Annotated in this window: 62 protein-coding genes, 1 pseudogene and 3 riboswitches (2 of these 66 cut by a window edge); of the genes and pseudogenes, 16 read left to right on the forward strand and 47 right to left on the reverse strand. The window is 42.0% G+C overall.

Annotation, left to right across the window (positions count from 1 at the left end; translation table 11 throughout):
• On the forward strand, positions 1–39 hold the final stretch of the coding sequence (locus J7J00_RS13165) for a cobalamin-binding protein (RefSeq protein ID WP_214791203.1). The gene continues 750 nt to the left of window position 1, outside the view; 39 of the gene's 789 nt are visible here — the last part of the coding sequence; its start codon lies off the left edge, out of view; its stop codon occupies positions 37–39.
• A gap of 89 nt (positions 40–128) precedes the next feature.
• On the opposite strand, the gene J7J00_RS13170 is transcribed toward J7J00_RS13165, so the two are convergent.
• From J7J00_RS13170 to J7J00_RS13185, 4 genes are all read right to left on the reverse strand, one after another.
• Positions 129–821, reverse strand: coding sequence for a 3D domain-containing protein (locus tag J7J00_RS13170; protein WP_214791205.1), 693 nt, complete (start codon positions 819–821; stop codon positions 129–131).
• Positions 822–950: 129 nt separating this feature from the next.
• Complete coding sequence (locus tag J7J00_RS13175; protein ID WP_098371461.1) at positions 951–1,268, reverse strand: YuiB family protein; 318 nt, start codon at positions 1,266–1,268, stop codon at positions 951–953.
• A 107-nt stretch (positions 1,269–1,375) separates the two neighbouring features.
• Positions 1,376–1,858: an NUDIX domain-containing protein gene (locus J7J00_RS13180; RefSeq protein WP_286201326.1), complete on the reverse strand. Its 483-nt coding sequence runs from the start codon at positions 1,856–1,858 to the stop codon at positions 1,376–1,378.
• Between the two features lie 190 nt (positions 1,859–2,048).
• Entirely contained in the window at positions 2,049–3,263 is a 1,215-nt protein-coding gene (locus J7J00_RS13185; protein ID WP_214791209.1) for an NAD(P)/FAD-dependent oxidoreductase, read from the reverse strand.
• A gap of 476 nt (positions 3,264–3,739) precedes the next feature.
• Here J7J00_RS13185 and J7J00_RS13190 point away from each other — a divergent pair, with 476 nt between their 5' ends.
• Positions 3,740–4,732, forward strand: a complete 993-nt coding sequence (locus tag J7J00_RS13190) for an NAD(P)/FAD-dependent oxidoreductase (protein WP_214791211.1) — start codon at positions 3,740–3,742, stop codon at positions 4,730–4,732.
• 154 nt (positions 4,733–4,886) lie between these two features.
• The gene (locus J7J00_RS13195) at positions 4,887–5,528 is read left to right on the forward strand and encodes an SDR family oxidoreductase (RefSeq protein WP_214791213.1); all 642 of its coding nucleotides are present in this window, start codon (positions 4,887–4,889) and stop codon (positions 5,526–5,528) included.
• Positions 5,529–5,900: 372 nt separating this feature from the next.
• Here J7J00_RS13195 and J7J00_RS13200 read toward each other — a convergent pair whose 3' ends face one another.
• A complete protein-coding gene (locus J7J00_RS13200) occupies positions 5,901–6,263 on the reverse strand; it encodes a HesB/IscA family protein (RefSeq protein WP_214791215.1) in 363 nt (120 codons plus the stop codon).
• A gap of 210 nt (positions 6,264–6,473) precedes the next feature.
• A complete protein-coding gene (locus J7J00_RS13205; RefSeq protein WP_214791218.1) occupies positions 6,474–6,710 on the reverse strand; it encodes a YuzB family protein in 237 nt (78 codons plus the stop codon).
• A 286-nt stretch (positions 6,711–6,996) separates the two neighbouring features.
• Here J7J00_RS13205 and J7J00_RS13210 point away from each other — a divergent pair, with 286 nt between their 5' ends.
• A complete protein-coding gene (locus J7J00_RS13210; RefSeq protein WP_214791220.1) occupies positions 6,997–8,064 on the forward strand; it encodes an NAD(P)/FAD-dependent oxidoreductase in 1,068 nt (355 codons plus the stop codon).
• An 82-nt stretch (positions 8,065–8,146) separates the two neighbouring features.
• Here the strand turns inward: J7J00_RS13210 and J7J00_RS13215 are convergent, their stop codons facing one another.
• On the reverse strand, positions 8,147–8,476 hold the full coding sequence (locus J7J00_RS13215; RefSeq protein WP_214791222.1) for a YuzD family protein: 330 nt from the start codon (positions 8,474–8,476) through the stop codon (positions 8,147–8,149).
• Positions 8,477–8,657: 181 nt separating this feature from the next.
• On the opposite strand from J7J00_RS13215, the pseudogene J7J00_RS13220 reads away from it, so the two are divergent.
• A pseudogene (locus J7J00_RS13220) lies at positions 8,658–8,879 on the forward strand (NifU family protein); the annotation flags it as partial.
• 196 nt (positions 8,880–9,075) lie between these two features.
• Here the strand turns inward: J7J00_RS13220 and thrB are convergent.
• The 5 genes from thrB to yutH all read right to left on the reverse strand — a co-directional run bounded on the left by thrB (position 9,076) and on the right by yutH (position 14,585).
• Positions 9,076–10,020, reverse strand: a complete 945-nt coding sequence (thrB, locus tag J7J00_RS13225; RefSeq protein WP_214791225.1) for a homoserine kinase — start codon at positions 10,018–10,020, stop codon at positions 9,076–9,078.
• Positions 10,017–11,078 carry a threonine synthase gene (gene thrC, locus J7J00_RS13230; RefSeq protein WP_063234042.1) on the reverse strand — a complete coding sequence of 354 codons (1,062 nt, stop codon included), beginning with the start codon at positions 11,076–11,078 and terminating at the stop codon, positions 10,017–10,019. The genes thrB and thrC overlap by 4 nt, the downstream gene beginning before the upstream one ends.
• Positions 11,075–12,373 (reverse strand): homoserine dehydrogenase, encoded by a 1,299-nt coding sequence (locus J7J00_RS13235; RefSeq protein ID WP_214791227.1) that lies wholly within the window; start codon positions 12,371–12,373, stop codon positions 11,075–11,077. Before J7J00_RS13235 ends, thrC begins: the two co-directional genes overlap by 4 nt.
• 190 nt (positions 12,374–12,563) lie before the next feature.
• Positions 12,564–13,478 (reverse strand): L,D-transpeptidase family protein, encoded by a 915-nt coding sequence (locus J7J00_RS28025; protein ID WP_286201327.1) that lies wholly within the window; start codon positions 13,476–13,478, stop codon positions 12,564–12,566.
• A gap of 105 nt (positions 13,479–13,583) precedes the next feature.
• Complete coding sequence (gene yutH / locus J7J00_RS13245) at positions 13,584–14,585, reverse strand: spore coat putative kinase YutH (protein ID WP_098371472.1); 1,002 nt, start codon at positions 14,583–14,585, stop codon at positions 13,584–13,586.
• A gap of 179 nt (positions 14,586–14,764) precedes the next feature.
• On the opposite strand from yutH, the gene J7J00_RS13250 reads away from it, so the two are divergent.
• A complete protein-coding gene (locus tag J7J00_RS13250) occupies positions 14,765–15,262 on the forward strand; it encodes a phosphatidylglycerophosphatase A family protein (RefSeq protein WP_286201328.1) in 498 nt (165 codons plus the stop codon).
• Between the two features lie 60 nt (positions 15,263–15,322).
• Here J7J00_RS13250 and J7J00_RS13255 read toward each other — a convergent pair whose 3' ends face one another.
• Entirely contained in the window at positions 15,323–16,090 is a 768-nt protein-coding gene (locus J7J00_RS13255; protein WP_214791231.1) for a TIGR01457 family HAD-type hydrolase, read from the reverse strand.
• Positions 16,091–16,113: 23 nt separating this feature from the next.
• On the reverse strand, positions 16,114–16,710 hold the full coding sequence (locus J7J00_RS13260; protein WP_309487165.1) for a DUF86 domain-containing protein: 597 nt from the start codon (positions 16,708–16,710) through the stop codon (positions 16,114–16,116).
• Positions 16,711–16,968: 258 nt separating this feature from the next.
• Between J7J00_RS13260 and J7J00_RS13265 the strand changes: the two genes are divergently transcribed.
• Positions 16,969–17,235: a DUF3055 domain-containing protein gene (locus J7J00_RS13265; protein WP_098371475.1), complete on the forward strand. Its 267-nt coding sequence runs from the start codon at positions 16,969–16,971 to the stop codon at positions 17,233–17,235.
• Between the two features lie 70 nt (positions 17,236–17,305).
• A complete protein-coding gene (locus J7J00_RS13270; RefSeq protein ID WP_286201329.1) occupies positions 17,306–17,593 on the forward strand; it encodes a cytosolic protein in 288 nt (95 codons plus the stop codon).
• A 30-nt stretch (positions 17,594–17,623) separates the two neighbouring features.
• Here the strand turns inward: J7J00_RS13270 and J7J00_RS13275 are convergent, their stop codons facing one another.
• Positions 17,624–17,899 (reverse strand): YutD family protein, encoded by a 276-nt coding sequence (locus tag J7J00_RS13275; RefSeq protein WP_076368161.1) that lies wholly within the window; start codon positions 17,897–17,899, stop codon positions 17,624–17,626.
• A 113-nt stretch (positions 17,900–18,012) separates the two neighbouring features.
• Between J7J00_RS13275 and J7J00_RS13280 the strand changes: the two genes are divergently transcribed.
• Complete coding sequence (locus tag J7J00_RS13280) at positions 18,013–18,675, forward strand: YhcN/YlaJ family sporulation lipoprotein (protein ID WP_214791233.1); 663 nt, start codon at positions 18,013–18,015, stop codon at positions 18,673–18,675.
• A gap of 37 nt (positions 18,676–18,712) precedes the next feature.
• Here J7J00_RS13280 and lipA read toward each other — a convergent pair whose 3' ends face one another.
• Positions 18,713–19,627 (reverse strand): lipoyl synthase, encoded by a 915-nt coding sequence (gene lipA / locus J7J00_RS13285; RefSeq protein WP_214791235.1) that lies wholly within the window; start codon positions 19,625–19,627, stop codon positions 18,713–18,715.
• Between the two features lie 187 nt (positions 19,628–19,814).
• Here lipA and J7J00_RS13290 point away from each other — a divergent pair, with 187 nt between their 5' ends.
• Together J7J00_RS13290 and yunB are read left to right on the forward strand one after the other, a co-directional pair.
• On the forward strand, positions 19,815–20,804 hold the full coding sequence (locus J7J00_RS13290; RefSeq protein WP_396020541.1) for a M23 family metallopeptidase: 990 nt from the start codon (positions 19,815–19,817) through the stop codon (positions 20,802–20,804).
• Between the two features lie 86 nt (positions 20,805–20,890).
• A complete protein-coding gene (gene yunB / locus J7J00_RS13295; protein ID WP_214791237.1) occupies positions 20,891–21,640 on the forward strand; it encodes a sporulation protein YunB in 750 nt (249 codons plus the stop codon).
• A 22-nt stretch (positions 21,641–21,662) separates the two neighbouring features.
• Here yunB and J7J00_RS28030 read toward each other — a convergent pair whose 3' ends face one another.
• From J7J00_RS28030 to J7J00_RS13400, 23 genes are all read right to left on the reverse strand, one after another.
• The gene (locus J7J00_RS28030; protein ID WP_286201330.1) at positions 21,663–22,166 is read right to left on the reverse strand and encodes an HD-GYP domain-containing protein; all 504 of its coding nucleotides are present in this window, start codon (positions 22,164–22,166) and stop codon (positions 21,663–21,665) included.
• Positions 22,084–22,428: an HD-GYP domain-containing protein gene (locus J7J00_RS28035; RefSeq protein WP_286201331.1), complete on the reverse strand. Its 345-nt coding sequence runs from the start codon at positions 22,426–22,428 to the stop codon at positions 22,084–22,086. The genes J7J00_RS28030 and J7J00_RS28035 overlap by 83 nt, the downstream gene beginning before the upstream one ends.
• Positions 22,429–22,922: 494 nt before the next feature.
• Positions 22,923–23,225, reverse strand: coding sequence for a YunC family protein (locus J7J00_RS13305; RefSeq protein ID WP_034310161.1), 303 nt, complete (start codon positions 23,223–23,225; stop codon positions 22,923–22,925).
• A 55-nt stretch (positions 23,226–23,280) separates the two neighbouring features.
• A complete protein-coding gene (locus tag J7J00_RS13310; RefSeq protein ID WP_214791239.1) occupies positions 23,281–24,672 on the reverse strand; it encodes a bifunctional metallophosphatase/5'-nucleotidase in 1,392 nt (463 codons plus the stop codon).
• Between the two features lie 16 nt (positions 24,673–24,688).
• On the reverse strand, positions 24,689–25,516 hold the full coding sequence (locus J7J00_RS13315; RefSeq protein ID WP_214791241.1) for a sulfite exporter TauE/SafE family protein: 828 nt from the start codon (positions 25,514–25,516) through the stop codon (positions 24,689–24,691).
• A gap of 83 nt (positions 25,517–25,599) precedes the next feature.
• Positions 25,600–26,448 carry a DUF72 domain-containing protein gene (locus J7J00_RS13320; RefSeq protein WP_214791464.1) on the reverse strand — a complete coding sequence of 283 codons (849 nt, stop codon included), beginning with the start codon at positions 26,446–26,448 and terminating at the stop codon, positions 25,600–25,602.
• Between the two features lie 193 nt (positions 26,449–26,641).
• Positions 26,642–28,039, reverse strand: a complete 1,398-nt coding sequence (gene sufB / locus J7J00_RS13325; protein ID WP_214791243.1) for a Fe-S cluster assembly protein SufB — start codon at positions 28,037–28,039, stop codon at positions 26,642–26,644.
• Between the two features lie 55 nt (positions 28,040–28,094).
• Positions 28,095–28,523, reverse strand: a complete 429-nt coding sequence (gene sufU, locus J7J00_RS13330; protein ID WP_098371485.1) for a Fe-S cluster assembly sulfur transfer protein SufU — start codon at positions 28,521–28,523, stop codon at positions 28,095–28,097.
• Positions 28,513–29,742, reverse strand: a complete 1,230-nt coding sequence (locus J7J00_RS13335) for a cysteine desulfurase (protein WP_214791245.1) — start codon at positions 29,740–29,742, stop codon at positions 28,513–28,515. Before J7J00_RS13335 ends, sufU begins: the two co-directional genes overlap by 11 nt.
• A complete protein-coding gene (sufD, locus tag J7J00_RS13340; RefSeq protein WP_214791248.1) occupies positions 29,742–31,043 on the reverse strand; it encodes a Fe-S cluster assembly protein SufD in 1,302 nt (433 codons plus the stop codon). The genes J7J00_RS13335 and sufD overlap by 1 nt, the downstream gene beginning before the upstream one ends.
• Positions 31,044–31,058: 15 nt before the next feature.
• On the reverse strand, positions 31,059–31,844 hold the full coding sequence (gene sufC, locus J7J00_RS13345; RefSeq protein ID WP_214791250.1) for a Fe-S cluster assembly ATPase SufC: 786 nt from the start codon (positions 31,842–31,844) through the stop codon (positions 31,059–31,061).
• A 454-nt stretch (positions 31,845–32,298) separates the two neighbouring features.
• The gene (locus J7J00_RS29040; RefSeq protein ID WP_471802854.1) at positions 32,299–32,451 is read right to left on the reverse strand and encodes a YuzK family famiily protein; all 153 of its coding nucleotides are present in this window, start codon (positions 32,449–32,451) and stop codon (positions 32,299–32,301) included.
• Positions 32,452–33,077: 626 nt separating this feature from the next.
• Positions 33,078–33,914 carry a MetQ/NlpA family ABC transporter substrate-binding protein gene (locus tag J7J00_RS13350; RefSeq protein ID WP_214791252.1) on the reverse strand — a complete coding sequence of 279 codons (837 nt, stop codon included), beginning with the start codon at positions 33,912–33,914 and terminating at the stop codon, positions 33,078–33,080.
• A 15-nt stretch (positions 33,915–33,929) separates the two neighbouring features.
• Positions 33,930–34,598 carry a methionine ABC transporter permease gene (locus tag J7J00_RS13355; protein ID WP_214791254.1) on the reverse strand — a complete coding sequence of 223 codons (669 nt, stop codon included), beginning with the start codon at positions 34,596–34,598 and terminating at the stop codon, positions 33,930–33,932.
• Positions 34,591–35,625: a methionine ABC transporter ATP-binding protein gene (locus tag J7J00_RS13360; protein ID WP_214791256.1), complete on the reverse strand. Its 1,035-nt coding sequence runs from the start codon at positions 35,623–35,625 to the stop codon at positions 34,591–34,593. Before J7J00_RS13360 ends, J7J00_RS13355 begins: the two co-directional genes overlap by 8 nt.
• 153 nt (positions 35,626–35,778) lie before the next feature.
• Positions 35,779–35,891: riboswitch (SAM riboswitch) on the reverse strand.
• A gap of 117 nt (positions 35,892–36,008) precedes the next feature.
• The gene (locus J7J00_RS13365; protein ID WP_214791258.1) at positions 36,009–37,319 is read right to left on the reverse strand and encodes an O-acetylhomoserine aminocarboxypropyltransferase/cysteine synthase family protein; all 1,311 of its coding nucleotides are present in this window, start codon (positions 37,317–37,319) and stop codon (positions 36,009–36,011) included.
• Positions 37,320–37,418: 99 nt separating this feature from the next.
• Positions 37,419–37,525, reverse strand: a riboswitch (SAM riboswitch).
• 145 nt (positions 37,526–37,670) lie between these two features.
• Positions 37,671–37,979: a thioredoxin family protein gene (locus J7J00_RS13370; RefSeq protein WP_214791466.1), complete on the reverse strand. Its 309-nt coding sequence runs from the start codon at positions 37,977–37,979 to the stop codon at positions 37,671–37,673.
• Positions 37,980–37,982: 3 nt separating this feature from the next.
• Positions 37,983–38,348: a toprim domain-containing protein gene (locus tag J7J00_RS13375; protein WP_048688210.1), complete on the reverse strand. Its 366-nt coding sequence runs from the start codon at positions 38,346–38,348 to the stop codon at positions 37,983–37,985.
• Between the two features lie 92 nt (positions 38,349–38,440).
• Entirely contained in the window at positions 38,441–38,824 is a 384-nt protein-coding gene (gene gcvH, locus J7J00_RS13380; protein WP_034310122.1) for a glycine cleavage system protein GcvH, read from the reverse strand.
• A 95-nt stretch (positions 38,825–38,919) separates the two neighbouring features.
• Positions 38,920–39,276, reverse strand: a complete 357-nt coding sequence (locus J7J00_RS13385; protein WP_063234020.1) for an arsenate reductase family protein — start codon at positions 39,274–39,276, stop codon at positions 38,920–38,922.
• 141 nt (positions 39,277–39,417) lie between these two features.
• Positions 39,418–41,205, reverse strand: a complete 1,788-nt coding sequence (locus J7J00_RS13390; RefSeq protein WP_214791261.1) for an acyl-CoA dehydrogenase family protein — start codon at positions 41,203–41,205, stop codon at positions 39,418–39,420.
• Between the two features lie 69 nt (positions 41,206–41,274).
• Positions 41,275–42,453 (reverse strand): acetyl-CoA C-acetyltransferase, encoded by a 1,179-nt coding sequence (locus J7J00_RS13395; protein ID WP_214791263.1) that lies wholly within the window; start codon positions 42,451–42,453, stop codon positions 41,275–41,277.
• Positions 42,454–42,526: 73 nt separating this feature from the next.
• Positions 42,527–44,911 carry a 3-hydroxyacyl-CoA dehydrogenase/enoyl-CoA hydratase family protein gene (locus tag J7J00_RS13400; RefSeq protein ID WP_214791266.1) on the reverse strand — a complete coding sequence of 795 codons (2,385 nt, stop codon included), beginning with the start codon at positions 44,909–44,911 and terminating at the stop codon, positions 42,527–42,529.
• Positions 44,912–45,119: 208 nt separating this feature from the next.
• Between J7J00_RS13400 and J7J00_RS13405 the strand changes: the two genes are divergently transcribed.
• The gene (locus J7J00_RS13405; RefSeq protein WP_072273724.1) at positions 45,120–45,254 is read left to right on the forward strand and encodes a YuzL family protein; all 135 of its coding nucleotides are present in this window, start codon (positions 45,120–45,122) and stop codon (positions 45,252–45,254) included.
• Positions 45,255–45,303: 49 nt separating this feature from the next.
• Here J7J00_RS13405 and J7J00_RS13410 read toward each other — a convergent pair whose 3' ends face one another.
• Entirely contained in the window at positions 45,304–46,221 is a 918-nt protein-coding gene (locus J7J00_RS13410) for a proline dehydrogenase family protein (RefSeq protein ID WP_214791268.1), read from the reverse strand.
• A 149-nt stretch (positions 46,222–46,370) separates the two neighbouring features.
• On the opposite strand from J7J00_RS13410, the gene J7J00_RS13415 reads away from it, so the two are divergent.
• Positions 46,371–46,649 (forward strand): hypothetical protein, encoded by a 279-nt coding sequence (locus J7J00_RS13415; RefSeq protein WP_214791269.1) that lies wholly within the window; start codon positions 46,371–46,373, stop codon positions 46,647–46,649.
• Between the two features lie 13 nt (positions 46,650–46,662).
• Positions 46,663–46,998, forward strand: a complete 336-nt coding sequence (locus J7J00_RS13420) for a spore coat protein (RefSeq protein ID WP_214791272.1) — start codon at positions 46,663–46,665, stop codon at positions 46,996–46,998.
• Positions 46,999–47,079: 81 nt separating this feature from the next.
• Here J7J00_RS13420 and J7J00_RS13425 read toward each other — a convergent pair whose 3' ends face one another.
• The 5 genes from J7J00_RS13425 to J7J00_RS13445 form a co-directional block, all read right to left on the reverse strand.
• On the reverse strand, positions 47,080–48,252 hold the full coding sequence (locus J7J00_RS13425) for an FtsW/RodA/SpoVE family cell cycle protein (protein WP_214791274.1): 1,173 nt from the start codon (positions 48,250–48,252) through the stop codon (positions 47,080–47,082).
• Positions 48,253–48,399: 147 nt separating this feature from the next.
• Positions 48,400–49,281, reverse strand: coding sequence for a metal ABC transporter permease (locus tag J7J00_RS13430; protein ID WP_286201332.1), 882 nt, complete (start codon positions 49,279–49,281; stop codon positions 48,400–48,402).
• Positions 49,278–50,204 (reverse strand): metal ABC transporter permease, encoded by a 927-nt coding sequence (locus J7J00_RS13435; protein WP_214791276.1) that lies wholly within the window; start codon positions 50,202–50,204, stop codon positions 49,278–49,280. The genes J7J00_RS13430 and J7J00_RS13435 overlap by 4 nt, the downstream gene beginning before the upstream one ends.
• Positions 50,205–50,211: 7 nt before the next feature.
• Positions 50,212–50,967: a metal ABC transporter ATP-binding protein gene (locus tag J7J00_RS13440; RefSeq protein ID WP_076368189.1), complete on the reverse strand. Its 756-nt coding sequence runs from the start codon at positions 50,965–50,967 to the stop codon at positions 50,212–50,214.
• 11 nt (positions 50,968–50,978) lie between these two features.
• Entirely contained in the window at positions 50,979–51,902 is a 924-nt protein-coding gene (locus tag J7J00_RS13445; protein WP_214791278.1) for a metal ABC transporter solute-binding protein, Zn/Mn family, read from the reverse strand.
• A gap of 686 nt (positions 51,903–52,588) precedes the next feature.
• Here J7J00_RS13445 and J7J00_RS13450 point away from each other — a divergent pair.
• The gene (locus tag J7J00_RS13450; protein ID WP_214791280.1) at positions 52,589–53,551 is read left to right on the forward strand and encodes a LacI family DNA-binding transcriptional regulator; all 963 of its coding nucleotides are present in this window, start codon (positions 52,589–52,591) and stop codon (positions 53,549–53,551) included.
• 251 nt (positions 53,552–53,802) lie between these two features.
• A riboswitch (Lysine riboswitch) is annotated at positions 53,803–53,988 on the forward strand.
• A gap of 96 nt (positions 53,989–54,084) precedes the next feature.
• The gene (locus J7J00_RS13455; protein WP_286201333.1) at positions 54,085–55,536 is read left to right on the forward strand and encodes an amino acid permease; all 1,452 of its coding nucleotides are present in this window, start codon (positions 54,085–54,087) and stop codon (positions 55,534–55,536) included.
• Between the two features lie 39 nt (positions 55,537–55,575).
• Here J7J00_RS13455 and J7J00_RS13460 read toward each other — a convergent pair whose 3' ends face one another.
• Positions 55,576–57,255 carry a glycoside hydrolase family 13 protein gene (locus J7J00_RS13460; RefSeq protein WP_214791282.1) on the reverse strand — a complete coding sequence of 560 codons (1,680 nt, stop codon included), beginning with the start codon at positions 57,253–57,255 and terminating at the stop codon, positions 55,576–55,578.
• An 85-nt stretch (positions 57,256–57,340) separates the two neighbouring features.
• A protein-coding gene (locus tag J7J00_RS13465; protein ID WP_214791285.1) for a Ger(x)C family spore germination protein crosses the window boundary here: on the reverse strand, positions 57,341–57,671 show its 3' portion. It continues 749 nt past the right edge of the window; only the last 331 of its 1,080 coding nucleotides appear in the window; its start codon lies off the right edge, out of view — the gene reads right to left on this strand; it ends in the stop codon at positions 57,341–57,343.

The raw sequence follows: 57,671 nt of genomic DNA on the forward strand, positions 1-57,671 counted from the left end.
AAGACCCTGCATCCTGAAGCCTACAAAAGCATGGCCTAAGGGCGTCCCAACTGAAACAGACAATCAAAAAGGCTGCCTCAATCGAGGCAGCCTTTCACCTTCACTTTCTCCGATTTGTCTATCAATCATTAAAAAGCAAAGGAAGCTACATTCTCGTTCAATGTTTTCTCAGCGATTTTCGGCTTGAATACCTGCTTGATCTTAGTTTCATTCAACTTGCTTAACTGTTCTTCAGATAACTCGCCATTCCCTTTTTGCACAACATATACTTCAAGGGTTTTCTTGCCCCAGTTCTCGTATACATCTTGTACCGTTTCGTAGTATAGGTCCAGGTGGTTCCCTTTGATCGCACCACCCTTGTCCGCTACAACCCCATAGCCATAGCCCGGAATCCAAAGGATGGTTCCGAGAGGGAATACGGCAAGATCCGCGGCAATGGTGGAAAACAGATCCCGTTTCACCTTCACCCCTGAATAAGTGATTCCATAGGATGGGCTTTCCGGATACTTTCCTGTTGATTCATACCCTGCAGTATATCCTGTAGCCAAAACTTCATGCTTCGGGTATTTCGAGAGCTCGATTGCCTCCGCTATCGTCGTGGGACCATTGCTCGTGGATGCCGATGCCATTAGCGTTGCCACTTGACCTCCACTATGGATCGCTTTATATTCGAGACCAAGCATTCGATGTTGTCTCATTGCCTCTTCAAAAGGATGATCTTCAGGCACAGCCCCAAAAACATGATTTAAGGTTGAATCGATGGCCAAGATAAATAATATGATAATAGCAACCCTCAAAAATAATGCCTTTACAATCTTCATATGTATTCATTCCACTCCTCTCACAAGGATATTTGTTCCCTTTCCAGAGTGAAAGTATTCATAAAGCATGGAAAGATCCAATTTTTCTTACAAAAAAGGACCGTCCATAAATGACGGCCCTTTCCATTATCAAAACATTTGATATCCTTTTTTCCTTAGAATCCTGATGACCACACCCGCTAAAACCGCGCCAAGCAGCCCGCTTGATAAAATAATGATGTCTGCCGTATGAAGGGATGTAAGGCTCGTTCCAAGATTGGAAAAAGAGATTCCCGGATTTCTAAAATATTCTATTAGCTTTGTTTCATTGACAATGATGATGAAGACGATTGGAAATAAGATGACCATGATCCACGAAGAACGAAAGAGCATATTCAGCAAAAAGCCAATTCCGAAAAACAATATGAAAAATAAGAGTATTGAGATAATTAAAACAGGCAATGGCATGTTATTCTTGACCCTCCTTAAAAGCGACACCTTTAGTTTACTGAAAAAATAATTGCTGCGTCAACGACTTATACCAAATAATGCCGAAGAAAAGATAATTACCCAAATCACATGAATAATTTATATGATGTATATCCAAATTGATCTCCCGGGTTCAACCCGTCAAGCATCGTCTGCATTCTTTCCTTCTTAAAAGCTAAAAGCTGTTCCAATAGTAAAGATTGCTTCCCCTCCTGCATGAGTAAATCAGGGTCATAAAATTTAGCTTCATATAATTCATCCAATTGAGCGGTTACTTCAAAACTGACCGGTTTAAGTAAAAATATCAACATATTATCACTTATATCCCCTTTGATGACTCCGCTTCTCATTCCTACAATGCCTTCGATTTCTGTTTGAATACCCGTCTCCTCCAACACTTCCCTTACAACAGCTTCATCGACGGTTTCATCACTTTTGACAAAACCTGCCGGAAGCGACCATTGCCCTTTCAATCCGCCATACCTTTTATTCACGACCAGCCACTCACCTTTATCAGATATCACAAGGCCGGACACTGCCAGCCAAACATTTTTGCATCGTTCCACCAAAATCCACTTCCCCCACATTCTTTATAATTAGTGTAAACTCCAAACAGTGCCAAAGGTAAGGACTCCCCATTATGTTCCACTTAAGAAAAGTGCATACTCCACTATGACACACTCATCGATAGATGAGATTCCAATGAAAAAGCCATTCAGAGACAATCCCCAAATGGCCATTATTTATATACCGGAAAAATTAAAGGACGTTGAATTTACCTTTTTTTGCAACAAGGGAAGCTCCGCCAATCAATAACAATGCTCTGTTATCAACCATTTTCTTCATGAATGATGCAGTCTTACCTGTAACTTTCTTGCCGAATACAACACCAATCGCGTTGTCTTCACCAAGTGAACATACCGTTCCTTTGTTTTCGAAAGTGAACGTTTCAAGGTCGCTTTCATTACGAACCAATTTAGTCAGGTTCTTCGCAATGACCTCACCTTGCTGCATAGCGATTTGGGCAGTAGGTGGATATGGACGATTAATTTCCTCGTTGATGATCAAAGCGCAATCCCCCACAATGAAAATATCGTCATGACCCGGTGCCCGCATGTCAAGGTCCACTTTGATACGTCCGCGCATAGCTTCAAAACCGGAAGCCTCTATCACGGAGTTTCCACGTACGCCAGCTGCCCATACAACGGTCCCCGCTTTGATTTCTTCCACTTCATCTTCGCCTTTTGCCACGATGATGCCTTCGGGAGTAGCCCCCTTGATTGGTGTACCGATCTTGAATTCCACACCTTTTTTCTCAAGGTAAGATACTGCATAATCCACCAATTCCGGATCGAAGCCAGGGAGGACGGCTGGTGCTGCCTCCACACAGTACATACGGACCTTTTGGAAATCAATGTCGTATTCTTTACAAAGTTGAGGGACACGGTTAGCCAATTCGCCAAGGAATTCAATACCCGTAAATCCTGCTCCTCCAACAACGATCGTCAAGCGGTCTTCATTCTTCTCGACCTCAGTACTGTACGTGGCGAATTGCAATTGGATATGGTCACGGATTTTTCGTGCAGTGTTCACGTTAGAGATAGAGAAAGCATATTCTTTTAGCCCTTGGATTCCAAATGTTTCCGATTCTGGTCCAAGTCCAATCACTAAGTAATCATAAGAAATTTCGCCGTTTTCAAGGATGACTTTTTTGTTCTCTGTTTTCACTTCCAAAACAGAGTCCTGGATGAATTTAACTTTGCTGTTAATGACACTTTTGATTGGATAGCGCACACGATCATGATGTAGAGTTCCAGCGGATGCTTCATGCAGCCATGTTGTTTCATAGTGGTAATCATTTTTGTTAACTAATACGATTTCTGCTTCATTTTGACCTAATGCCTTCTGTAAGCGAGTAACAGTCATCAATCCACCATAACCTGCTCCCAAAACAACGATAGTTGGCTTTTTCAAAAGTATTCGTCCACCTTTACGATATTTTCTTGTGATGCTTTCCATAACTAAAATATATTGTCTATCTTATTAATTTCCATTATAAAAAGCACTCTTATACATTTGTGACGTATTTCACGTAACACTTCATAAATGTCATAAAAAATTCATAAAAATTTTACCAAATTGTGTATAAGTAAATATTAGTCTTTTTCCATACCTTTTTCAAGTAACAAACCGAACTTTTTCGGGGTTAAAATAAAGCCAAAAAGCGTTACTTTTCACCCGGTTCCGAACCATATTTATACGATATGCTTAACATTGGTAAAGAGTAATTTTACCCACTTTCGAAAGAGAATAAAGAACATTCATCATGAAACTGCCTATATATAGTCAAAACTTTCTCACTTTTCTAACTTTACCCGTTTTTTAAAAGATCATCTATGTTAAAATAAGAGAATAAATTTCAGCAAACCTAGTATATCGGAGGGATAACGTTGGAAGTTAATGAAAAAGTTTATGATATTACCATCATTGGCGGAGGCCCAGTTGGATTATTCACTGCATTTTATGGGGGAATGAGACAGGCATCCGTAAAAATCATCGAGAGCCTACCACAATTAGGCGGACAATTGTCGGCCCTTTATCCTGAGAAATACATCTATGATATCGCTGGTTTCCCCAAAGTGCGCGCTCAGGAGCTAGTGAATAATTTGAAGGAACAAATGGCAAAGTTCGAGCAGGATGTTGTCCTGGAGCAGGCCGTTCAAGAAGTGGAAAAGCAAGCCGATGGAGTTTTCAAGTTAACGACTGATAAAGAAATCCATTACTCCAAAACGATTATCATCACAGCTGGAAATGGGGCTTTCCAACCCCGCCGCATCGAAATTGATGATGCAAAAAAATATGAAAGCAGTAACCTTCACTATTTCATCGATGACCTCAATCATTTTGCCGGCAAAAAAGTGGTGGTCTTCGGAGGTGGAGATTCAGCAGTGGACTGGGCCCTGATGCTGGAGCCTATCGCCGAGAAAGTGAGCATCATACACAGAAGGGATAAATTCCGTGCCCACGAACATAGTGTAGAAACACTTAAAAATTCAAAAGTTGAAATAAAGACTCCATACATACCTTCAGAGTTGATTGGTACAGACGGACGGATCCATACAATTGTCATCAAGGATACAAATGGTGAAGATACAGAGACGATGGAGGTAGATGCAGTCATCGTTAACTACGGCTTCGTTTCTTCCCTTGGTCCCATTAAGGAATGGGGACTCGATATCCAGAAGAACAGTATTTTGGTGAATTCCAGAATGGAAACGAATATCCCGGGAATTTATGCTGCAGGTGATATTGCAACATATGATGGCAAAGTAAAATTGATTGCAAGTGGTTTTGGTGAGGCACCCACTGCCGTCAATCACGCCAAACAATATATTGACCCAAAAGCCAAAGTTCAGCCCATGCACAGCTCTTCCATGTTTTAAAATCACGCAAAAACCCGGCTTTCACAGCCGGGTTTTTTTGTTGTCCCCAATTCGATGATTGTGGATAACTTATTTCCATTAGTTATCCACAGTGCTTATCCTTGTCATCTAAGGGTAAAGAGTAGGATAAGCCATGAAAGGGGAATGCACATATATGAATATTTTAATTGTAGGAGCCAACGGAACGACCGGAAAACAGATCATTGGGGAATTATCAAAAAATCCGCAAATGAATGTATACGGGATGATCCGCAAAGAGGAACAGGCTCAAACGATAAAAGAACTCGGCGGGCATCCAATCCTTGCAGATTTAGAGGGAAATGTGGATAAAGCAGTGGATAACATGGAAGCCATCATTTTTGCCGCCGGATCTGGACCAAAAACAGGGCCGGATAAAACGACAGCTGTGGATAAGAATGGAGCCATTAAACTCGTTGATGCCGCCAAGAAGAAGGGTATCGAACGTTTTGTCATGTTAAGCTCTGTCGGTTCTGATAATCCGGAACAAGCCCAAGAAGGAATGCGCCATTATCTCGAAGCAAAGCATGATGCCGATGAACATTTAAAAGCAAGCGGGCTGACATACACGATTGTCCGGCCGGTTACTTTAACAAATGAACAAGCCATCGGAAAAATCTTTGCGGATGAGAAAGTGGATCATATTAATAAGTCCATTCCAAGGGCCGATGTCGCCGCCGTTCTTTCCCAATCAGTCACAAAGGAAAAAACATTCAATAAAATTTTCGAGATTTTCAGCGGCACCCTCCCAATCAAAGAGGCCCTGTACAATATTTAAGGCAGCAGCAAATAAGCATAAAAAAAGGGGGCACTTGTTAAAGTGCCCCCTGACTAGACTGTAAACACATTCAAGGAAAGCGAGTTTGCCTACAGTTTTTTCTTTAAAATCGTTTTAGTTGATTTCAGAAATCCGCTCCCTTTCCGCCGACTGTCTGCCAAGCCTCCTCGACGCAAGCGTCTGTGGGGTCTTGGCTAGCCAGTTATTCGTCAGGAGTGTCGCAAATTTCTTCAATCCAATAAGTTTAACAGTAAAAAACCATGTAGGATAACCTAGTCTGTTTTAGGATGAGACCATCCTGAACCCTTTTGTCAAAACAAACTTAGGGAGCACTTGTTAAAGTGCCCCCCTTTTCCAAAGTAATGGAGTTTCTTAGCAGTTCTCCGGCGTACCGGCGTTTTTTGCCGTTTTGAAGGAAGACCCGCAACCGCATGAAGCGATAGCATTTGGGTTTTCGATCGTAAAGCCTCCGCCCATCATCGTTTGTTTATAATCAACTACCGTTCCATTCAATATATCTGCATCCTCGGCATTAACAAGGATCTTAATTTCAAACTGTTCCAGCTGGCTATCTTTATCTCCAGGCTCTTGTTCAAAACCCATTCCGTAGGATAATCCGCTGCAGCCTCCGCCTTTAACGGCCACTCTTAAAAATGAACCCTCTTCGCCATTATGTTTCATCATTTCTTTTATCTGAAAAGCGGCAGCTTCCGTTATTTGAACAACTTCACTCACAATAAATCCCTCCTTCTTCTGATATGTGAGATAGAACTATTTCTCTTTATAGTATATACCAAAGAAATTCCCACGCTCAATTTTTCAGCTTGAAAATATTCATATTCCCCCACCTATTTTACCAAAAAATTAGTTTATACTAATGCTGCAAAACTGATAATTAAAAAGGCTGTTCCATCGAGGAACAGCCTTTTAATTCGCCATTGATGATTAGAACATTTCATATTCATCAATATACTTATATATTTTATCCACCAATTCATCCGTTGTGTCACCAAAAACCACTTCACCGTTTACAAGAGCATATAAGTTACTGGAGCACCTACCGCAATATCCCAGACAACCATATTCTATGATATCTAAATTCGGATCCCGCTCCAATCTTTCCAGAGCCTCCTGAGCGCCACTGACCAGATTGCTTACACAAAATTCAATAATCGGGTACATTGTTTCACCTCACAGTTACTAACAAATCATCTTATTACTTTTCCCATATACAGTCAATATTTACGCATAAAAAATCAGCCGATTTCAAGATATCGGTTGTGATTTCCTTTTATATTCGTTATACTTTTGTCGGGGTACGTAAAAAAAGAAAATTATCTAATTTTTTATTCTTGTTACTAATTGGGGTATATATATTTATTTACACTTTAAAGGGGACCATTTGGGGGAATCCTATAGTTAAATGCTTGTCAAATTTTCAAGAGATCATATAAAGGGGAAAAATCATATGAAGAATCTAGTCATACTTGGTGGCGGGTATGGTGGTATGCGCATGTTGCAAAGATTGCTGCCTAATCAGCTTCCTGAAAATGTGAGCATCACACTTATCGACCGTAATCCTTATCACTGCTTAAAAACGGAATATTATGCTTTAGCAGCAGGTACCATTCCAGATCAGCACATCCGTGTTGCATTTCCTGAACATCCTCGCTTGAAGAACGTATACGGAGAAGTACTTTCCATCGATATGGAAAATAAACAAGTCATTATAGAAAATCAAGATCCTGTCGTTTATGATGATTTAGTCATTGGCCTTGGCTGCGAAGATAAATACCACGATATTCCTGGTGCAGACACACACACTTTCAGTATCCAAACTATCGATAAATCACGCCGCACATATTCAGCTTTGAATAATTTAGGTGCCGGTGCAACCGTTTCTATCGTTGGTGGCGGACTGAGTGGTGTTGAGCTTGCAAGTGAATTGATTGAAAGCCGTTCAGATTTAAACGTTAAGCTATTCGACCGTGGACCGCATATTCTATCTGCTTTCCCAGAAAGATTAAGTACTTTTGTTGAATCATGGTTCGATAAACATACAATCGAAATCGTCCATCATTCAAATATAACGAAAGTTGAGCCAAACCTTCTTTATAATGGCGACGAAGCCGTTCAAAGCGACGTCATCGTTTGGACAGCTGGAATTCAGCCAAGTAAGATCATCCGCGATATGGATATTGAAAAAGACCGTCAAGGAAGAGCAGTTCTGACTCCTCAGCATTTCCTTCCTAATGATGACAGCATCTTTGTTGTCGGCGACTGTGCGAGCCTGCCTCATGCACCAAGTGCTCAATTAGCGGAGTCCCAAGCTGAGCAAATCGTCCAAGTTCTTGTGAAGAAATGGGCAAATGAACCACTTCCGGAAAGCTTCCCTACAATGAAATTAAAAGGAACATTAGGTTCCCTTGGGAAGAAACAAGGTTTTGGTCTTGTTGCAAATCGCCCAATCACCGGTAGAGTGGCACGCCTGATGAAATCAGGCATTCTCTGGATGTATAAATACCATAACGGTTGATTCCAACCTACATTTCATAAACTGGCCCCAATGAGCTGCATGCAGCTCATGGGCCAGTTTTTCTTATTTCTTCCATTATATATCACACTTGCATCGTATATCCGTATTTTTCCATCGTTTCCACCACTTTTTTGAGACGCACATTTCCTTCTGCAATGATTTCACCTTCGATGAGGACCAGTGGATAAAACAAATCTTCTTCGATCATCTTCGCGGCAAAGTTCTTTTGCTTCAGCGTTTCTGGTGGATTATACATATCTATATAGGATATTGTGAATTTCTGTTCAGGAAACTTTCTCGTTAAAGCGGCTTCAAGCCACTCACAGGTATCTTTCGAAGAAGGGAGATTCACACAACTCGCGCAAATTTGCTCCGCTCCATACACTTCTATCTCAATTTCTTTCATTACCATACTCTTCCTCCTTCATTTTAGTATATTTGCTTCATTTTGAATAATGTTTAAAAACTTCACCTGTTTCCATCATACCAGAATAATATAGATTATATTTCCGCAAAGTTACAGTTGGATTTTTTACTACCTTCGCTTTATAATATGATTAGGAAAGGAGTCGATTGCAATGTCTGAACAAACAATGGAAGTTCAAGTTCAAGAAGTCCTAGATAAACTTCGTCCGTTTCTTCTTCGTGATGGCGGTGACTGTGAACTAGTTGACGTAGAAGATGGAATTGTAAAATTACGATTACTAGGAGCCTGCGGAAGCTGTCCTAGTTCGACCATTACGCTAAAAGCTGGGATTGAGCGTGCCCTTCTTGAAGAAGTCCCTGGTGTAGTGGAAGTTGAACAAGTTTTCTAATAGCCCTTTAAATAACATGCAGCGTATTGATGAAGGATCACTTCATCAATAAACGTTCAACCTTTTTTCATGCAGGCCGGAACTTTTCCTGGACTGTAATAAAAAATAAAGCTGACTCGGCTTTTGCCCTATCAAATGAATTGATACGGCTTGACGCGAGTCAGCTTTTTTATATGGACAGTAAATGAAGTATGGCTTACGATTTCAAAAATTTCAATTCCTTTTTTTCCTGTTCTGAAAGGATTGCCGTATAACTTCCATCATTATCTATTTCCAATTCTTTCACAAGATATTCCGGAAATTTTTCCTTCAATCCAGTGAGCAGACTTTCGCTTTCTTCTGCGGATGCCAAGCACAAAACAGTTGGACCTGCTCCGCTTAGGGCTGCACCAAATCCTCCTTCATTGAGGACAACTTCTTCTATAAGCTCTAAATGCGGGACCAACTCCGCTCTATATGGTTGATGGAAACGATCACTTTGCATCATTTCACCTACAAGCTTCCAATCTTTAGATAGAACTCCTGCCAGCAAAACATTTGCGGCTGCACTTCCGTTTATTGCATCTTTATAGGATAGAGAATTCGGAAGGACATTTCTTGAATCCTCGGTAAGCAATTCAAAATCGGGAATGACAGCAATCACCTTAACTCCCTCGATCGGAAACGACACGACATCCGTTCTTTCCTCCGTATGAAGGCCCACAACCAATCCACCATACACAGATGCCCCCGCATTATCCGGATGCCCTTCAAAGAGGGAAGCATGCCTATTCTTCTCCTCATCGGATAAATGAAGTTCACCAACGATGTTCGCCAATTCAATCCCTGCCACAATGGCAGAGGCACTGCTTCCAAGACCCCGCGCCAGTGGAATTTCGCTAGAGACGAAAAGACGGCATGGGGATAGTTCCTTTCCGTAGGAAGCCGCCGTTTCCTTGGCAATTTGGACGATATAATTACGATCATCCCTTGGAAAAACAGACATTTCCTCTGAAAGTGGAACGACTTCCCAATGATCTGATGAAGATCCGTGTATTTCCAAGTAAAGACCTAGCGCCAAGCCGATGGAATCGAATCCTGGTCCTAAGTTGGCCGTACTTGCTGGCACACGGATCAAGAACATCTCTGATTCCGCACTCATGCCTGTTTCACACCCTGCAGATGTTCTAAAATGACTTCTTCATCCATTGGCAGCAATGTCGGTTGAATCGTGCTTGTATCGACTGCCACATTCGGATCTTTCAATCCATTTCCAGTCAATACAGCAACAATCTTACTTCCTTTTTTGATTTCACCGCTTTTTAATTGCTTATAGATACCTGCAATGGAAGCACATGATGCCGGCTCTGCAAATACCCCTTCTTTTTTAGCGAGGAAATGATAGGCTTCCAGAATTTCTTCGTCTGTCACCTCATCGATTTTTCCTTTGGATTCATTTGCTGCTTCCACAGCAAAGTTCCAACTTGCAGGATTTCCAATCCGGATGGCTGTTGCAATCGTTTCGGGATTTTCAATGATGCTATCCCGGACAATTGCAGCCGCACCTTCAGCTTCGAACCCTCTCATTTCAGGAAGGCCCGTTTGTTTCGATTCGTTATATTCTTTAAACCCTTTCCAGTAAGCAGTTATATTACCCGCATTCCCGACTGGAAGCGCCAAAATATCCGGTGCGGAGCCAAGAGCATCACAAATTTCGAATGCCGCTGTCTTCTGCCCTTCAATCCGGTATGGGTTGACCGAATTCACAAGAGTTATCGGTGAGCTCTCACTAAGTGAACGGACGATTGTTAAAGCCTGGTCGAAGTTCCCTTCGATCGAGATGATTTCCGCTCCATACATAACGGCTTGGGCAAGCTTGCCCATGGCTATTTTACCTTCCGGGATGACAACGATACAGCGCAGGTTGGCACGGGCCGCATAAGCGGCTGCAGCTGCTGATGTATTCCCGGTGGAAGCACAGATGATCGTGTCGCTGCCCTCTTCTATCGCTTTGGCGACAGCCATGACCATTCCGCGGTCTTTAAACGACCCAGTTGGATTTGCCCCTTCGTATTTTACATGTAAGTCGATTCCCCACTCTTCGGATAATCGATTCAGTCTGATTAAAGGTGTATTCCCCTCCAAAAGGGTTAGTGCAGGTGTGTTTTCATTAACGGGTAAAAAATCTTTATACGTGCTTATAAGTCCTTGCCAGCTCATTTGATGTCCTCTCCTTCAACTCTGTATGTGCTTTTCACTTCTCTTACCATATTGTAATCATTTAATTTCTGTATTATTTGCTCAAATGCAGCCTTTGTGGCAGTATGCGTAACCAATACGATTTCGGAAGATTCCTTTTCATCCAGAGGCAATTGAAGGATTTTATCGAACCCTACCCCATGCTCGGCAAATAAATTCGTGATTTTGGCTAAAACGCCAACTTCATCTTGAACATGTAATCGAATGAAGAACTTAGCGAAAATCTCAGTCGCATCTTTTAATTGTTTCGGGTACTGAGGTGAAACGGCACTGCGGCCATTTACGCCCAGCCTCATATTCTTGATGACCGTCACCATATCCGAAACGACTGCAGTCGCAGTAGGAAGACTGCCAGCCCCCGGTCCGTAAAACATCGTTTCCCCTACGGCTTCCCCATAAACGTATACAGCATTATACTCATTATTTACCGATGCTAACGGATGTGCTTCAGGAAGAAGTGCAGGCTGGACACTTACCTCGACTCTATCCCCTGCCCTCGAAGCGACGCCGATCAATTTCATTGTATAACCAAGCTTCTTACTATATCTCAAATCCTCTTCGGATATCTCGGTAATGCCCTGTACCTCAACATCATTCAAGCCAATGTTCATGGAGAACCCGAGTGTGGAAAGGATCGCCATTTTACGGGCCGCATCCAAACCGCCTACATCGGCAGTCGGATCGGCTTCAGCAAATCCCAGCTCCTGAGCTTCCTTCAATACGTCATCATAAGCTCTGCCTTCCTTGCTCATTTTCGTTAAAATGAAGTTTGTCGTACCATTGACGATTCCCATCATTTTCGTGATGCGGTCAGAAGATAATCCATCCACAAGTCCGCGTAAAATCGGAATTCCCCCTGCAACACTTGCTTCATAGAACAAATCACATTGATTCTCGGTGGCCAATTCCAGCAATTCCGGTCCATATAAAGCCATTAGGTCTTTATTGGCCGTAACGATATGCTTTTTATTCTTTATTGCCTCTATTAGATAACCGCGTGTTTCTTCGATTCCACCCATCACTTCTATTACAACATCAATCTCGGGATTCGAAAGGATATCCTCAGGATTGTCAGTTAACATACCTTTATCGATCTCGACAAGCCTCTCCTTCGTCGTGTCTTTGACTAGTATCTTCTTAACGGATATGGAACAGCCCACTTGGTGCATGAGCTTGTCCTGATGGCTTTCAATGATTTGTACGACTCCTGATCCAACTGTACCTAACCCCAATAAACCGATCGAGATGGCTTTCATATTTTGGTTCCCCCTTAAAAACTGTTTGCCTGAAGAAGACGTTTGTATTTGTATAGTAGACATTATAAGTTTAATTCATATAATTATCAATAGTTAGAAAAGATGGATGCACGAACTTTTTTCGTCCATCCCTTGAACGAGTAAGAACGGGTAAAGCTAAATTTTTTATGGGAAACCATTTTGGTCATTATTACTTAACGCTCTTCAATGAATCATTTGTCCCCATTACAATATGTGGCTTTTGCACGGGATCCATCCATTTCAGTAAACTGACGACATTCTTTTCGGCCGTGGCTGTACATCCAGCCGTCGGTTTTGTACTCCCTCTCCATATATGAAGAAAGATTGCACTTCCTTTTCCTTTTACGATGGGATTCGTATTATAATTGATGACTGCCCCATACTTATAGAGTTCATGATTCATCCTTTCGAAAGACTTCCATTTACCTGCAGGATTTCCTTTATAGGTTTTCCACTTGTTATAATCCGTGGATGTCTGATCATCAATCCAGTAGTCATAATTGGTCGTTTTCTTATAACTCATTTTCACTCCCGCCGGCTTCGTTTCGCTTCCAAAGGCCGTACCAAATGAATAAATCCCGACCGGGGATTTCCCATCCCCCTCTTTTTTGCTCTTCGTGAAGCCGTTCTTCCCAATGACACCCTCCATCTTCTTCAATGCCCGGCGCCATTCCCCTTGTTTCTTCTCATAAGTTTGGATCGTGACCTTCGTATCACTCATCGCTTTACCTGTCACAGATACAACTTGGTTAACGCCTTTTCTCCCATCGAATTTCTTCAAAATGGCTTTTTCACCGGAACTGAAAACCTCTTTTGCATCTGCCATATTGATATATGCGGTCTTATTTGAGTGACAGACCTTATACCAGCTTCCAGTTCTTCCACTTGCCGATAATTCTTTATTTTTCTTATAGGTTTTTAACGTTTTACTTGCAGCCGACGCCTTTTCTTTCACATCCGCTTCAGACTTCATGACAATCTTGAATTGAGTTGCTTCGCAGCCTGTTTTCGTTTCAGCTTTCGCAAGATTTGCCGTTTGGAAGATTAAAAGGGCTATAAGGGCGGCCATCATCAATCTTTTCATGGTCCCATCCTTCCGTAGTGATTAAATATCTAATTATTCTAAAAAATCTTGTTATCATCATAACATAGTAAGTAAGGATGAATCATATTTCTTTCCTGTTTTTATCTAAATCCAGTCAATTTTAGGCAAATCATATTGCTTGGCAGGGACCTCTGCCAATTCATAAAAATGTTTGAGGAAGGACTCATATTGTTGGGAGGATTTCGTGATCGAAGATATTTTATCCTCCAATTGGTTCGACCTTGATTCCGTCGTTTTTGAAAAATACTCTTCCACAGTTTCAAAGTAATGAATGGGAAATAGCATCCTCGAATATAATAACCGGGCCGAAAAGCTGGAGAACGGTTCTATGGACTGATATTCGTGAAAGAAATGGGCAATTCCCCGCTGATGGGTATGCACATTTTGAAAATAATGTTCCCTCACCCATTCCGCGACATCCCTGGTTCCGTGGTCAAATACCCAATCGAACGGATTTTTCATCCACTTATTGCTTTTCCAGGTATCATGTAAAAAACGTTCATAACATACCGTTCCACTATCGACAATTTGTGGGGTATCATCGATTTCCGTGTCGACTAAATATTGAATCGCATTTTCACCTAGGACCATATAATAGGGAAAGGTTTCAATAAATAATTTTTCAAACTGGTTATCAGGATGGGCGTTGAGCTTATCCCGCCAAATCTTTTCTAACTGATCGATCCTTTGTTCCCAGAGTTCTTTCCATTTACCGATCCTTGAACATGTTCGAATCGTATCATTAATCGTTCTCCCACGCTGATGGAATCTTGCCAGACGTCTTCCTGGGTTGAAATTTTTCGGACCTTCCAATGCTTGATTGGCAAGAAGGATGAATAATTGTTCATCCGCTTCCGAAACATAGCTTCCATGATTGGCAAGGACAAAGGCGGATACGTGACGATCACCTTGTGAAATCAGATGTTGAGACATTTTATAACGTTCCACTAATTCCTCCTGCTCCATATTTTCAATGGGAACGATACTGTACACCATATTCCCTGAACGGAAGCTTGGAAACCTGACATTGGCTTCTTCAAGCTCCACCTGTATACCATAATTATTAAAAATGATTTCTTCTATCATGGAATGGCCCCCTTCATCAAATGGATATAATAGAAATATTGGACATCATAAACTTATATATATGTGGAATAACCCGTTTTCTGAATGATTATCGAAACCTTATTAGAAATTCCAATCAAAACGTTTAATCAAATCAAACTACGTGCATTAGAACTTAATATAGAGAAATGGGTGATGACATGGCTAATATTGAACAATCAATGTCTGAGAAAACGGCTCGAAAATGGCTAATCGAACGAGGAGTGAAATTGGAGGATATCGCTGAGCTTGTCATGTATTTGCAATCTGGCTACCATGAAAATCTCCAAATGTCCGATTGCCTTCACAATGTCGAACGGGTCCTTTCAAAACGCGAGGTCCAAAATGCCATCCTTACCGGCATTCAGTTGGATATTCTAGCTGAGAAAAAACTGCTCGAGGAGCCTTTGCAGAGCATCATTGAAATAGATGAAGGCCTATATGGGGTCGATGAAATATTGGCTTTTTCAATTGTGAATGTTTATGGATCCATCGGCTTTACCAATTATGGTTTCATCGATAAACAAAAGCCGGGTATCTTAAAATATTTAAACGATAAAAGCACGGGTAAGGTGAACACCTTTTTAGATGATATCGTTGGGGCAATTGCAGCTGCAGCTTCAAGCCGGCTTGCCCATAGAACCGAAAATGCGGAATAGTAAACATATGATATTCACGACATAAAAAAACCAGGGCTGCATTCGCAGGCCTGGTTTTTTTCATTCGAAGCGCCATAAGTCGAGGGTGTCCACCACATGCGTCGGCTGCTCCTTATATTGCTTTAAGCGTTCTTTTGTCGTTACGCCAGTATGTACAAGCAGTGTATCGATCCCTGCATTGATGCCGGCAAGGATATCTGTATCATAGTTATCTCCAACCATGATTGTCTCTTCTTTAGGTACCCCTAATACTCTTAGAGCTTGCTCCACTATGACGGATTCAGGTTTTCCAATGAAAATCGGCTGTACCTGGGTCGAAACGGAAACTACGGAGGTCAAGGCACCATTCCCCGGTAAAAGGCCTTGCTCAGTGGGAATGGCAATATCACCATTGGTCGAAATGAAAACAGCTCCGTTTCTTACAGCAAGACAGGCTTTTGACAACTTTTCATAATTGACCCCGCGGTCGATGCCCATTACCAGAAAGTCTGGATGCTCTTCCTCAAGCTTCATTCCTTTTTCCTTAAGAGCCTCTATGATGCCTTCTTCACCTACCACATAAACCGATGCATCTTTCTTTTGTTCAGCTATGTAATTGGCAGTGGCCATGCTTGTCGTGAAAACCTGGTCATCTTCCGTCGATATGCCGATGCTTCTCAATTTATCCGCCACCTGTGCCGGAGTCCGAGATGAATTATTGGTGACGAATAAATAAGGGATATCCCTTTTCCTTAAGTCATTAATAAACCCTGCCGCTTCCGCAATTTGTTCAGTTCCGCGATACATGGTGCCATCCAAGTCAATTAAATATCCTTTATACGACTTCATTTGAATTCGCCTTCCTAACGCTGCTAGTTTTTAAAAGCTGATACAGGTCCCAATTCATTTGTTAAATAGTTCCTCACCAAATCCGGGAATTGCTTGAATGCCTCGATATTTTCCGAAAATACGGCATGCAGTTCTGTGTGATTCACTTCAATGAAGTCTTGAACCAACATTTTCCTTAGTGGCAAGACCTTTTTGAATTGTATCGCTTTTTCTTCAGAAATGACTTTTTCATCTTGAAGGATATCGATAATATCTTCATAACTTCCTGGATCACGCATAATAAAACCATCAATTACCGCATTTCCTACGTCCAACACGGAATCGATGGAAGTTTGTATGAGCCTTTCAGCGATAAGTTCCGAAAGATCTCCATCCCAATTATCATGCCCTTCAAAAAGTCCAAGCTGCTTTTCAAGAAAACCTAATATTTGTTCAATCTTTTGGCGGTCTACAAAGTACATTTTTTTCCAGATCCTTTCTGATCTAAGATGATATAGGGAATCATTGGTTGAATAAGCGGCATAGTTAAAACCCTGTGCCGAACCAACCTTATTCCTTGATAATACCATAGCTTCTCCCTTTCTCTCAATTCCTTCAACCACAACCATTGTACCATCCAATAACTAACAGAAGCGGGTGTGTTACACATTGCCATTTTCTATAGGTGCATTTCCCGACAGCAACTCCAAGAAATCCAATTCACGATCCCATTTATATTCTTACCATTTTCATTTAATCGATGAACGCTAATGATTGCCGGAGCATCATGAGGAGCGACGAGGTTCTCAGGCAGAGGCCCCGTAAAATGTCTGTTCCCCTATTGAAGTCACTTTGTTATGATGGAACTACAAATGTGAAGTTAAGAAGGGAATGATACTATGGAAGATCGTTTTTATTTATACAATGACGTCGTTGATTCAAAAACCCGGTTCATAAGCTTCATGGGAGAGGAATCAAGATTCGATTTGGCCATTACGACTACCGATCGTTTTTATGGAAAGAAGCTTGTTTTAAATATGCAGAGTAACCGTTTCGCGATTATTGGGCCTGATGATTTAGAAGAGGAAGGCTATCTTGAGCATGCCTTTCAGTTATCAGAAGCGGAAGCCGAAGAACTGCGTCACTTTTTAATGGAAATCGTCTGAGTGCTGAAGTTTTTTATCTTAAACGGGAAACCTACTGAATGTAAGATCGATTACATGAGGGGGGATTATCTTGGACAAAGAAGAATATCACGATTTTTCCAATGTCGAAAAACAGAGGGATTATTTAATTCCTGAAGAATTTCCCGAAGGACCTTTTGGATCAGCCATAGCAAAAGATGCACCAGTTCAGAATAAAAACACCCCGTGGCAGGAAGGGCAACGATATCAAAGTGCCTTTAATTATGAAAATAAATCGTTGCACGAAGATTTACCTCGACAATATCCTGGTGCTCATCCGACACATGATGATTCAGAAAAAGATGAACAGCCTCCATATAAAGGATATGGTAGCTCTTAACACGGAAGGCCAGAGTGAATTCTGGCCTTTTTATTTCTTTATTTTCTTCACGACGAAATAAGGACAGCCAAAATTGCAGTATTCATATAAATATTCACTAAGCGTGCTTATTTTCGTATCAAAGGTCGCTTTCTGATTATTATCATCAAAAAATCCACGCAGCCTCAATTGCCCGTAACCCCAATCCCCTACTATATAATCATACTTCGTTAAAATCTCACTGTATCTGGCCTTAAACGCTTCTTCGTTATAGCCTTCCCTTTCATTCTCAATTATTTCATAGGTCATGTTATTGATGTTAATCATTGTTTTCACCTCTCATATATACATTCCTTCTTTAAATTATAACTGATTCCCCATCAATTACTAAGCGAAAAATAGAGAAATATGTTCATCCTAAAGTTACGGGGGTGTTATTGATGAAAAAAACAATAATAACGATAGGTTTAAGCTCGATTATTGCACTAACCGGATGTGCTGATAAAGCAAAAGATCAGGGGATGGGTGCAAAAAACCATCCCGGTAACCCAACAAACGTAAATAATCCAACTCAATATTATGATGAGGATTATCGTAATAATGACAATAAAAGTGATGATTTCGGTTTTACCCGCACTAATAGTGCAACCATTGATGGCCGTAACATTTCCAACAAAGCTGCTTCCATTGACCGTGAACAACTTTCTGATGTCATAACTAAACTGAGTGTTCAGATTCCAAATGTCAATGATGCCGCTACCCTCGTTACTGATGAGGAAGTGCTTGTCGTATATGATACCAATGCCAAGGATCGGACGGAAACCGCAGACCAAGTCAAACGCACTGCCATGTCCGTCGTGCCTCGCTACTATCATGTCTACGTCAGTGATGATTATCAAACCCTTGCCCAAGATGTCGAGAACTTCTCTACATTGAAATCAGGCAGCAAAGGGATAGACTATACGATCGAACAAACCATCAAAAGAATGCTGAAATCGCCTCAAGGGTACAAAATGAGTGACGAAGAAAATGAAAACGGGGAAATGGTTAACGATAAAAGAGATCATCACGATAACATCCATCAAAAAATGGATAACCGTTAATAAAAAAGGACCGAATTTTTCGGTCCTTTATTTCACTCTATTTCAATAATTTTTCACCTTTGTTTTGCTTATTTTTTGCCGCAGCATTAACCTGTTCATCCGCATGGTAGGATGAACGGACAAGCGGGCCGGATTCACAATGGCTGAAGCCTTTTTCCAACGCACGTTCCTTCAGCTCGGCAAACTCCTCAGGCGTATAGTATTTCAGCACCTTTAAATGCTTTTTAGTCGGCTGCAAATACTGGCCGATCGTCATGATATCCACATTATTAGCCCGTAGGTCATCCATGGTCTCAAGGATTTCCTCCCGAGTTTCACCCAAACCTACCATTAAACTGGACTTTGTCGGGATTTCCGGATACAGTTCCTTGGCTCTTCTTAAAAGCTCCAATGAACGTTCGTACTTGGCCTGAGCCCGTACACGGTCGGATAAACTTCTGACAGTCTCTATATTATGGTTCAGGATATCTGGTTTAGCATCCATCAAAGTCTTGATATTTTCAAACACCCCGCCCATATCAGACGGTAATACTTCGATTGATGTAAATGGATTTTTGCGTCGGATGGCACGGACCGTTTCAGCAAAAACTTCAGCGCCTCCATCCTTTAAATCATCACGGGCAACAGCTGTAATGACGACATGCTTTAAATTCATCAAAACAACGGAATCGGCAACACGCTCCGGTTCAGCCCAATCCAATTCATTCGGACGTCCGGTTGTAACAGCACAAAAACGGCAAGCCCTTGTACAGATTTCACCTAAGATCATGAAAGTAGCCGTCCTTCTCACTGCCCAGCATTCATGAATATTCGGACATTTTGCCTCTTCACAGACAGTATGAAGATTTTTCTCGCGCATCATATTTTTTAAACCGAGGTAATTTTCGTTAGTATTAAGCTTTATTTTCAACCAATCTGGTTTACGAAGAATTTCTTTATTTGTAGAAGACATGAAAATGCCACTCCATTCTATAGAAATTAACACACCCTACTTTAACAATAAAAAAGCATTTATACAAGTTATAGTTGGTTTCCCATTATTTATTTTTCATGTTTATAGCTAAATCAGCAAAACTATAAAAGATGGATGGACTGATGTCTTTTAAATACGGAAAATGTCATGAAAGGAGCCTGCCCCGTTGAAAAAATTATTCCTTCTTACCATAACTTGTTTGTTTATTTTGAATGCACCAGGCCAAGCGGCTATTGCTGCCGATACCCCAGATGTATATGCCGGGAGAATGGAGCTATATAAAAATATGGAGGCCACCATCCAAATCCCCTGGTATTACCTTGCTGGAGTTGATCAATATGAGCACAGCCTCAGGGCTGCACGAAGGGATTTAGAGCCGGCAAAGGGTTTGATAGGCATCCACATCGAGCCTTCAAAGTGGAGCGGGGCCCTCAATCCTGACTTAAACGACGTGAACCCGCTCACGATCACATTTTTTGATGGGTTGGGCCAGGATGGAAATGGTGATGGCAAAGCTGATATCACTAATGATACAGATCGATTGTATGCTTTTTCGAAGCATCTCCAATCTTATGGTGCTGATGAAGATAATATCCGGATCGGCTTGTGGGATTATTATAAACGAGATAAAGCCGTCAGCATCATTATCGGCAATGCCGAGATTTATAAAAAATATGGCCGGTTGGATCTACATGAAAAGGCCTTTCCGGTTCCAGTACGAACTCATTATACGTACTTAAATACATGGGGAAGCGCTCGCGGATGGGGCGGAAGGAGAATCCATGAGGGCACTGATATTTTTGCGGATTATAGCCTTCCCGTTCGTTCCACGAGCTATGGAATCATCGAAATGAAAGGCTGGAATAAATTCGGCGGTTGGCGGATTGGGATACGGGATTTAAATAATACCTATCATTACTTTGCTCATTTAAGCGGCTTTGCCAAAGGGTTGAAAGTCGGACAAATCGTCGAGCCCGGACAAGTCATCGGAGGTGTCGGCAGTACAGGTTACGGCCCTCCAGGAACTTCCGGAAAATTCCCTCCCCATCTTCATTACGGAATGTACAAAGACAACGGAATTACAGAATGGAGCTTTGACCCTTACCCCTATTTAAGAATGTGGGAAAGGAAAGATCTGGCTAAAAAGCAAAAGTGAGCGGCGTGAATTTTACGCTGCTTTTTTTTGATTCGAACATAAACCCCTGAACTTAATGCATAGTTATTAGTAAAGGGGGCTAAAGCGTGTTCCGAAAAAGATTTCGAACGAAGAAATTCCGAAAAAAGGGGCCTCTTCCCACCCGAAAAGTATTTCTCTATTCATTTATCCTGTTTATCATATCAAGCATCATGACCCTTTGGTACGTGGACAAATCAATCGAACCCGTGATCATGAGTGTAGCCGAATATGAAATCAAACGGATTGCAACGGAAACGATTCATGAATCAGTTGATGAGAATATAGCGAAGATTGATATGAACAAAATCATCACCAATAACAAGGGTGATAAGGACTCCAGTTCTTCCTATAGCTTCAATCCGGTCATATACAGTGAATTGCGTGCTAACATTACGAATGATATTCAAAAAAAGCTTGGCATCAAACAGGGAAACCCTTTTAAAACAGGTTCAGCCAAAATAAATGATGAACAATATAAAAGTGTGGTCTATTATATACCATTTGGTGTCGTAACCGGGAATAACCTTCTTTCCAATTACGGACCTGAAATCCCAGTGAAAATGTCGGTCATCGGAAATGTTGAATCGGATTTGAGGACAAAACTGACAAACGCAGGCATCAATAATGTTTATTATGAATTGATTGTGGATTTTGATGTCAATATTCAAATCGTCATCCCCTCTTTCACAAAGGAGACCAAGGTGAGTCAGGAAGTGACAGTCGGAAGCCTGCTGATCGAAGGTGATGTTCCAAGTTATTTTAGTAACGGAAACAGTTCGGTGGCACCTCCCATCATGAAGGAAAACAAGGAATGAAAAAACCAGCTTATCCTTGAGGTTAGGCTGGTTCTTGTATATTGAGACATTTCATGATAAGCAAATGCAGGTTTGTATTCAAGTCCACTTCATACTGCTCCTTGATTTGCTCCCCATCTTCTTCAAGAATCCTTATCATGGGGCGGTCTCCTATCCCCTCGTTCTGAGCGGATACTACCCCTTTCCTTCCATCATTCAATTCAACGGATAGTTCATTAGGATAAATGGCAACCGACCGGCGGAAAGCCTCGTTGATCGTATTGTCGAACTTTTTCCCGACTCCGGCATAAAGGACTTCCAATCCCTGATGCGGCAGCATGGCCTTACGGTAAACCCGGTTGGAAGTCACGGCATCAAACACATCGGCAACGGCAATGATCTTGCCGGAATAATGGATTTCATCCCCTTTTATCCCACGGGGATATCCAGAACCATCTAACCGTTTATGGTGCTGATAGGCACAATTCGCAACTAAAAGGGAAACGGTATGAACATTTTTGATTAGATGGAATCCATAATCGGCCATTTTTTTGGATTTGTTCAAACTCACTTTCCGTCAGCTTACCGGGTTTATGGAGGATTTCCAAAGGCACGAGCATTTTGCCGACATCATGTAACATCGCTCCCGGCCCAAGAATTTCGAGATTCCTATCATTGATATTCAATTCCATCCCGATTGCCAGGGTATATAAGGACACATTGAAGGAATGAGTAAAGATATAGTCATCGTATGTATAAACGTCAGCCAATAAAGTCATTAACTCTCTATTCCTTTTCAGCTCGCCCATGATGTTCCAAACTATTTGAGTGAACTTGACGTGAATGACCCAGTAAGGTTCAATTTGTTTTTCATGTCCAGGAAAGTGGTTTCAATCGTATTAATGGGTTCTCTTCGTAGTTTCCCTGACACTGAGGGCTTGGGAATAATGTCATCCGTCCTGGAATCTTGAATGTAAACAAAGGGAATATTAAGGGACACCAGTCGATTGATCATTTTCTACGTTAATGTAAGACCCTCGCACAATAGGATATGGCCCCGCTCATTATAGATGTTTTTACGGAGCCTTGCTCCAGCTCTTAGGGACTCTGTAATAGCTAGCCTCATACTTGTACTCCATTTCCCCACTCAACATTTATAAATCAAACCGTTTCTTTCCTTTATTAGGATTATCGGAAAATATTTTGATAAAAGAATCTGTTTGAACGCATATTGAAAAAATATCAGCATTTCCTTTGATAAAAAAAATAAGGCCCCCTTCTGGAAAAAAGAAAGCCCCCCTTTTCAAATCATTTTGATTAATGCCTCTTTACCAATCATTCCTGGATGAATGCCCTTTTCCACAGCCTCCCAGGTAACTGATTCAAGCGGCGCTTCCAATAGTTCTTCAATCGATTTAACTCCTGTGGCCCTTCCTGCAAGGATTTTACGATCTCTCAATTTATCATTCAGCAGTCCAACATCTAACGCACCGCACATTATATACCCTTTTTCGGACGCGACAGCAAGTAAATTCGTTTTGGGAAGTCGGACAGAAATGGCTAGGAATGTATGATTATCAAGAATTATTGGTATCATGTTAATCAATTGGTTTCGCCCCTCTCTTCCCGATACTTTATGAAAAAAAGGGCGAAACCGTGATTTAGAGTTTGGTGTTTGTGTATATTTTTTTCAGCTTCCATAAAAGGATATCCCGTAAGAATTCCGGTAGTAAGTATTCCTTGCGATTGGAGCGCTGGATACTTGGAAAGAAGTGCCCAAACGTGAACATATCAGGTATCGCAAGTTTATAGGACTTATCCGTCTGCAGTTTCTCCCCTTTTATAAGTATCCCTTTTACGATTCCATTCTCCATTTCATTAAATTCAATTTGATCATAATGCATGACTCCCATGATATTTCCGCGGAAACCGAAACCTTTCACCTGAATATGAGGCCACTCCTCATTTCTCGATTGCATTAAGATTTCCTTTAATTCATTCCCATTAACTTCAACGACGCAAGGATTGATAGGATGTGGACAGATCCTGTGAATATCCCCTTTTGTGACAGGTCCCTTTGGCAGCCCTTCGAGCAGAAGACCGGCATTCAAAAAGGAACAATCCGCCTGAGTCCACTCCCTTAGGGCATCCCCAAGGAGTTCAGTCAAAGGACTTCCTTTGAACCAATCATTATCCAGTGCTTCGGGTAAATCCACTGCAACCTGTTTTAGCGTTTCCCCTCCGGCCTGGTATATCTCTTCAATCCATGACCGTTCATTCTCCAATTCCAAAAAGTCATTGGTATCATAAAGAATGGCACGCTTATGGCTAACTTTCTTTTCCTGATTGACGGTCATTTCCACCTGTCCAACATAGAAACCATATTTTCCTGCACCGCAAAGGAGTGTATCATTGATCAATTTACCTTGGTGGAGGATGTGGTGGGTATGCGCGCCAAGTATGATGTCAATCTCCGGAAAATCCTCTGCCATCCTCTCATCATCATGGATGCCCAGGTGGGAAAGGATAATGATTACATCCGCCTCTGTTTTGACCTTTTCGAGCTGTGCCTTTAACTCCACGAATGGTTCTGTTATTTCCCAGCCCATCGCAGAATAAAACTTTTGAAAAAAGGCTGTCAAACCTATCATGGCAATTTTGGTGCCTTTTACCGTCGTATGTATCCAATATGGCAGCGCCCATTCCGGCCTTTCATAATCACCGTAATAAATATTGGCTGCCAAGACCTTGAACTTTGCATGATCATATAAGGAGTCTAATGCATCATGAGGTAGAGTGATCCCTTCATTATTGCCGATGGTCACATATTGGTAGCCCGCTTCATTAAGCAATTCAATATTTCCTTTACCCAACGTACCTTCTGTATATGGATGCCAGCGGTCCACATGATCGCCTATATCCAGTATGATCGCTTCTTCTCCCGTTTCTTGATGAAGTTGTCTTCTTTCTTTAAGAAACTTATCAATACGAGGCCAATTCTCAAAATGACTATGGAGATCATTGGTGTGATACAAATGAATGATTTCTGACATCATTTCTCCTCCTCGTTTATCCTGTAATACCTTGATATATAAGACGTAAACCAATGATTATCAGCACTATTTTCAACATATTTTCCAGCGACGCACTCTTTAAGCGCGTATTGATGAATGCGCCCAATTTAGCACCGAACCAAGCACCCGGAATCAGGGCAAAAGCATATGGCCAATTTACATTTCCAAGGGAAATATGCGTAATCGAATTAGTGATGGAAGATAGAAATACCATGAACATCGAAGTCGCTACAGCCATATGCGGAGGGAAGAAGAATAGAAGCATCATAACGGGAACCATTAAGGCCCCACCGCCAATTCCAAATAACCCGGAGCTGAATCCCACGACAAAAGAAATCAATACAGCTAACAGGGGGTGGTAACCATAGGAAAATGAATGCCCATTTTCCGTTTTATACGTCTTCACTATTTTCCCTTTTCCAGGCTTGAAAAGCATTGGCTTCAAACGATTTTTCACTAATAACACGATAGCCATGAAAACCATGAAAATTCCAAAGTACAATGAAAAAGCTTCGGCGTTAAGGTTTTTATTCACATAAGCCCCTATTATTCCACCAGGTGCACTGCCAATAAAAAAGGTTAAGCCGGCCTTATAATCCACCACCTTATGTTTTAAATAAGATAAAGTAGAAGATAAGCCGGTAAAAATCATGATTACGGTTGAAACACCTACAGCGACCTGAGGAGTCAGCTCATCAATAATATTCGTAGATGTACCTAAATATAAAAGAGAAGGCACAATGATGATGCCGCCGCCCAGACCGACAAGAGCGCCGATTGCTCCCGCTAATAATCCAATACCAATTAATACTAACCATACCATGAAGAAATCCGCCTTTACCTGTTTGTGAGGATATTACCTCTCTAGCTTGTCACATCATCTCTTTATTAATTATATAATTCCCCTTAAAACAAACCAAGCTGCTTAGGAGCCAGCCCTTCATATTCTATACCAAGCAATTCGATCATTTGTTTGGCATTATCAGCGGCATCTCCTCCTGAGTTATTATTGAACAGGACATATAACTCTTTGGATTCTTTTTCCAATTTCCTGATTTTCTCCACCCATTCTGTCAATTCCTGATGATTATATCTATATAAGTACCTGACCTCACGCCAATTATCACCCGAAGAAGGCCTTTGCCAACCATGCAGGTTACGGCCATGAAAGCGTATCAGGGTTTTATCTTTATCGGCGGCATGCAGAACGACAGGAATGGATCCCTCTCCAGCCTGCGGCTCATCGCATACAGTATGGATCCAGCCTTCCTTTTCGATAAAGTCCAAAGTTTGCTGGAATACATTGGGCCTGTACCAGCTTTGATTCCGAAATTCAATGGCAGCTGGAATATCGCCCATTTCAGCTTTGCACCATCGCAAGTAATTCACATTTTCCCGTTTACAATCAAACCATGGCGGAAACTGAAATAAGACCATCGCGAGCTTGCCGGACTTCTGATAAGCTTCCAGAGAGTCGCAAAATGCCTTGAACATTTCCTTCTTACTTTCAAATGGGATTTCCCCACGCTGATGTCCTGTCATCCCTTGATAGGCTTTAACGACAAACTGGAATGATGCTGGCGTCTCGGATACCCACTTTTCACTGTTCCTCTTTGGCTGGACTGCATAGAATGAGGCATCCACCTCCACAACGGGAAAATGAGCACCGTACTCTTTGAGTTTATCACGCTGGGACACACCGCCATGATACAAACTATCATGATCACCCCAACCGGTCACACCAACATAAATCATCTGCATCATCACTCCTTTGGGACAGGCCCCAATTACTGGACTTCTTCTTTTATTATTTTTTACCCTTATTGAGACATATCCAATCTTTGTTATAAGGGTGTGAATATCAAAACAAAAAGCCTGCCAGTCAGACCCGGCAGGCTTTTGTATGAATGGTTATCCTAAATCGCCTCACAGGCAGGCCAGTCGGTTATTATCCGATGGAGCCTTCCATTTCGAACTTGATCAGACGGTTCATTTCAACCGCATATTCCATAGGAAGTTCTTTTGTAAATGGTTCGATGAAGCCCATTACGATCATTTCCGTTGCTTCTTGCTCAGAAATTCCGCGGCTCATCAAGTAGAACAATTGTTCTTCAGATACTTTGGAAACCTTCGCTTCGTGTTCAAGGGAAATGTTATCATTCAAGATTTCATTGTAAGGGATCGTATCAGATGTAGACTGATTATCCATGATTAATGTATCACATTCAATGTTGGACCGAGCTCCATCCGCTTTACGTCCGAAATGAACGATACCACGGTATGTTACTTTACCGCCCTGTTTAGAAATTGATTTTGATACGATAGTTGAAGATGTATTTGGCGCTAGGTGAATCATTTTTGCTCCAGCATCTTGGTGTTGGCCTTTGCCGGCAATGGCAATCGATAATGTCATACCGCGAGCACCTTCACCTTTTAAGATGACAGCAGGATATTTCATTGTCAATTTGGAACCGATGTTACCATCGATCCATTCCATTGTTGCGTTAGCGTCACAAACCGCACGTTTCGTAACCAGGTTAAACACGTTATTTGCCCAGTTTTGGATCGTCGTGTAACGGCAGTAAGCATCTTTCTTGATGACGATTTCAACAACCGCACTATGAAGGGAGTTAGTTGTATAAACAGGAGCTGTACAACCTTCTACATAGTGAACGGATGCGCCTTCATCAACAACGATTAACGTACGTTCGAATTGCCCCATGTTTTCAGAGTTAATCCGGAAATAAGCTTGAAGCGGAGTATCCACTTTAACGCCTTTTGGTACATAGATGAAAGATCCGCCTGACCAAACTGCCGAGTTCAATGCAGAGAATTTATTGTCAGTGGGCGGGATCGTTTTTCCAAAGTGCTCACGGAAGATATCCTCATTTTCACGAAGTGCCGAGTCCGTATCTTTAAACACGATACCCAAGTCTTCCAATTCTACTTTCATGCTGTGGTAAACCACTTCTGATTCGTATTGAGCAGATACGCCGGCAAGATATTTTTGTTCGGCTTCAGGAATTCCTAATTTATCAAAAGTCTGTTTGATTTCTTCAGGAACTTCGTCCCAAGACTTCTCTGATTTCTCTGATGGCTTAACATAGTATGTGATTTCATCAAAATTCAGGCTCTGCATGTCGCCGCCCCATTGAGGCATTGGCATGTTGTAAAAATGCTCCAATGATTTCAAACGGAAATCAAGCATCCATTGCGGTTCATCCTTCATTCGAGAAATTTCTTCCACGATTTCTTTTGTCAGACCACGCTTTGAACGGAAGATGGAAACATCTTTATCCGCAAAGCCATATTTATAATCGCCGATTTCAGGCATTTTCTTTGCCATAGCTCGTATTCCTCCATTTCAAATGGCTGAATTACAACAGCTCATTTTTATTTAATTATTCCTTCAATCCCTTTTCCATGGCTTTCCAAGCTAAGGTAGCACACTTGATTCGGGCTGGGAATTTAGAAACACCTTGAAGGGCTTCAATATCCCCAAGGTCCATCTCATCGTCGTATTCTTTTCCCTGAATCATTAAGGAAAAAGTCTCGGATAACGCTAGGGCAGTATCCACGTCTTTGCCCTTAATGGCTTGAGTCATCATGGAAGCCGAACTCATGGATATCGAACAACCATCACCATCGAATTTAACATCGCTGACCTTGCCATCTTCAATCTTCATCGTTAAACGAATCCGATCGCCGCAAGTTGGATTATTCATATCGATTGTCATGCTGCCATCCTCTAGCATGCCCTTATTACGCGGTTTCTTATAGTGATCCATAATGACTTGTCGGTAAAGTGTATCTAGGTTATCAAAAGACATTACTGAAATACTCCTTCGTTTTAACAAGCCCGGATACGAGCTTATCAATATCTTCTTCCGTGTTATATAGATAGAAACTTGCTCTTGCCGTCGATGATACGTCAAGCCATTTCATTAATGGCTGTGCGCAATGATGACCGGCACGGACAGCAATTCCATCTGCATCAAGAACGGTAGCGACATCATGTGGATGTACGTCATTAATATTAAAGGTTATTACACCCGCACGCTTTTCTGCATCTTTAGGTCCGAATATGGTCAGCCCTTCGACTGCTGACATTTTTTCCATTGCATAAGCGGCGAGCTTATGTTCATGCCGTTCAATATTATCCAAGCCGATTTCTTCCAAGAAATCAATTGCAGCACCAAGGCCGATGGCGCCGGCAATGATTGGGGTACCGCCTTCGAATTTCCACGGGAGTTCTTTCCATGTAGACTCATGCAAACCTACAAAATCGATCATCTCTCCGCCGAATTCAATCGGCTCCATTTTTTCCAGAAGTTCTTTTTTGCCATATAATACGCCGATACCTGTTGGACCGACCATTTTATGTCCTGAGAAGGCAAAGAAATCACAATCCAGATCACGGACATCCACTTTTAGGTGCGGCGTGCTTTGCGCCCCGTCGACTACCATTACAGCACCGTGTTCATGGGCAATTTTCGCGATTTCCTTCACAGGATTGATAACACCAAGCACATTCGAAACCTGCATGATGGAAACGATTTTCGTTGCGTCCGTAATTGTTGCCCTAACATCCTCAAGGGAAATCGTGCAATCCTCTTGAAGCGGAATATACTTCAGTACAGCGCCTTTTTCTTTGGCAAGCTGCTGCCACGGAATGATATTACTGTGATGCTCCATGTAGGAGATGACGATTTCGTCACCCTCTTTAATATTTGCACCACCGTAACTTCTTGCTACAGTATTTAAAGAAGTCGTTGTGCCTCTTGTAAAGATGATTTCTTCTGTAGAAGAAGCATTAATGAATTTACGTACCTTTTCACGTGCACCTTCATACGCATCCGTAGCTTTTGTTCCAAGTGTATGCACCCCGCGGTGAACATTCGAGTTGTATCCGCGGTAATATTGCTCAATCGCTTCAATCACTGCAGCCGGTTTTTGAGAGGTTGCAGCACTATCTAAATAAACTAATGGCTGACCATTGACTTCTTGATCTAATATCGGAAAAAGCTTACGAATTTCGTATGGGTTCATTACTGTACTTTCCTTTCAATGACCGCTACTAATTGTTTTTTAACTCCCTCAATTGGAAGCTGGTTAACAACAGGGGCCAAGAATCCGTGAATGACAAGTCTTTCTGCTTCTTTCTTAGTAATACCACGGCTCATTAAATAATACAGTTGAAGCGGGTCGACACGACCGACGGAAGCAGCATGGCCAGCCGTTACATCATCTTCATCAATCAAGAGGATTGGATTGGCGTCCCCGCGCGCTTTTTCACTTAACATCAATACGCGAGATTCTTGTTCGGCATTAGACTTTGTAGCGCCATGCTCTATTTTTCCGATTCCATTAAAAATGGAGGATGCGGATTCTTTCATGACACCGTGCTTAAGGATATAGCCCTCAGAGCGTTTGCCATAATGAATGATCGCTGTCGTAAAGTTCTGTTTTTGTTCCCCGCGTCCGACTACAACGGATTTAGTATCACCGTGAGAGCCATCGCCCATTAGATATGTTGTATTATCTGAAATCGTATTTCCATCGTTCATCAGGCCAAGTGCCCACTCAATACGAGCGTCACGTCCTGCCACTCCACGGCGGTTAACGTATGTCGTGAAGCCTTTAGAAAGGGTATCGACCGCTCCGTACTCCACTTTGGCATTCGCATTTGCAAATACTTCCGTTACGATGTTGGCAACACCTTCGTTAGACTCAACGCTTGAGAAGTAGTTCTCTACATATGTGACAGAGCTATTATCTTCCGCTACGATCAGGACATGGTTGAAAAGTGTAGCATCTGGATTATCCAATAGGAATACCGATTGGATCGGCTCTTTGATTTCTACATTTTTCGGAACATAAAGGAATGCTCCTCCATTAACTAATGCAGCATGAAGTGCCGTTAAACGATGTTCATCTATCTTAACGCCGTCTTTCATGAAATATTTTTGCACGAGCTCAGCATGGTCACGAGCCGCTGTTAAAATATCCGTAAAAATGACGCCTTGTTCTTTCACATTTGCTGACAGATTGATATGTGCCGGCGTATTATTGCGTTGAATGTATAAGTTTTCATTTTCTTCAATGATGGATTTAATTTCTTCCGGAAGCTCCTCTAAAGAGGCAAAAGCTTCACTATCAACCGTATGGGTCTGGAAAGAAGTAAAATTCCATTTATCGATTTTCGTTTTATCCGGCTTTGGCATCGGGAGCTTTTCTAATTCAGAAAACGCTTGAATCCGAAGCTCGGATAACCAAGCTGGTTCATTATTTTTAGTTGAATAGGAGCTTATATCCTCTTGTTCAAACGGTAATTTCGTTTCTGTAGTCATTGCAAATCCTCCTACTTACGCTTCTTCGCCAACAGTTTCGTCTTCAATGCCCAATTCTTGTTTAATCCAGTCATAACCTTCCGCTTCCAAGCGGGCAGCAAGTTCAGGACCGCCTGATTTAACGACACGTCCTTGCATCATAACATGTACAAAATCAGGAGTGATGTAATTTAATAGACGTTGGTAGTGAGTGATGATCAAGCATCCAAAGTCTTCTCCGCGCATTTCGTTGATTCCTTTTGAAACGACTTTAAGTGCATCGATATCTAGACCTGAATCAATTTCATCCAAGATTGCAATTTTAGGTTGGATCATCATTAATTGAAGAATCTCGTTACGTTTTTTCTCTCCGCCTGAGAATCCTTCATTCAAATAGCGTTGCGCCATATCTTCATCCATTTCAAGGAACTCCATTTTTTTGTCCATTTGACGGATGAATTTCATCAATGAAATCTCATCGCCTTCTTCACGGCGTGCATTAATGGAAGAACGCAAGAAGTCAGCATTTGTAACACCGCTGATTTCACTTGGATATTGCATAGCTAGGAATAGACCGACACGAGCGCGCTCGTCTACTTCCATTTCCAATACATCTTCGCCATCGAATGTGATGCTTCCGCTAGTCACTTCATATTTAGGGTGACCCATGATTGCTGATGATAAAGTGGATTTACCAGTTCCATTTGGTCCCATGATCGCATGGATTTCTCCACCTTTGACTTCAAGGTTTACCCCTTTTAAAATCTCTTTACCTTCAATTGATACGTGAAGATCTTTAACCGTTAATGTAGAAGCTGTCATAATAATACCTCCGTGAACTAATTCCAATTTTATTACCAGAAAGTAAAGATTACTTTCTTTACTATAATTTTACGTAAAAGCATTCTCACTTTATTCTCATTCCAATTTTATAACAAATCCAATTTGGAATCAACTAAATAGATAGAGGTTTCCACTTCTGCCATGTTTAAAACCCGTCCTATTCTTACAATACTAACAGATATAGCCTGTTTACTGCATATTCATACTTATTTTAGCTTTTGTTAAAATTATCTTATTATTCAGCAAATCTCCATCCTTATTAATATATGTTCAAAGAATTCGATTGCAAGGTATGAACGTTCCGCTTTAAAAAAAAAAAAAAAAACGGACTGTCAGGCATTATGTAAGTTTATCCAATAAGGCAACCCTTATTTATGGACCACTTTCCATTTTACCTCTACAGACCGATCTTTTAAAGAACTCTTTTATATGCTTATCCGTGAATTTTGCGTTGTAGGTCCTGGACCATTTTATTGCACTTTACATGTTCCCTATCCCGTTCTTTCTCAACCTCGATACGGAGGTCTAAGTTTCTACTGTACTCACTGTAGCCAATCCCATGTGAAGACTGCATCGCCTTTTCCATTTCGCTTGTTACATTTAAATCTAGAGTATTGATAGTGAACCATCCTTTCAAATTTGTGTATCATTTTAATGCCTTCATTATCTCTATACCCTTCACTTTCATGATTAAACATAAAAAACGGCTTGAATTAAATCAGGCCGCAGGCTGTAGACAAACTCGATGATAATTGAGTTTGTCTACATTTTTTTTTAGGTTTTTAAAATTCGAACGTTACTTTCCACTTCAGGCACTCGCTTTCCGCGGGCGGTCCGGGAGCCTCCTCGGCGCTTTAGCGCACTGCGGGGTCTCCCTTGGACCCGCTTTTGCCGCAGGAGTCTCGTACCTTCCGTTCCAATCCACTAAGACTAAACAATCAGATAGAACTTTTGCCTACAGTCTTTATTCGCTCCATGCATAAAACGATTGAAGGAGTTGGAATCAACATGATACCGTTAGTTTTTAGGTTACGGGTTCCATGATAAAGTGCCCCACTTCTCTAAGTTCGGAAAAAATTATGAGCGACGCATTATGTAAAAGATGAACGAACAAAACAGTTTGCCTATTCATTAGGTTTCGGAATGAGACCATTCCGAAACCTTTTTGTCTACAAACTGCGGCCTGAATAAAATCAGGCCGCCATTCTTGAATTATTTATCCGCTGGTACAACCGCACCTTTGTATTCCTTAAGGATGAAATCTTGAATTTTTTTAGAATGCAATACTTCTACAAGCGCTTTGATTTCTTCTTTATTTTCATCGCCTTTGTTTACTGCGATGACATTCACATAAGGTGATTCGGAATCTTCAATCGCAATTGAATCTTTCAATGGATTCAATCCAGCGTCGATTGCATAGTTAGAGTTGATCAAAACAGCATCGCCTTCGCCGCTTTCATAGATTTTCGGAAGTAATGCCGCTTCATAGTCAGCGTCGAATTTAAGGTTCTTCTTATTTTCAACGATGTCTTTAGTTGTAGCTGTCGTTTTATCGACGCCCTCTTTCAACTTGATGAGGCCATTCTTTTCTAAAAGTGATAAAGCACGCCCATGGTCAGCGACAGAGCTGCTTAAAATGATCGTTGCTCCATCAGGAAGTTTATCGATGCTTTTATATTTTTGTGAATATAAACCGATAGGCTCGATGTGGATCCCGCCCGCATTGACGAAATCATATCCATTCTCTTTAATTGCCGACTCTAAGAAAGGTATATGTTGAAAATAGTTGGCATCCAATTCCTTATCATTCAACGCCTTATTCGGTAAAACATAGTCCTGGAATGTTTCGATTTCCAATTCGATTCCTTTTTCTTTAAGAAGCGGCTTAGCTTCCTCAAGGATTTCAGCATGCGGAACATTGGATGCCCCTACAACTAATTTCTTCGGTTCTTTTTCCGTATCGCTGCCGCTTTTATCTTTTTCACTTCCACAAGCAGCCAAAGCGATAGATAACACTAAAATTAATGCAAATCCTAAAAACTTTTTCATCCTATTCATCTCCCTTTATCTTTTGTCCAATTTAGATGTAATCACATCTCCAATAATTTGAATTATGAAGACGATAATTAGAATAACGATAGTCGCTACAAGCGTAACGTCATTATGATTTCTTTGATAGCCGTCCAAAAAGGCTAGATTACCAAGTCCGCCTGCGCCGATGACCCCGGCCATTGCGGTATATCCAACCAATGCAATCGATGTTACCGTTATACCGGAAATAAGGGCAGGCATCGACTCTGGAAGAAGGACCTTCCAAATGATCGTGCTCGTTTTTGCCCCCATAGATTTAGCGGCTTCAATTACACCTTTATCGATTTCACGAAGGCCGATTTCAACCATACGCGCATAAAATGGGGCCGAACCGATAATAAGTGCCGGCAGTGCAGCGTTCTCTCCGATCATGGACCCGACAAGTGCTTTAGTGAAAGGAATGAGCAACACGATCAAAATAAGGAATGGAATGGAACGAAATATATTAACGACAGCACTCATGACCCCGTTGACTATCCGGTTTTCCCACATATTACCCTTCCCTGTCAAGAACAGGATCAATCCTAATATTATGCCTATAAAAAGGGTTGCCACTACAGAGACGCTTGTCATGTAAAGCGTTTCTTTCGTTGCTTCAATAATGTCTTCCCAATCAACATTCGGCAATAATTCTTCAAGCATGAGTAATCACCTCCACGCCTACCTGCTGTGCTTTAATGAATTCGATTGCGCGGAGCATTTCATCCTCTTTGCCATCAAGATGGATAAACAATGTTCCATATGAACCGCTTCTTGTTTGGGATATCTTACCTTGAACGATATTGACATCCAACTCGAAGTTACGTACAAGCTTGGTGATCAACGGGCTTTCAGCATGATCACCAACAAAGGTCAATTGAATCACTTTGCCTGCAGGATAACGTTCGAGCAAATGGTCCATCGTTTCTTTCGTTTCTTCTGGTTCCGTTACCTGCTGCACGAAACGCTTCGTCATTTGTTCTTTAGGATTCTTGAAAACATCCAGGACAGGACCCTGTTCAACAACTTGCCCGTTTTCCATCACGGCGACACGATGACAGATTTTACGTATTACATGCATTTCATGTGTTATCAAGACAATCGTCAATCCTAGACGCTGATTGATGTCAACAAGCAATTCGAGTATGGAGTCGGTAGTCTGCGGATCCAAGGCAGATGTCGCTTCATCACACAGCAGCACTTTAGGGTCATTTGCCAGAGCCCTGGCTATTCCCACCCTTTGCTTTTGCCCTCCGCTTAATTGTGAAGGATATGCCTTTTCCCTGCCTTCCAGTCCGACTAACTTGATCAATTCGTTCACACGCTTGGTTCGTTCAGTTTTAGAAACTCCTGCAATTTCCAATGGGAAAGAAATATTTTCCTGAACGGTCCTTGACCATAATAGATTGAAATGTTGGAAAATCATGCTGATTTCTTGACGGGCCTTACGGAGCTGAGCCCCTTTAATTTTTGAAATTTCCTTCTCAGCCACCACAACGGATCCCTCTGTGGGTGTTTCCAATCCATTGAGCATTCTGATCAAAGTACTTTTCCCCGCTCCACTGTAACCGATGATACCGAAAATCTCGCCTTTATTTATTTCAACATTCACATTATTTACAGCCTTGATCGTCTCACTGTTTCCTTTTCCTGTTCGGAACAGCTTACTGACTTTCGTCAATGTAATCATTAATCCTCACCTCTTTTATCCAATAAAACCTATGAACTTAGTTAATTTCTCTACATTATTAGTCTGTTTCTCATATCATGCACATGTTTTCCCCATTAAAACAGAAAAAACCTTTCTGCATGAGCAGAAAGGCAGGTGAAGAAACAGGCCTTTCTCTCATCTTCCAAAGTAATTAAACTTTGTGTGAATTGGCACCTTTCCAAGGAAATCTCCTTGTCGGTTGCCGGGTTTCATCGGGCACATCCCTCCACCTCTCTTGATAAGAGCTAATATATAGAATATTTGTACATCATTAAGTTCTTTAGTATGGAGAAATTCTATCATAGATAAAAAAGGAGCGCAATGTATATTATTTCTAGTTCAAGAATGAACAGGAACTTTGCTTAAAGCGTTTTGGAAGTCAAGGAGACAATATTCGTCGCTTTTTCAATTGCCTGCTCCAAATCTTCTATTAAATCGTCTACATTTTCAATCCCAATGGACAAACGGACTTGATCGGCACTTACACCCGCTTTCGCAAGACCCGCCTCATTCAATTGTTGATGGGTCGTACTGGCTGGGTGGATGATCAAGCTCTTCGCATCCCCTACATTCGCCACATGGGACCATAATTCCACCGAATTGATAAGTTTTGCCCCAGCTTCGCGATTACCTTGTATTCCAAAAGTCACGACAGATCCAGCTCCCTTAGGCAAATATTTATCCGCAAGGGCTTTATCGGGATGATCCTCATCACCAGGATGCGAAACCCAAGTCACGGCAGGATGGTTTTTTAAATATTTAATGACAGACTTGGTGTTTGATAGATGCTCTTTCATCCTTACATGCAGCGTTTCAAGTCCAAGCGTAAACTGGAATGCACTTTGGGCACTTAGCGCAGGGCCTAAATCACGAAGTAACTGGACTCGTGCTTTCGTTATGAATGCGGCAGGCCCAACTGCCTCGGCGTATACCAGACGGTCGTAGCTTGGGTCAGGCTCCGTGAAGCCAGGGTAGTTTGGCGAGTTCCAATCGAACTTCCCTCCATCCACGATGACACCGCCTAGTGTCGTTCCATTTCCCAGAAGCCATTTTGTAGCGGAATGGATGACGATGTCCGCTCCAAAATCAATTGGTCTGCAAAGATACGGTGTCGCAAAGGTATTATCAATGATTAAAGGTATGCCGGCTTCATGGGCGATTTCCGCTACCGCTTCAATATCAAGCACCCTCAAACTTGGATTACCGATCGTTTCAGCAAAAATGGCTTTAGTTCTTGGCGTAATCGCCCTTTTGAAATTTTCAGGGTCATCGGGAGAAACGAACTTCACTTTGATCCCATATTTAGGAAGAGTATTTTCAAAAAGGTTATACGTACCGCCATATAATGTAGAGGCTGAAACAATTTCATCACCTGCAGCGGCAATATTCAGGATTGAAAGTGAGATGGCGGCCATTCCGCTTGCTGTTGCCAATCCGCCGATACCGCCTTCCAATAAGGCCATTCTTTCCTCAAAAACGCTGACCGTGGGATTATGAAGTCGTGTATATATATAGCCATTCTCCTTTAGGCCAAATAAATTCGCTGCATGGTCGGTGTCTTTGAACAAGTATGCATTGCTTTGGTAGATAGGAACTGCACGTGCACCTGTTTCATCAGCTTGCAGACCGCCATGAACACTCAATGTTTCGAAACGCAACTTTTTCTCTGACATATGATTTCACCTTTTTCTATGGATTTAGTTGGAATTATATGATATCTGGCCTTTTATAAACAAAAAAACCACTTCAATAAGAAGAGGTCTCAAGAACACACCTCATCTACCAGAGCCAACACTCTGCTGGAATTAGCACCGTATATAAAATTTATACCGGTTGCCGGGCTTCGTCGGGCCAGTCCCTCCGCCACTCTTGATAAGAACTATTAAATTCTGCCATTACTTAATTCAAAATATAGCATTTTAGAATAAATCAGTCAATGAATTGTTAGAATATTCTTTTTCTAATTCCAATCTCGCATTCAAATGTCCGCAACAAAGAAACCAACCACGGATCTGATTGGTTTCTTAGCTGATTTCCTTAAGCAATCCGTACAAATATGGAACGGATTGAAAGGCATATATTTTTTTGTGCAGCCTTCCTTTTTTGAAAAGCAATAAACAAGGCACACTTTCGATTTCATATGATTCGGCAATTGCTTGGACATAGTTCATATTCATTTTGCCTGCCTTCAATTCCGGAAACAGCTCCAAGGATATCGTCAGCATCTTGGATGCAACCTGACAAGTGCCGCATAAAGGCGTATATAAATATAAGCAAAAGGTTTCCCCATTTTCAACAGCAAGCTTACACTCTTCTTCTTTCCATTCCTGCATCAATTAGTCGTTCACCCTTTGACTTAAAAATTTCATTTTCACATTCATATTGGCAGATAGCAGCACAGTTGCGATATGATGTTCGGGTGAGCTTTCCACTTCTTTGTACATTTTATTAATATACAGGTGGTTCGCTTCCGGCATTTCCCTCCGGAACTGCTTCCGCAGCTTTTCTCCTGATTCATCTGCGTCAAAAAGGAGATAAACATCACGATCCATCAATTCATCCACTAATTCATCAAGCTTAGTTAATGATATGGTCCCATTCGTACATCTTATTTCCACATCTTCATTTAAAACGGAGGCAACTTTTCTTCTATCGGAACTGCCTTCTACAATGATCACTTTATCGAATTCGCCCCACTCCATGTCATCACTCCATCTCACGAATTATGTGCGCAACTGCCACTGTACAAAATGAAAAAGAGAGCAGGCACTTTCAGTCCCCCCTCTCCTTCTATTTAACCGTTGATTAAACTCTCATACTCTTCAGCGCTCATCAAGTTTTCAATGTCACTGCTATTAGATGGTTCAAGCACGACCATCCATGCCTTTTCATAAGGAGACTCATTTACATATTCAGGGTTGTCACTTAAATCTTCGTTTACTTCAACAACCTTGCCACTGATAGGTGCATAAAGCTCAGAAACGGTCTTAACGGATTCAACACTTCCAAATGGTTCGTTCGCTTTCAATTCATCGCCGATTTCCGGAAGCTCAACGAATACGATGTCCCCAAGCTCGGACTGTGCGAAAGCTGTAATCCCAATGCGCACTGTTCCATCTTCCGTTTTGACCCATTCATGTTCTTTAGTGTAACGAAGTTCTTTTGGTGTTGTTGTCATTATAAACCCTCCATATGTACATCTTATTTTATCTATTCCATTATAAGGTAGATTGTTTGTTTAAGTAAGGAATTACCCAAATATTTTGTGAAATTTTAGTTCCAAACCTGTTCGAATTGCTCTTCTTTGAAACCTACCGTCACTTTGGTGCCATCCGTAACAATCGGCCTTTTCAGAAGCATGCCATCCGTGGACAATATATCAAGCATTTCTGCTTCAGAAGCTTCTTTCAGCTTATCCTTTAAGCCTAGCTCCCGATATTTTTGACCGCTAGTATTGAAAAACTTCTTCAATTCCAAATTGCTGATTTTATATAGTTGTTCAATTTCTGTTCGCGAAGGCGGATTTTCCGCTATATGGATCGCTTCATATTGCAGTTCATGATTATCCAGCCACTTCTTCGCGTTACGGCATGTGCCGCATTTTGGGTACCAATATAATGTTAAGCCCATCATTTCACCACCTATCAATAGAATACCCGTTTTCAGCACGCAATACAACGAAATATCTTTTGAATTTCCAATGCGATTTCATCAAAGTAAATAAAGGGAATGCCTTTACGGGCATTCCCTTTACAGATTCTGATTCATTGCTTAAAGAGCATATTTTTCCGCTTCGATTACCTTGACGGAAGCTTCCCGTTTTTTCGCAATGACATTGATCGGATTGTGTCTTGTCAGCTTGCGGAGCGACGAAAGCATGATGCGAAGAGTATCGCCTGTTTCCACCGCAATTAACGTTTCTTTTGCATGCTGTTCTATTTCATTGAAAGCTTCCTGAACGAAGATTTCAGTGTAAAGCACCTTTTGTTTGTTCTTCTCCAGGCCTGTAGCTGCAATGGCTTTCTCCGTACGCAATACCACGGATTCAGCTGCATAGGCAAGGGATGCGATATCAGCAATGTTAGAAAGGATTTCTTGTTCTTGATCAAGAGTTTTGCCGTATTTCTGTGCCGCTAGGCCAGCTGCCAAAATACCGATTTTCTTAGCGTTCCTAACAAGCATTTTTTCTTGTGCCAGTGGCTCATCGCCAGGTTCTTCCGGCATCATCATCATTAATTCCTCTTGCAGGCCTTGAGCTTTTTGAAGAAGCGGCAATTCCCCTTTAAGTGCTTTCTTCAGGAAAGTTCCCGGGACAAGCAATCGGTTGATTTCATTTGTACCTTCAAAAATCCGGTTAATACGTGAATCGCGATATGCTTTTTCAATTTCATACTCCTGCATGAAACCATAGCCGCCATGAAGCTGTACGCCTTCGTCCGTAACATAATCCAATACTTCGGAAGCGAAGAATTTATTCAATGAACACTCAATGGCATATTCAGCAACTGCGGCCGCCATTGATTTCCCATCTTTCACTTGCTCATCCGTCAATTTGCTTTGTCTTTGATCATAAAGGCCAACGGTACGATATACAGAGCTTTCTGCTGCATAAATTTTAGCAGCCATTGTTGCCAGTTTTTCTTTCGTCAAGTTAAAATCGGAAATTTTCGTTTTGAACTGTTGACGTTGATTCGTATAAGCAGCTGTAATCTCAAGGGCACGTTTAGATCCGCCGACCGCACCGACGCCTAATTTATAGCGGCCGATATTCAGGATATTGAAGGCGATGACATGCCCTTTTCCGGCTACACCCAAAAGGTTTTCGACTGGTACATGTACGTCTTCAAGTATTAATGTACGTGTGGATGAGCTTTTGATCCCCATTTTCTTCTCTTCAGCACCAGTTGATACGCCTTTATAATCACGCTCAACAATGAAAGCGGAGAATTGTTCGCCGTCGATTTTGGCGTATACACAGAAGACATCTGCAAAACCTGCATTTGTAATCCATTGTTTTTCACCGTTTAAAATATAGTGTGTTCCTTCTGGATTCAATTTCGCCGTCGTTTTTGCTCCCAAAGCATCTGAACCTGAGCTTGGTTCCGTTAAGGCATACGCAGCAATCTTCTCACCCGTTGCCAGTAAAGGGAGGTATTTTTTCTTTTGTTCTTCATTCCCGAATAATACGATCGGCAATGACCCGATACCTACATGTGCACCATGTGTAATTCCGAACCCGCCTGCAAGCGCCATTTTTTCCGTAATCAATGCCGAACTGATTTTATCAAGACCCAATCCGCTGTATTCCTCAGGAACATCAGCACCAAGTAAACCGATTTCTCCTGCATGCTTCAGTAATTTAACGGAACGGTCAAATTCATGGTTTTCTAAATGTTCAACCTGCGGCAGAATTTCATTCACTACGAAATCCTCGGCAGTTTTGGCGATCATTTTATGCTCATCAGAATAATCTTCCGGTGTAAACACTTGATCATACGTAATATCTTCCACTAAAAAGGCTCCGCCTTTAATGAGGTTACCTGTAGTTTGATTTGACATGTCATTTCCTCCTAAGTATTTAAGATGGTAAACCCGCCGGAAGCACGACAGCTTCCGGGAGGCGTGGGATTACGCCAATAATTCAAATACTCCAGCAGCACCCATTCCGCCGCCGATGCACATTGTCACGACTCCGAACTGTTGGTTTCTGCGCTTCATTTCATGAAGAAGGCTTAATGTCAATTTTGCTCCCGAACATCCTAGTGGATGTCCTAAGGCGATGGCTCCGCCATTTACATTGACAATCTCTTCATTCAATCCGAGCTCACGGATGATTTGAATGGATTGGGAAGCAAAGGCCTCATTCAATTCAAATAAACCAATATCCGATAACTCAAGACCCGCTAGCTTCAAAGCTTTAGGAATGGCTGCAATCGGACCGATGCCCATAATTTCAGGCGGTACTCCTGCTACAGCAAAGGAACGGAACTTACCCATCGGTTTCAACCCTAATGAAGAGGCCTTTTCCCTATCCATGACCATGACCGCGGCTGCACCATCACTCGTTTGTGATGAATTCCCAGCTGTTACGGATCCTGTAACAGAGAATGCAGGTCTTAGTTTTTTTAGCACTTCAGCAGTCGTGCCTGGGCGAACGCCCTCGTCCTGTGTAAAAGTAAATGATTTTTCCTTTAATTTAAGATCTGGTCCCACTGAACGGAGGGTCACTTCAACCGGTACGATCTCATCGGAAAACTTTCCTTCTGCAATGGCCTTAGCCGCCTTTTGATGACTTCTAACAGAAAATGCATCTTGATCGTCACGGGAAATGCCGTATTTTTTTGCAACGGCTTCAGCAGTGTGACCCATGCCCATATAATATTCCGGTGCCGTTTCCGCAAGTCGCGCGTTCGGACGTGTTACATGGCCCATCATTGGCAAAAGGCTCATGGATTCCGCTCCGCCTGCAATGACTGTATCGCTTTGGCCGAGCATGATTCTTTCCGCTCCATAAGCGATACTTTGCAGCCCGCTTGAACAGTAACGATTAATCGTTATGGCCGGTACTGTATAAGGCAATCCTGCCAATGCTCCAATGTTACGCGCCATGTTCAATCCTTGCTCCGCTTCAGGCATTGCACAACCGATAATCAGGTCATCTATGTTGTCTTCATAATTCCCTGCCCGCTTTAACGTTTCCTTTACTACAAGAGCCCCTAAGTCATCAGGACGTACACTAGCAAGAGAACCTTTTTTCGCTCTTCCTACCGGAGTCCTTGCTCCAGCTACTATTACCGCTTCTTTCATGAGGATCCCCCTTACTCATTTTTAAGCTATCGATCTATTAATCTTCGTTTTTTGCTCATATCTTCATCATTCATCAATTACGGAGCGGTTTACCTTTAACAAGCATGTGCTGCATCCTTGCCTGGGATTTCGGAGTCGAAATCAGTTTTAGGAATGCCTGTTTTTCCAGGTTCAAGATATACTGTTCATCTACTTCCGTGCCAAATGGGAGTTTTCCTCCTGCCAGGACGTATGCAAGCTCTTTGGCTATGACAAGGTCATGATCTGATAAGAACCCTGAAAGGCGCATGGATTCCGCCCCTAATAGAAGTGCGGCATATCCAGTTTCACCTACGACAGGGATCTTTGTGCGGACTGGAGCGGTATATCCTTGTTCATGCATGGAAAGTACCGCCTGTTTCGCATCATATAGCTGATGATCCGCATTCACGCTTATTCCATCAGCAGAATTAAGGAAATTATTCTCTCTCGCTTCCTCTGCTGAGGTCGAAACTTTTGCCATGGCGACCGTTTCAAATACTTGGTTAACCACTTTCTGTAAGTCGAAGTTGACGCCCTTCGGCATATTCTTCAACGTCTTCACATAAAGTTCTTTAGTCCCGCCGCCGCCTGGGATTAAACCTACGCCAGCTTCCACTAATCCCATATACGTTTCAGTCGTTGCCTGGATGCGGGCTGCCGGAAGTGACACTTCAGCACCCCCGCCAAGTGTCATATTAAACGGGGCAACCACTACGGGAACTGCACTGTACTTAATTTTAAGCATCGCTTTTTGGAATTGGCTTATGACCATATCGAGTTCAAAAATATTGTCATCCTGCGCTTCCATCAGCATCATTGCAATATTAGCGCCTACACAGAAATTCTTTCCTTGGTTTCCGATGACCAGGCCTTTAAAATTCGCTTCCGCTTCGTCGACCGCCGCATTGATCATTTGTATGATATCCAGACCGATTGCATTATTTGGTGAAGTGAATTCAAGAAGGGCCACTCCATCGCCGATATCCATCAAGCTTGCACCACTGTTCTTCTTGATTACGCCTTTTTGCTTCTTGATCGCTTTAAGATTGATCACTTTAGGATTTTCGACAAGTTCTTTATATTCACCATCATCATAATAGTGAACAATTCCATTTTCTTCTTTATAGAAAGAAGAGATGCCTTTAGCGAGCATATCCTTCACCCATTGCGGAATGGTGATGCCTTCCGCTTCCATTCGGGCCACCGATTTTTCTATCCCTATCGCATCCCAGGTTTCAAAAGGACCTGTGGACCATCCGAAGCCCCATTTCATCGCTTGATCGATCGCCACGATGTCATCCGCGATGTCCCCAAGCAACTGGGCAGAATACACAAGCGCCGGATTCAGAACATTCCAAAGCAATTGGCCGGCACGGTCTTCGCTATAAACAAGCGCTTTCATTTTATTTTCTAAGCCCTTGGCCTGTTTAGCCATTTCGATGGAAGGCGTTTTTAATCTTTTTCGTGCATCATATTCAAGGGTTTCGGGATTCAGTTCAAGGATTTCCTTGCCTTTTTTCAAGAAAAAACCTTGGCCTGACTTGCTTCCAAGCCACCCATTCTTAAGCATTTCATTCATGAAATCAGGTATTTTGAAAACTTCTTTTTCTTGTCCATCCACCTGGTCATATACGTTTCTGGCAACATGTGCAAAGGTATCCAATCCAACTACATCAAGTGTCCGGAAAGTAGCGCTAGTTGCCCTTCCAATCAACGGACCTGTAACCGAATCGACCTCACCAACACTGTATCCGCCTTTTTGCATTTCCCGCAAAGTGACCAATAAACCATAAGTTCCAATACGGTTTGCGATGAAGTTAGGGGTATCCTTGGCTTCGACGACACCTTTTCCCAGTACATCTTCGCCGAATCGTTTCATGAATTCGAGCACTTCTGGTGAAGTTGCTTTAGTAGGGATGATCTCCAACAATTTAAGATAACGCGGCGGATTGAAGAAGTGGGTTCCCAGGAAGTGCTTTTGAAAGTCCTCCGAACGGCCTTCTGACATCGCTTCGATTGAAATTCCCGATGTATTCGATGAAACGATGCTTCCCGGTTTACGATGCTGATCAACCTGGGCAAACACACTTTGCTTAACCTCAAGCTTCTCAACGACCACTTCGATGATCCAATCGACATCCTTTAAACGACTTATATCATCTTCCAGGTTTCCCGCCTCGATCAACGCAATGTTTCCCTTAGCCGAAAGCGGAGCTGGTTTCTGTTTTAAAAGTTTCGTAATCGCAGTTTGGCTGATGCGGTTACGCACTTGTTTATTATCTAATGTAAGTCCCTTTTTCTTTTCATCCTCAGTGAGTTCACGAGGTACAATATCCAATAATAAAGTCGGAATGCCGATGTTAGCAAGGTGTGCAGCAATCCCTGATCCCATAACTCCTGACCCTAGAACAGCAGCCTTTCGTATTTGTCGAACCAAGTTTATATCCCCCTTACGCAATTTATTGAATGAATGCTCATTCATTTTTAATTCAAAAAAATTTTGAATATTTTTTCTTATTACTAATATAGAATATATTTGGAAATTCCGCAATGATTAAACAGGAAAAAAAATATTTTTTTCTCCGGGTTCTTTTGGTTATTTCTCCTCCGTTCAGTAAAAAATAACCGGGCAGGAGGTGACCTATATTATGAAGCGTAAAGATAATCCTTCTAAAGCAGCCGTAAGCGCAGCAAGCGTTAAAGGCAATGCCGGGCCTGGCGCCGAACGTCAACATGGAATCAATAAAGTGAACAGCCAGAACAATCAGTTCAAAAGATAATCCTTCTTGATTTGAGCAGCCGTTCCTTTTCCGGGGCGGCTCTCGCTTCCTATTTCTTGAATAGGCCTTTTAAAACGAAAGCAATATTTGCCGGTCTCTCCGCAAGGCGGCGCATGAAATATCCATACCAATCCGTACCATATGGAACATACACCCTTACCTTATATCCTTCTTTAGCAAGTTCAAGCTGCTTTTCAGTGCGGATGCCATATAACATTTGAAATTCAAATCGATCCAGGGGAATTCCCTGATCTTTGACCAAGTCCCTCGTATAATCAATGATTTTATCATCATGTGTGGCAACTGCTGTATAATGGCCATTTAGCATATGCTTCTTGATGATTTTCTTGAAATTCTCATCCACATCTTTTTTCTCGGGAAAAGCCACTTCCCTCGGTTCTTTATAAGCTCCTTTAACAAGTCTTAGATTCGGCTGGTATGCATCCAGTTCCTCAATATCCTTCTCAGTCCGATACAGATATGCTTGGATGACAGTCCCCAATTCATTATATTCAGACTTAAGGTTTTTGAATACATCCAAAGTCGGCTGACAGCGCGGAAAATCTTCCATATCAAGTGTCACGAAAACACGATGGGCCTTAGCTACATCTAAGATCCTCCGCATGTTATTCATTACGGCTCGTTCGGACACATCCATGCCCATTGAGGTCAGCTTCAGGGATAACTGTGAATCCAGTTCATTTGTGCCGATCATGCGGATCGCTTCGATGCACTCATCTGCCATCTTCCTTGCTTCTTGTTCATCTTCAATGAATTCACCTAAATAATCAATGGTGACAGCAAGCCCTTTCCGGTTAAGATCTGCAATCACTTCACATGCCATACCCAAGGATTCCCCTGCCACGAAACGAGATGCACCAAACCGCAGCCCGTATTTTTTCGCTGCCTTTGTCATGCCTTTATTCTTTGATAAAAAAAGGAATAGATTTTTCAAAACTCTTTCCATCTGCATTCCCCTCCAAATCATTTTGGAAAATAGATGCACAAGATTATTTTACCATTTAATTCATTTTTCAGATATTTAGAATCAAGAATAAAAAATATTCATGAAGGGAAAATTAAGCTCGTTTAAAGAACACTTAAGGAGGTAGAATGATGGAACAGCAAAATGCGTTTAACAGCCTACAGCAGTCTACCGGCTTTATGAAACAGCCGCCGGAAATGGTTTCAGTGAAAGATAGCTTATACTTAACCGATATGCTTGCATGGAATCTTAATGCGGTTAAAAAAGCACATTTTTTTGCCACACAATGCAAGGACCCGCAAATCATTGATGCGTTAAATCGGTGCGGACTCATGCATCAACGCCATTACGATACCATTTTGAAACATTTGAACCCGGACCAAAACCAGGTTCAACAACAATACCAGTAAAGGAGGGTTCTTGATGCCCAATGAAAACAAAGTCCAAAATCCTGAATCTCCCGTGGCAAAGACACCGCAAATGAATGACAGGGATTTTATAAATGATATGCTCACAACTGAAAAGTACTTTTGTAACTCCCTTTCCGTTGCCCTGCATGAAATGAGTAACCAAGCATTATTCCAAGACATTTTCTCCGTTACCAAAGAAAACCAGGAGATGCAGCGAGAACTCTATAACCTTATGTTCGAAAAAGGCTGGTATAGTTTAGAGAAGGCGCAAGCAACCAGCTTAGGCCAATCGTATCAACAATTTTCCGGTTATAAAAATCAATTTCCATCTGGAACGAACATTCAATAAGCAAACATTCAGGGGGGTGTATTCTGCTCCTTTTGTTTTTGTGCTACAAGTAAAGCCGGCCCATGGGGGCCGGCTTTATTTTTAGATATCCGTTGAAAACATATACTTCTTATAGTGATACCGAATGCTGAATATTAAGCCCATGGCCATCATGTTCCCCATTAGCGAGCTTCCTCCATAACTGACAAATGGAAGCGGAATCCCCGTAATCGGCAAAAGGCCTACAGTCATGCCGATATTTTGAAAAACGTGGAACGTCAACATGCTTATAACGCCAACACAGATATATGTATAGAAGTTATTTTTCGTGTCCATTCCCGTTTTTGTTATATGGTAAATCAATAGGAAAAACAAGGAAATGATGATGCTTGATCCGATGAAGCCGAATTCTTCACCGATGATACTGAAAATGAAATCCGAATGGCTCTCAGGCAAATATACTTCCCTAGAACCGATTCCCTTGCCCGTTGTCTGACCGGAGCCGATAGCCAGTAAGGATCTGGTAAGGTGATATCCTTCGGAGCTGGCATAATTATATGGATCCAGCCAAGAATAGATACGGCCGAATTGATAGGATTTTACCCCTAGGTATTTTTCCAGGATTTCCGGCTTCCAAAGTACAAAGTACAGGACAGTGGAAGCGACGACAATTCCTCCCGAAACGATCGGCAGCAGGATCTTCCAAGTTACCCCTGATATGAAAATCATTCCGAGCATGATTGACATGATGACAAGCGAGGTACCCAAATCCGGCTGTTGCATGATTAGCAATAAGGGCGCACCGGTCACAAGACCGATTTTAATAAGCAGCCAGATATCCGTTTGCATCGTTTTCAGCGTGTTTTTGAGATGATGGTTCGATATGACATTGGCTAGAGCCAAAATCAGGAAAACCTTCATGAATTCCGATGGCTGAATCGAACCGATTCCCGGAATGACGAACCAGCTTCTTGCACCATTAATATTAGGTACGATGCTACTTGGCATAATGATCAGCAAAAATAGCAAAAACAATCCGAATCCATAGGCATACCAAGAGATTTTTTTCAGTTGGTCCGAATCCAGTGTGATGAACCCTAATACGATTCCAATTCCTACTATATACCAAAAAATTTGTTTAATTAAGAAGTTTTCAGCATACTGTCCAGTCGTTTGGGCACTATAGATTGCTAAGCAACTTCCAACGCATAATAACAGCAATATTGTGACCAAAGAAAAATCTATTCGAGATGAAAATTTATTTTGTTCTTCCATACTTAACTCTCCCTTAAAAAGGCTCCTGCGATACATCTATAAATACACTTATTCATTATACTTTAAACAAATAAAATCACAACTATATCGAAGAATTGTTTACAGGCTTCATGGAGTTTTTTCCATGAAGCCTGTAGGCAGGGGGAACTATGCATGTGATTCCTTTGATTTTCTTCGTTTCAGCAATCTGCTGACCAATCCACTGCTTGGGGAAAAGAGAAAAGCCAAGCCGAATAATATGGCGGCCGATCCCACCATGCAACCTGATATCGAGGCATCCAAAATGGTAGCTGAATAGTAGCCGATGACGGAACTTAGCACCCCGACCCCGATACTGACCAATATCATGCGGCTTAAACGATCTGACAGCAGGTAAGCCGTCGCCGCAGGTATGATGAGCATTCCAACTACTAATATGGAACCTACACTATCAAAAGAAGCTACAGTTGTCAGTGAAATGAGGCTCATCAATAAGTAATGAAAGAACAGTACAGGAATTCCCATTGCAGCTGCAAGTGATGGATCAAATGACACAAGTTTAAACTGTTTGAAGAAAAGGAAGATCAGTATGAGGTTCAGGATAAAGCAGCTGCCGACAATCCAAACAGCTTTTGGTCCAGCTTCGATTCCCGCGATTGTCATCGTGTTCCAGGGAGTATAGGCTATTTCTCCATAAAGGACATGTTCCAGGTCAAAATCTATTTGTTGCGTATACAAGCTCACGAGTACGATCCCCGTTGCAAAAAGTGAAGTGAATACAATCCCGATCGCTGCGTCAGATTGAACGCCCGACGATTGGAAAAGCTGGATCAAGAATACGGTGAGCAAACCGAGCGCAGCTGCCCCTATCAGCATTGGAACAGAGTCACGAGTCCCGGTTATTAAAAATGCCAATACGATTCCCGGCAAAACGGAATGACTGATAGCATCCCCAATCAACGTCATTTTCCTGACTATCAAAAAGCATCCTAATACACCGCAAGCACTCGCCACCAATGCTCCGACTAAAATAATCCAAAAATCATTCATGATGAGTGGCTCCCTTTCCTTCTATTCTGTTCGAGAGAATATTTCTTTTTCGTCGATACCCTTCTCCATATAGATGAAAGCACTCCGCGTTTAGGTGCAAAAAGCATGGAAAAGAAAAACCATACGGTCGCGGATAAGACAATTAACGGACCTGTTGGCAAATCATTGACCGATGTACTGATCAACGTTCCAGACACACCGCTCAACATTCCGAATATACCAGACAGGATGACCATGATATGCAGCCGCTCAGTCCAATACCTCGCAGAAACCGCAGGCGTGATCAGTAAAGATGCCATCAAAACGACGCCTACAGCCTGGATACCAATCACCACAGCTGCCACGATCAGCATCATGATGAAATAATCCAGAAAAACAACCGGCAATCCCATCCCCTTAGCAAACCCAGGGTCGAAGGACAGTAATTTGAACTCTTTAAAAAATACGGTACAAGTGAAAATGAGAATAAAGGAAACCGTCATCATCATATATACATCCGACATGACCATTGACGCCGTCTGCCCAAATAAAAAGGTATCCAATCCACTCTGGTTTCCATACTCACTCTGCTGAATCTGTGTAAGCATGACAATTCCGAAGCCAAAGAAGGAAGATAAGACGATTCCCAAAGCCGCATCCTGCTTGATCTTACTGTATCTCGTAAGCACACTGATCAAGAAGACAGCCACTAAGCCAGCCAAGGCAGCACCTATTAGAAAGTAGGAAGTGGATTTCACTCCAGTTAACATAAAGGCGACACAGATACCGGGTAACGCTGCATGTGCGAGCGTGTCGCCAAGCAAAGACTGCTTTCTGAGGTAGGCAAAGCTGCCGATGACCCCGCTGCTTAATCCGAGGAACATCGTGCCAAGCAATATCCACCTTGTATTTGGATCAGTAATAATATCCAGTATGTTCATCATGTACACCTCATTTTAATAAAAGGCCGGACTTCGTGTCTGATAGTATCGCTAGGCGGCCTCCATATGTTGCCTGTAAGTGTTCGGGAATGAATACTTCCTCCGTCGGACCTATTTTCATCACCTTTTTATTCAATAACATCGTCCAGTCGAAATATTCCTTCACAGTGGATAGATCATGGTGCACAACCAGAACGGTTTTGCCTTTTTCCTTCAATTCCATCAGCAATTGTATGATTGCTTTCTCTGTTGCGGCATCCACCCCTACGAACGGTTCATCCATAAAATAAATATCCGCTTCCTGTGCCAATGCACGGGCCAGGAATATCCGTTGCTGCTGTCCACCCGATAGCTGGCTGATCTGACGGTTAGCGTATTCAGCCATCCCCACCTTTTCCAGGCACTCCATCCCCTTCTGCCTTTCGGACTTACCTGGTCGCTTCAGCCACCCGAGATGACCATATCTGCCCATCATCACGACATCGAGTGCGTTGGTCGGGAAATCCCAATCCACTGACTCCCGTTGTGGTACATAGCCGATACTCTTCCTCATCGATTTATAAGTAGAACCCTTTATTGTGATTTGCCCCGATATTTTGGGGATCAATTCGAGTATCCCCTTTATCAATGTGGACTTCCCTGCTCCATTGGGACCAATGATACCGATTAAATTCCCTTCCGGCACCTCAAATGAGACATCTTCGACAACCGGCTTCTTATGATAAGCAATCGTTAAATTCTCGACCTTCAAAGCTGCTAGATTCATGTTTCTCCCCCTTATTTCAAAGCACGGACGATTGTGTCGGTATTATGACGGACCATTCCGATATACGTTCCCTCTTCCGTCCCTTTTTCACCCATGGCATCCGAGAACAATTCACCGCCGATTTCCACCTTGTGCCCCTGCTTACCTGCTCCTTGAATGACGGCCTCGATGGCCTTCCTTGGTACGCTTGACTCAATGAAAATCGCTTTAATTTTGTTCTCCACAAGATAATTCCGCATATCCGTCACATCTTTTGATCCATATTCCGATAATGTATTGATTCCTTGGAGCCCTCTTACGTCCAGGCCGTATGACTGACCGTAGTACCCAAAAGCATCATGTGCTGTAACGAGCACCCGTTGATCTTTTGGTATTTTATTAATTTCGTCTTGAACATATTTATCAAGTTCCTCCAATTGCAGGACGTACTCTTCATAATTTTCACGAAACTCTGCTTCATGGTCCGGATCATTGGCAATCAATTCTTTCTTAACTGCCTCCGCCGCAGCGATCCAAAGCTTTACATCAAACCATACGTGTGGATCATGTTCCGTTGCACTCACTTTGCGAAGTTGGTTCTCCTTGAAGTCCTCCGTTACGGCAATCGTCGGTTTATCCTTGCTCATCATTTCAAATATATCCGTCATTTTCCCTTCAAGGTGCACACCGTTATAAAAAATCATATCAGCTGAATCCAGTGTCTTAACATCACCCTGTGTCGCTTTATATAGATGGGGGTCGACTCCCGGACCCATTAAACTGGTGACCTCGACATGTTTACCGCCGATATTCTCAACCAAATCTCCAATCATTCCTGTTGTTGTAACGACATAAAGCTTACCATTGCCTTTATCACTTTCGACCGTATCATTTCCGCACCCCGTTAAAATCAGCAATGCAGCAAGCACGCTCCCAAAAGATTTCAGAAAACCCATCCATATTCCCTCCTTTTTCCCTCTTTCTAAAATAGTTTGCCATGCACAAAATTAAGTATAAATTTTTTTACATTGTCGCAAACGCTAAAAAGTTTCCCGTACACAACATATTTTATACTATACACAAATATACAAAAAAAGTGCAACCATTTTTTCAAACACTTCAAAAAAGGACAATGACTTTTACACAGCAAAAAAACTGTCAGGAAGCTCCACTAGGGAGCTTCCTGACAGTCAGTCATTCCGTACATGAAACTAACGCTGAAGTTATATTATATTGTGGGGTCTTAATGGTGAATATAAACTATGGGGGCTATTTCGGGATGGTGTGAAATTCACGTGTAAATGCGCGGATTCTCGAGTAAAGTGGCAAAATTCACGAGTAATGTGTGAATTTCACGAGTAAACGTTGATTTCACGCATTCCATGTGCATTGCCACTCATTTTTTCAAGGAAATTGCTAAGTAAGCAAATCCCAATTCGATTCCGCAAAGCACAAAAAGGGTGATTAAAGTTTGGAACATCATGATCTCCTCCTCCTCTAAGACTTAAAACAATCTTAAAGGATGAAACCCATACCAGAACAAGACCTTATTTGAAGAAATCTTCAGCAGCCCCACACTGTTCTCTTGCCCTGAAATGGGTTTCATACTGTACAATATAAAAAAAGAAAAAACGGTGATACCATGACGAATATTAAAGAAATAGCTCAATGTGCCGGTGTATCTGTCTCAACAGTGTCCCGTGTATTGAATGATCATCCATATGTAAGCCCCGATAAAAGAAAGAGCGTCTTAGAAGCCATCGATCGTTTGAATTATACGAGAAACATAAATGCCATTCATCTTTCAAAAGGTAAAACAAATCTTATCGGCATCATCATCCCCTTCAACAATCACCCATATTACGGGGCAATCGTTCACGGAATCACTAAACAGGCAAATGCAATTGGCTGTCATATCGTCATCTTTCAAACAAACTATGACAGAGAGAAAGAAATCGAGGCTTTTAATATGCTGCAAATGAAGCAGCTCGATGGCATTATCGTTTGTTCAAGGATTTCGGAAATGAAAATCCTTTTGGATTATCAAAAATACGGACCGATTATTTTATGTGAAGATACAGCCCAGGCTGAATTCTCATCCATCAGCATTGATCATTATGCAGCTTTCTCCTGTGCCCTTGAGTACGTGATTGCTAAAGGATATAAGAAAATCGGATACAGCCTCGGCCGTAAAAAGAGCAGAAATAGCTCCCATCGTACAAAGGCCTTTAACGATATCATGAGTAAACATCAACTGATAAACAATAAAGAATGGCTGTTTGAAGGCAGTTATCATATCAAAGACGGTGAACAATTGTTTCAGGAATGGAATTCGATGATAGATAAACCTGAAGCCATCATCATCACGAATGATGACACGGCGGCAGGCTTCATTCTTACCGCTAAGAAATCGGGTATAAGGGTCCCGGAGGATGTGGCCATTCTCGGTTTCAATAATGATAGCCTAAGTGAAATGCTCGACATCACGACCATTTCCTTACCGCTGGAATGGATTGGGAAAATGGCAGTGGACCTATTTGAGAATCCTGAAGTGGTCAAACATGTAAAACTGGACTACGCCCTTATAAAAAGGAGGACCGTTTAGTTATCACATGGCTTTATTTTGGTATATCCTCATTTAAACTCCTTGCCCCATCATTCATTAACTAGGAAAAAATAACCACATAAAATAATCATTGCGATATTCATGAGATTATTTTATAATTTTGATATAGTAAAGTTTACTCAATTACTAGCAATCTATTTGCGATTGCATGAATTTCATGAGCACTATCGTCCGACGTCACTTACAAGCTGGCGCAACGATTTTAGAAAATTGAATACTTCCTCATTTACCGATGAGTTAGAGGCTGCAGCTTATAAAAGTAAAACGGACGAGATTCTGGAAAATTCAAGACTCCGTTTGAAAGGATAAGTTGCCGAAGTTAGGGTATATTCCATGTATATTCTCGCTGGCGGTGTTACCGAACAGGAACACCACTGTCACGTTTTTTCAAAAAAGCGTGGGGAGCTATCTTCGGAAGGATAAACGGGTTTATTATAAACAGCCGTCGATCTTTTTCGACTGCTGTTTTTTTATTTTTCGTTCCCTTCCAATAAAAAGGAGTGTAACATCAATTGTCAAATTCACAATCAGCATCAAGCCCTACTGAACTGAAAAGGAGCCTGAAAGCGCGTCATTTAATGATGATTTCATTAGGTGGAACGATTGGAACAGGTTTATTTTTAGCAAGTGGCGGGGCCATTCATTCAGCCGGACCCGGCGGTGCCTTGGTGGCATACGCGGTCATCGGCATCATGGTTTATTACTTAATGACAAGTCTTGCAGAAATGGCAGCGTTCATGCCAGTGGCCGGTTCGTTCCGTGTCTATGCATCCAAATTCGTCGATCCGTCTTTCGGTTTTGCGATTGGTTGGAACTACTGGTATAACTGGGCAATCACCATTGCCGCTGAATTGGCTGCCGTTGTCTTAATTATGAAGTTCTGGTTCCCGGATAGCCCTTCATTTATCTGGAGTGCCATTGCGTTAATCATTATGTTTCTTATCAATTACATGTCAGTTAAAGGTTTCGGGGAAACAGAGTTCTGGTTTGCCATGATCAAAGTCGTGACAGTCATCATTTTCTTGATCACGGGTGTTCTGATCATTCTCGGAATCATGGGTGGGAAAGACCCAATTGGTTTTTCCAATTTCACAATGGGCGAAGGTCCCTTTAACGGAGGGTTCTTCACGATCCTGGGCGTATTCATGGCTGCCGGCTTTTCATTCCAAGGAACGGAATTGCTTGGAGTGACTGCTGGTGAAAGTGAGAATCCAGAAAAAAATATCCCAAAAGCGATCAGATCCGTTTTCTGGCGCATCATCTTATTCTATATCCTTGCCATTTTTGTAATTGGAATGATCATTCCGTTTACCGATTCACGTTTATTGAGTGAAGATGTTGCCGTAAGTCCATTCACGCTTGTATTTGAACGGGCCGGCCTTGCATTTGCTGCATCCATCATGAACGCGATCATTCTATCATCCGTACTCTCTGCCGGTAACTCTGGCATGTACGCTTCAACCCGTATGCTATGGGACTTGGCACGTGATGGGAAAGCACCGAAATTCCTAGGCAAGTTAGATAAAAGAGGAGTACCCGTGAATGCACTTATCGTGACTTCTTTAGTAGGCTGCGTTGCATTCTTAGCTTCGTTTTTCGGTGATGGCGTCGTTTATATCTGGTTATTGAACGCTTCAGGCATGGCGGGATTCGTCACCTGGGTCGGGATTGCGATTGCCCATTATCGGTTCCGCAAAGCTTACGCAGCTCAAGGCCTTGATATGAATGATTTACCATTCCGGGCAAAAGGCTTCCCATTCGGGCCTATATTCGCACTTGTCCTTTGTATTATCATTATCATCGGACAAGGCTATCAAGCTTTCAGCAGCGATGGGATCGATTGGAATTCAATGTTTGTTTCCTACATTGGCTTAATTTTATTTTTCGTCCTATGGTTCGGCTATAAAATCAAGCATAAAACGAAAATCATTCCCCTAGAGGAATGTGACCTTAAATCAAAATAATACGCAAAGGACCTGTTCTAAGGAGAACAGGTCCTTTTTTCATTTCAAATGATAAACACGGCATTCATATGGACGCAGAGGTTTGTTGGAGATTCCTTCTTCCTCCTGATCATAATTGCCGATCAGCCTTGTGGCTGAATATGCATGCAGCTCTTCAGGCAAAGTATAGGAGGCCTGCTCTTCTCTAAAGTTGCATAGAACCAAAAGCCTTTCTTCTTCAAACGATCTCGTGTAGGCAAATATTCGTTCATCATCCGGCCATAGCAGTTCAAAACGGCCATAAACGACGACTTCATGTTTCTTGCGTAATTGGATAAGCTTTTTATAAAAATGAAAAATGGAATTCGGATCATTATAGGCTTTTTCTGCATTAATCTCGGGGAAATTGGGATTAACCTTAATCCAAGGCGTCCCTTTCGTGAATCCTGCGTTCCGGGAGTCGTTCCACTGAATCGGTGTCCTTGCATTATCCCTGCTGCGGGCGTGGATGGCAGACATCATCCGCTCTTTTGACCAGCCATGTGAATTGACGAGTTCTTCATATGAATTCAATGTTTCGATATCCCGGTAATCATCGATGCTTTCAAATGAAACATTGGTCATGCCCAACTCTTCTCCTTGATATATATAGGGTGTCCCTTGAAGCATATGAAGGCAAGCTGCAAGCATCTTTGCGCTTTCAATACGATACTTTCCATCATGACCAAACCTTGAGACAACCCGGGACTGATCATGGTTGTTCCAGTATAAACTGTTCCAGCCTTCCCCCTCCAAACCAGTCTGCCACTTGGAAAGAATTCGCTTTAAATCGGTAAGCCTCCACTTTTCATTACTCCATTTCCCTGCTGGTCCGCTCCCCAAATCCATATGTTCGAATTGAAAGACCATATGTAGCTCACCACGATCTTTACCTGTGAACAATTGCGCCTCCTCCGGTGTGACGCCTGGCATCTCCCCAACCGTAATCACGTCATGTCCAGAAAGTACTCGTTGATTGATTTCCTGCAAAAACTCATGTATGCGCGGGCCATTCAGGAAAAAGGGGCTTCCATCGCCATACTGTTTCTCATGATGAACGGCTCCATCTGAATAGCTTTGATCTTTCGAAAGGAAGTTGATGACATCCATCCGGAAGCCATCGACACCCTTATCCAGCCACCAAGTCATGATGCTGTAGATCTCTTCACGGAGCTTAGGGTTCTCCCAGTTTAAATCCGGTTGTTTCCTGCTGAATAAATGTAAATAATATTCATCGGTTCCTTCATCATATTCCCATGCTGAACCTTTAAAAATGGACTCCCAATTATTCGGTTCTTTTCTATTCCTGCCAGGTTTCCAAATATAATAATCGCGTTTCGGACTATCTTTTGAAGATCGTGATTCCTTGAACCACGGATGTTCATCTGAAGAATGGTTGACTACCAGGTCCATCATGACCTTCATTCCACGTTCATGAACCGCCTTCAACAACCTATCGAAATCGGCCATGGTCCCGAATTCAGTCATGATTGATTTATAATCACTGATATCGTACCCATTGTCATCATTGGGAGATTGATAAACAGGGGATAGCCATATCACGTTCACACCCAGCTCTTGTAAATAATCGAGTTTCATCAAGATCCCGTTTATATCCCCTATCCCATCTCCATCACTATCCATAAAACTCCTTGGATACACTTGATACACAACTGCCTCTTTCCACCATGCTTTGTCCATGCCTTTCCCCCTCTTTAGCCGCATTGATATAATCATTACACCAATACCTCTATTATAAAGGGGGAAACTTCAGAATATTCTACTTTTATTCAGCTATTCCCGTTTGAATCATTTCAATATCCAGATCCACCTCGATAGGAATATAGGGATATGCCTTCTCCCAATGCTTCTGATCGAAATTTCTTGTTTTACTTTTAGCGTGATCACCGATTGCAATCGGATCGATATTGTTCTCCTGAAACATGGTCACCATCTCATTTAATTTTTTCCCAATGACATGCTCGGCTTTAGTCTCTATTTTATTCAGGTCGACCGCTTTGCCCAAGTCATAGCCTTGGACCTCCAGCAGTCTCGCTTTTAATTTCACTTCAATCCTGACCTTGGGGTCTTGATTTGCATCCGAAACATGATAATGG

This window comes from Bacillus sp. ISL-4 (assembly GCF_018613275.1).
GTDB lineage: Bacteria > Bacillota > Bacilli > Bacillales > DSM-1321 > Peribacillus > Peribacillus simplex_E.

Coding starts and splice junctions, on each gene's coding strand:
- J7J00_RS29040 (WP_471802854.1), bottom strand. CDS start 32,451: ATGGAAAAGGCGATGCAGTCTTCACATGGGATTGGCTACAGTGAGTAC.
- gcvH (WP_034310122.1), bottom strand. CDS start 38,824: ATGACAACAACACCAAAAGAACTTCGTTACACTAAAGAACATGAATGG.
- J7J00_RS13195 (WP_214791213.1), top strand. CDS start 4,887: ATGAATATTTTAATTGTAGGAGCCAACGGAACGACCGGAAAACAGATC.
- sufD (WP_214791248.1), bottom strand. CDS start 31,043: ATGACTACAGAAACGAAATTACCGTTTGAACAAGAGGATATAAGCTCC.
- J7J00_RS13280 (WP_214791233.1), top strand. CDS start 18,013: ATGAAAAAAACAATAATAACGATAGGTTTAAGCTCGATTATTGCACTA.
- sufC (WP_214791250.1), bottom strand. CDS start 31,844: ATGACAGCTTCTACATTAACGGTTAAAGATCTTCACGTATCAATTGAA.
- J7J00_RS13420 (WP_214791272.1), top strand. CDS start 46,663: ATGCCCAATGAAAACAAAGTCCAAAATCCTGAATCTCCCGTGGCAAAG.
- J7J00_RS13385 (WP_063234020.1), bottom strand. CDS start 39,276: ATGGGCTTAACATTATATTGGTACCCAAAATGCGGCACATGCCGTAAC.
- J7J00_RS13275 (WP_076368161.1), bottom strand. CDS start 17,899: ATGATTAACATCAATAACATGACCTATGAAATAATTGAGAATGAAAGG.
- J7J00_RS13255 (WP_214791231.1), bottom strand. CDS start 16,090: ATGAAGTCGTATAAAGGATATTTAATTGACTTGGATGGCACCATGTAT.
- J7J00_RS28025 (WP_286201327.1), bottom strand. CDS start 13,478: ATGAAAAGATTGATGATGGCCGCCCTTATAGCCCTTTTAATCTTCCAA.
- J7J00_RS13210 (WP_214791220.1), top strand. CDS start 6,997: ATGAAGAATCTAGTCATACTTGGTGGCGGGTATGGTGGTATGCGCATG.
- J7J00_RS13235 (WP_214791227.1), bottom strand. CDS start 12,373: ATGAAAGCCATCTCGATCGGTTTATTGGGGTTAGGTACAGTTGGATCA.
- J7J00_RS13410 (WP_214791268.1), bottom strand. CDS start 46,221: ATGGAAAGAGTTTTGAAAAATCTATTCCTTTTTTTATCAAAGAATAAA.
- J7J00_RS28035 (WP_286201331.1), bottom strand. CDS start 22,428: ATGGGCGAGCTGAAAAGGAATAGAGAGTTAATGACTTTATTGGCTGAC.
- J7J00_RS13310 (WP_214791239.1), bottom strand. CDS start 24,672: ATGTCAGAAATCATTCATTTGTATCACACCAATGATCTCCATAGTCAT.
- J7J00_RS13360 (WP_214791256.1), bottom strand. CDS start 35,625: ATGATTACATTGACGAAAGTCAGTAAGCTGTTCCGAACAGGAAAAGGA.
- sufU (WP_098371485.1), bottom strand. CDS start 28,523: ATGTCTTTTGATAACCTAGATACACTTTACCGACAAGTCATTATGGAT.
- J7J00_RS13265 (WP_098371475.1), top strand. CDS start 16,969: ATGGAAGATCGTTTTTATTTATACAATGACGTCGTTGATTCAAAAACC.
- J7J00_RS13425 (WP_214791274.1), bottom strand. CDS start 48,252: ATGGAAGAACAAAATAAATTTTCATCTCGAATAGATTTTTCTTTGGTC.
- J7J00_RS13430 (WP_286201332.1), bottom strand. CDS start 49,281: ATGAATGATTTTTGGATTATTTTAGTCGGAGCATTGGTGGCGAGTGCT.
- J7J00_RS13205 (WP_214791218.1), bottom strand. CDS start 6,710: ATGTACCCGATTATTGAATTTTGTGTAAGCAATCTGGTCAGTGGCGCT.
- J7J00_RS13445 (WP_214791278.1), bottom strand. CDS start 51,902: ATGGGTTTTCTGAAATCTTTTGGGAGCGTGCTTGCTGCATTGCTGATT.
- J7J00_RS13450 (WP_214791280.1), top strand. CDS start 52,589: ATGACGAATATTAAAGAAATAGCTCAATGTGCCGGTGTATCTGTCTCA.
- J7J00_RS13315 (WP_214791241.1), bottom strand. CDS start 25,516: ATGGTATGGTTAGTATTAATTGGTATTGGATTATTAGCGGGAGCAATC.
- J7J00_RS13175 (WP_098371461.1), bottom strand. CDS start 1,268: ATGCCATTGCCTGTTTTAATTATCTCAATACTCTTATTTTTCATATTG.
- J7J00_RS13170 (WP_214791205.1), bottom strand. CDS start 821: ATGAAGATTGTAAAGGCATTATTTTTGAGGGTTGCTATTATCATATTA.
- J7J00_RS13460 (WP_214791282.1), bottom strand. CDS start 57,255: ATGGACAAAGCATGGTGGAAAGAGGCAGTTGTGTATCAAGTGTATCCA.
- J7J00_RS13370 (WP_214791466.1), bottom strand. CDS start 37,979: ATGCAGGAATGGAAAGAAGAAGAGTGTAAGCTTGCTGTTGAAAATGGG.
- J7J00_RS13375 (WP_048688210.1), bottom strand. CDS start 38,348: ATGGAGTGGGGCGAATTCGATAAAGTGATCATTGTAGAAGGCAGTTCC.
- lipA (WP_214791235.1), bottom strand. CDS start 19,627: ATGTCTTCTACAAATAAAGAAATTCTTCGTAAACCAGATTGGTTGAAA.
- J7J00_RS13355 (WP_214791254.1), bottom strand. CDS start 34,598: ATGCTTGAAGAATTATTGCCGAATGTTGATTGGGAAGACATTATTGAA.
- yutH (WP_098371472.1), bottom strand. CDS start 14,585: ATGATAGAAGAAATCATTTTTAATAATTATGGTATACAGGTGGAGCTT.
- thrC (WP_063234042.1), bottom strand. CDS start 11,078: ATGAGCTGGCAAGGACTTATAAGCACGTATAAAGATTTTTTACCCGTT.
- J7J00_RS13320 (WP_214791464.1), bottom strand. CDS start 26,448: ATGATTTATGTTGGTGTGACCGGTTGGGGTGATCATGATAGTTTGTAT.
- J7J00_RS28030 (WP_286201330.1), bottom strand. CDS start 22,166: ATGGCCGATTATGGATTCCATCTAATCAAAAATGTTCATACCGTTTCC.
- J7J00_RS13390 (WP_214791261.1), bottom strand. CDS start 41,205: ATGTCAAATCAAACTACAGGTAACCTCATTAAAGGCGGAGCCTTTTTA.
- J7J00_RS13415 (WP_214791269.1), top strand. CDS start 46,371: ATGGAACAGCAAAATGCGTTTAACAGCCTACAGCAGTCTACCGGCTTT.
- thrB (WP_214791225.1), bottom strand. CDS start 10,020: ATGAGTGCGGAATCAGAGATGTTCTTGATCCGTGTGCCAGCAAGTACG.
- J7J00_RS13335 (WP_214791245.1), bottom strand. CDS start 29,742: ATGAACCCATACGAAATTCGTAAGCTTTTTCCGATATTAGATCAAGAA.
- J7J00_RS13440 (WP_076368189.1), bottom strand. CDS start 50,967: ATGAATCTAGCAGCTTTGAAGGTCGAGAATTTAACGATTGCTTATCAT.
- sufB (WP_214791243.1), bottom strand. CDS start 28,039: ATGGCAAAGAAAATGCCTGAAATCGGCGATTATAAATATGGCTTTGCG.
- J7J00_RS13395 (WP_214791263.1), bottom strand. CDS start 42,453: ATGAAAGAAGCGGTAATAGTAGCTGGAGCAAGGACTCCGGTAGGAAGA.
- J7J00_RS13365 (WP_214791258.1), bottom strand. CDS start 37,319: ATGTCAGAGAAAAAGTTGCGTTTCGAAACATTGAGTGTTCATGGCGGT.
- J7J00_RS13350 (WP_214791252.1), bottom strand. CDS start 33,914: ATGAAAAAGTTTTTAGGATTTGCATTAATTTTAGTGTTATCTATCGCT.
- J7J00_RS13250 (WP_286201328.1), top strand. CDS start 14,765: ATGGCTAATATTGAACAATCAATGTCTGAGAAAACGGCTCGAAAATGG.
- J7J00_RS13435 (WP_214791276.1), bottom strand. CDS start 50,204: ATGATGAACATACTGGATATTATTACTGATCCAAATACAAGGTGGATA.
- J7J00_RS13215 (WP_214791222.1), bottom strand. CDS start 8,476: ATGGTAATGAAAGAAATTGAGATAGAAGTGTATGGAGCGGAGCAAATT.